At 59.6% G+C, this 54,293-nt stretch carries 42 protein-coding genes and 2 pseudogenes; 14 read left to right on the forward strand and 30 right to left on the reverse strand.

The annotated features are described in order from the left end of the window. Positions 1-157: 157 nt before the first annotated feature. The 4 genes and pseudogenes from SNL23_RS31630 to SNL23_RS21310 all read right to left on the reverse strand — a co-directional run bounded on the left by SNL23_RS31630 (position 158) and on the right by SNL23_RS21310 (position 3,455). Positions 158-1,021, reverse strand: coding sequence for a methyl-accepting chemotaxis protein (locus tag SNL23_RS31630; RefSeq protein ID WP_404942412.1), 864 nt, complete (start codon positions 1,019-1,021; stop codon positions 158-160). Beyond that, positions 1,013-1,783: pseudogene (locus tag SNL23_RS31635) on the reverse strand (MCP four helix bundle domain-containing protein); the annotation flags it as partial. The gene SNL23_RS31630 and the pseudogene SNL23_RS31635, both read right to left, overlap by 9 nt. A 135-nt stretch (positions 1,784-1,918) precedes the next feature. Then, positions 1,919-2,383: a DUF3859 domain-containing protein gene (locus SNL23_RS21305; RefSeq protein ID WP_318303417.1), complete on the reverse strand. Its 465-nt coding sequence runs from the start codon at positions 2,381-2,383 to the stop codon at positions 1,919-1,921. Positions 2,384-2,450: 67 nt separating this feature from the next. Further along, the gene (locus tag SNL23_RS21310; RefSeq protein ID WP_167663589.1) at positions 2,451-3,455 is read right to left on the reverse strand and encodes an amidohydrolase family protein; all 1,005 of its coding nucleotides are present in this window, start codon (positions 3,453-3,455) and stop codon (positions 2,451-2,453) included. A 140-nt stretch (positions 3,456-3,595) separates the two neighbouring features. Between SNL23_RS21310 and SNL23_RS21315 the strand changes: the two genes are divergently transcribed. Both SNL23_RS21315 and SNL23_RS21320 read left to right on the forward strand, forming a co-directional pair. Next, positions 3,596-4,012 carry an OsmC family protein gene (locus SNL23_RS21315; protein ID WP_017477540.1) on the forward strand — a complete coding sequence of 139 codons (417 nt, stop codon included), beginning with the start codon at positions 3,596-3,598 and terminating at the stop codon, positions 4,010-4,012. Between the two features lie 64 nt (positions 4,013-4,076). Then, positions 4,077-4,948 (forward strand): annotated as a pseudogene (locus SNL23_RS21320) (pirin family protein). Positions 4,949-5,083: 135 nt separating this feature from the next. Here the strand turns inward: SNL23_RS21320 and SNL23_RS21325 are convergent. The 4 genes from SNL23_RS21325 to SNL23_RS21340 form a co-directional block, all read right to left on the reverse strand. Then, entirely contained in the window at positions 5,084-5,812 is a 729-nt protein-coding gene (locus SNL23_RS21325; protein ID WP_258347106.1) for a dienelactone hydrolase family protein, read from the reverse strand. A 66-nt stretch (positions 5,813-5,878) separates the two neighbouring features. Further along, the gene (gene htpG / locus SNL23_RS21330) at positions 5,879-7,783 is read right to left on the reverse strand and encodes a molecular chaperone HtpG (RefSeq protein WP_003210561.1); all 1,905 of its coding nucleotides are present in this window, start codon (positions 7,781-7,783) and stop codon (positions 5,879-5,881) included. Positions 7,784-7,872: 89 nt separating this feature from the next. Beyond that, positions 7,873-8,325: a PaaI family thioesterase gene (locus tag SNL23_RS21335; RefSeq protein WP_318303421.1), complete on the reverse strand. Its 453-nt coding sequence runs from the start codon at positions 8,323-8,325 to the stop codon at positions 7,873-7,875. Further along, positions 8,322-8,798, reverse strand: a complete 477-nt coding sequence (locus tag SNL23_RS21340; protein WP_318303423.1) for a PaaI family thioesterase — start codon at positions 8,796-8,798, stop codon at positions 8,322-8,324. The genes SNL23_RS21335 and SNL23_RS21340 overlap by 4 nt, the downstream gene beginning before the upstream one ends. Before the next feature lie 157 nt (positions 8,799-8,955). Between SNL23_RS21340 and SNL23_RS21345 the strand changes: the two genes are divergently transcribed. Continuing rightward, positions 8,956-9,198 (forward strand): hypothetical protein, encoded by a 243-nt coding sequence (locus tag SNL23_RS21345; RefSeq protein WP_010166269.1) that lies wholly within the window; start codon positions 8,956-8,958, stop codon positions 9,196-9,198. 244 nt (positions 9,199-9,442) lie between these two features. After that, entirely contained in the window at positions 9,443-12,727 is a 3,285-nt protein-coding gene (locus SNL23_RS21350; RefSeq protein ID WP_318303425.1) for a dermonecrotic toxin domain-containing protein, read from the forward strand. An 86-nt stretch (positions 12,728-12,813) separates the two neighbouring features. Here SNL23_RS21350 and brnQ read toward each other — a convergent pair whose 3' ends face one another. From brnQ to sdhC, 10 genes are all read right to left on the reverse strand, one after another. Then, positions 12,814-14,127 carry a branched-chain amino acid transport system II carrier protein gene (brnQ, locus tag SNL23_RS21355; protein ID WP_063028206.1) on the reverse strand — a complete coding sequence of 438 codons (1,314 nt, stop codon included), beginning with the start codon at positions 14,125-14,127 and terminating at the stop codon, positions 12,814-12,816. A gap of 417 nt (positions 14,128-14,544) precedes the next feature. Continuing rightward, positions 14,545-15,426 (reverse strand): succinate--CoA ligase subunit alpha, encoded by an 882-nt coding sequence (gene sucD / locus SNL23_RS21360; protein WP_076015228.1) that lies wholly within the window; start codon positions 15,424-15,426, stop codon positions 14,545-14,547. Next, positions 15,426-16,592, reverse strand: a complete 1,167-nt coding sequence (gene sucC / locus SNL23_RS21365) for an ADP-forming succinate--CoA ligase subunit beta (RefSeq protein WP_003210567.1) — start codon at positions 16,590-16,592, stop codon at positions 15,426-15,428. The genes sucD and sucC overlap by 1 nt, the downstream gene beginning before the upstream one ends. A gap of 214 nt (positions 16,593-16,806) precedes the next feature. Further along, a complete protein-coding gene (lpdA, locus tag SNL23_RS21370) occupies positions 16,807-18,243 on the reverse strand; it encodes a dihydrolipoyl dehydrogenase (protein WP_076015227.1) in 1,437 nt (478 codons plus the stop codon). Between the two features lie 95 nt (positions 18,244-18,338). Further along, positions 18,339-19,574, reverse strand: a complete 1,236-nt coding sequence (gene odhB, locus SNL23_RS21375) for a 2-oxoglutarate dehydrogenase complex dihydrolipoyllysine-residue succinyltransferase (protein WP_318303428.1) — start codon at positions 19,572-19,574, stop codon at positions 18,339-18,341. A 44-nt stretch (positions 19,575-19,618) separates the two neighbouring features. Then, positions 19,619-22,450, reverse strand: coding sequence for a 2-oxoglutarate dehydrogenase E1 component (locus tag SNL23_RS21380; RefSeq protein ID WP_167663600.1), 2,832 nt, complete (start codon positions 22,448-22,450; stop codon positions 19,619-19,621). Positions 22,451-22,712: 262 nt separating this feature from the next. Next, complete coding sequence (locus SNL23_RS21385; RefSeq protein WP_076015224.1) at positions 22,713-23,417, reverse strand: succinate dehydrogenase iron-sulfur subunit; 705 nt, start codon at positions 23,415-23,417, stop codon at positions 22,713-22,715. 11 nt (positions 23,418-23,428) lie between these two features. Then, a complete protein-coding gene (gene sdhA, locus SNL23_RS21390) occupies positions 23,429-25,204 on the reverse strand; it encodes a succinate dehydrogenase flavoprotein subunit (protein ID WP_076015223.1) in 1,776 nt (591 codons plus the stop codon). 3 nt (positions 25,205-25,207) lie between these two features. Then, on the reverse strand, positions 25,208-25,576 hold the full coding sequence (sdhD, locus tag SNL23_RS21395; RefSeq protein ID WP_003210573.1) for a succinate dehydrogenase, hydrophobic membrane anchor protein: 369 nt from the start codon (positions 25,574-25,576) through the stop codon (positions 25,208-25,210). Continuing rightward, a complete protein-coding gene (sdhC, locus tag SNL23_RS21400; RefSeq protein ID WP_008433998.1) occupies positions 25,570-25,944 on the reverse strand; it encodes a succinate dehydrogenase, cytochrome b556 subunit in 375 nt (124 codons plus the stop codon). Before sdhC ends, sdhD begins: the two co-directional genes overlap by 7 nt. A 363-nt stretch (positions 25,945-26,307) precedes the next feature. On the opposite strand from sdhC, the gene gltA reads away from it, so the two are divergent. Then, a complete protein-coding gene (gene gltA, locus SNL23_RS21405; protein WP_003210575.1) occupies positions 26,308-27,597 on the forward strand; it encodes a citrate synthase in 1,290 nt (429 codons plus the stop codon). Between the two features lie 163 nt (positions 27,598-27,760). On the opposite strand, the gene SNL23_RS21410 is transcribed toward gltA, so the two are convergent. Both SNL23_RS21410 and SNL23_RS21415 read right to left on the reverse strand, forming a co-directional pair. Further along, positions 27,761-29,419, reverse strand: a complete 1,659-nt coding sequence (locus SNL23_RS21410) for a cation acetate symporter (protein ID WP_076015222.1) — start codon at positions 29,417-29,419, stop codon at positions 27,761-27,763. Further along, entirely contained in the window at positions 29,416-29,727 is a 312-nt protein-coding gene (locus SNL23_RS21415) for a DUF485 domain-containing protein (protein WP_076015221.1), read from the reverse strand. Before SNL23_RS21415 ends, SNL23_RS21410 begins: the two co-directional genes overlap by 4 nt. On the opposite strand from SNL23_RS21415, the gene SNL23_RS21420 reads away from it, so the two are divergent. Next, positions 29,714-29,974, forward strand: a complete 261-nt coding sequence (locus tag SNL23_RS21420) for a hypothetical protein (RefSeq protein WP_143503581.1) — start codon at positions 29,714-29,716, stop codon at positions 29,972-29,974. The two genes, SNL23_RS21415 and SNL23_RS21420, sit on opposite strands and share 14 nt — an antisense overlap. On the opposite strand, the gene SNL23_RS21425 is transcribed toward SNL23_RS21420, so the two are convergent. After that, positions 29,967-30,818 carry a glycine betaine ABC transporter substrate-binding protein gene (locus SNL23_RS21425; RefSeq protein WP_076015220.1) on the reverse strand — a complete coding sequence of 284 codons (852 nt, stop codon included), beginning with the start codon at positions 30,816-30,818 and terminating at the stop codon, positions 29,967-29,969. The two genes, SNL23_RS21420 and SNL23_RS21425, sit on opposite strands and share 8 nt — an antisense overlap. A 330-nt stretch (positions 30,819-31,148) precedes the next feature. On the opposite strand from SNL23_RS21425, the gene SNL23_RS21430 reads away from it, so the two are divergent. Next, the gene (locus SNL23_RS21430; RefSeq protein ID WP_318303432.1) at positions 31,149-32,702 is read left to right on the forward strand and encodes a glycoside hydrolase family 17 protein; all 1,554 of its coding nucleotides are present in this window, start codon (positions 31,149-31,151) and stop codon (positions 32,700-32,702) included. Between the two features lie 98 nt (positions 32,703-32,800). Here the strand turns inward: SNL23_RS21430 and SNL23_RS21435 are convergent, their stop codons facing one another. After that, positions 32,801-33,169, reverse strand: a complete 369-nt coding sequence (locus SNL23_RS21435) for a hypothetical protein (RefSeq protein ID WP_318303433.1) — start codon at positions 33,167-33,169, stop codon at positions 32,801-32,803. 236 nt (positions 33,170-33,405) lie between these two features. Here SNL23_RS21435 and SNL23_RS21440 point away from each other — a divergent pair, with 236 nt between their 5' ends. Next, positions 33,406-34,704, forward strand: a complete 1,299-nt coding sequence (locus tag SNL23_RS21440; protein ID WP_010166231.1) for a serine protein kinase PrkA — start codon at positions 33,406-33,408, stop codon at positions 34,702-34,704. After that, positions 34,697-35,485, forward strand: a complete 789-nt coding sequence (locus tag SNL23_RS21445) for an MlaA family lipoprotein (RefSeq protein WP_076015218.1) — start codon at positions 34,697-34,699, stop codon at positions 35,483-35,485. The genes SNL23_RS21440 and SNL23_RS21445 overlap by 8 nt, the downstream gene beginning before the upstream one ends. Before the next feature lie 30 nt (positions 35,486-35,515). On the opposite strand, the gene SNL23_RS21450 is transcribed toward SNL23_RS21445, so the two are convergent. The 7 genes from SNL23_RS21450 to SNL23_RS21480 form a co-directional block, all read right to left on the reverse strand. Then, on the reverse strand, positions 35,516-37,507 hold the full coding sequence (locus SNL23_RS21450) for an FUSC family protein (protein WP_318303434.1): 1,992 nt from the start codon (positions 37,505-37,507) through the stop codon (positions 35,516-35,518). A gap of 71 nt (positions 37,508-37,578) precedes the next feature. Next, positions 37,579-38,562 (reverse strand): GlxA family transcriptional regulator, encoded by a 984-nt coding sequence (locus SNL23_RS21455; protein ID WP_318303435.1) that lies wholly within the window; start codon positions 38,560-38,562, stop codon positions 37,579-37,581. Between the two features lie 34 nt (positions 38,563-38,596). Then, complete coding sequence (locus SNL23_RS21460; protein ID WP_318303436.1) at positions 38,597-39,502, reverse strand: DUF808 domain-containing protein; 906 nt, start codon at positions 39,500-39,502, stop codon at positions 38,597-38,599. A gap of 67 nt (positions 39,503-39,569) precedes the next feature. Then, positions 39,570-40,985 (reverse strand): efflux transporter outer membrane subunit, encoded by a 1,416-nt coding sequence (locus SNL23_RS21465; RefSeq protein ID WP_318303437.1) that lies wholly within the window; start codon positions 40,983-40,985, stop codon positions 39,570-39,572. Next, complete coding sequence (locus SNL23_RS21470; protein ID WP_412104251.1) at positions 40,982-44,107, reverse strand: efflux RND transporter permease subunit; 3,126 nt, start codon at positions 44,105-44,107, stop codon at positions 40,982-40,984. The genes SNL23_RS21465 and SNL23_RS21470 overlap by 4 nt, the downstream gene beginning before the upstream one ends. A 5-nt stretch (positions 44,108-44,112) precedes the next feature. Continuing rightward, positions 44,113-47,175, reverse strand: a complete 3,063-nt coding sequence (locus tag SNL23_RS21475) for an efflux RND transporter permease subunit (RefSeq protein ID WP_076015212.1) — start codon at positions 47,173-47,175, stop codon at positions 44,113-44,115. Positions 47,176-47,188: 13 nt separating this feature from the next. Then, positions 47,189-48,316, reverse strand: coding sequence for an efflux RND transporter periplasmic adaptor subunit (locus SNL23_RS21480; protein WP_076015344.1), 1,128 nt, complete (start codon positions 48,314-48,316; stop codon positions 47,189-47,191). 240 nt (positions 48,317-48,556) lie between these two features. Between SNL23_RS21480 and SNL23_RS21485 the strand changes: the two genes are divergently transcribed. Next, positions 48,557-49,162 carry a TetR/AcrR family transcriptional regulator gene (locus SNL23_RS21485; RefSeq protein WP_076015206.1) on the forward strand — a complete coding sequence of 202 codons (606 nt, stop codon included), beginning with the start codon at positions 48,557-48,559 and terminating at the stop codon, positions 49,160-49,162. A 194-nt stretch (positions 49,163-49,356) separates the two neighbouring features. Beyond that, positions 49,357-49,815, forward strand: coding sequence for an REP-associated tyrosine transposase (locus tag SNL23_RS21490; RefSeq protein ID WP_318303439.1), 459 nt, complete (start codon positions 49,357-49,359; stop codon positions 49,813-49,815). 115 nt (positions 49,816-49,930) lie between these two features. Here SNL23_RS21490 and SNL23_RS21495 read toward each other — a convergent pair whose 3' ends face one another. After that, a complete protein-coding gene (locus SNL23_RS21495) occupies positions 49,931-50,371 on the reverse strand; it encodes a GlcG/HbpS family heme-binding protein (protein WP_093207568.1) in 441 nt (146 codons plus the stop codon). Positions 50,372-50,638: 267 nt separating this feature from the next. Between SNL23_RS21495 and gcl the strand changes: the two genes are divergently transcribed. The 3 genes from gcl (at position 50,639) to SNL23_RS21510 (ending at position 54,274) form a co-directional block, all read left to right on the forward strand. After that, entirely contained in the window at positions 50,639-52,414 is a 1,776-nt protein-coding gene (gene gcl, locus SNL23_RS21500) for a glyoxylate carboligase (protein WP_076015203.1), read from the forward strand. 10 nt (positions 52,415-52,424) lie between these two features. Continuing rightward, on the forward strand, positions 52,425-53,207 hold the full coding sequence (gene hyi / locus SNL23_RS21505) for a hydroxypyruvate isomerase (protein ID WP_076015202.1): 783 nt from the start codon (positions 52,425-52,427) through the stop codon (positions 53,205-53,207). 176 nt (positions 53,208-53,383) lie between these two features. Then, entirely contained in the window at positions 53,384-54,274 is an 891-nt protein-coding gene (locus tag SNL23_RS21510) for a 2-hydroxy-3-oxopropionate reductase (protein ID WP_167663620.1), read from the forward strand. The last annotated feature ends 19 nt before the right edge of the window (positions 54,275-54,293 follow it).

The raw sequence follows: 54,293 nt of genomic DNA on the forward strand, positions 1-54,293 counted from the left end.
GTGCCGGAGTGAGGGAACTCCGAGCCACAGCGAGGCGCCGACAGGCGGGGCAGAGCGTTTTGGTTTCTTTTGCGCTTTTTTCAAAAGTGACCCGCTGTAAGAGCGGAACCCTAAGCAGCCGTGACCGCAGCAACGGATATGTACACCGTCCAGCACCCTAAACCGAAAACCTAGCCACCATGGTGTTGAGATCCACCGCCAACCGCGACAACTCCTGACTCGCCGCACTCGTCTGGTTCGCCCCGGCCGACGTCTGCTGCGCCAAATCGCGAATATTCATCAAATTGCGATCCACCTCCCGCGCCACCGCCGCCTGCTCTTCCGAGGCACTGGCAATCACCAGGTTGCGCTCGTTGATCAGCGTAAACGCCGAAGCAATCTCCTCCAACGCCGTCCCAGCCGACTTGGCAATATCCAGCGTCGACCGCGCCCGGGTGTTGCTCTGCTGCATGGAGCTCACCGCCTGATCAGTCCCCTGCTGAATCCCGCTGATCATCTGCTCGATTTCCTGCGTCGACTGCTGGGTCCGATGGGCCAGCGCCCGCACCTCATCCGCCACCACTGCAAACCCACGCCCGGCATCCCCGGCCCGCGCGGCTTCAATGGCAGCATTCAACGCAAGCAAATTGGTCTGCTCGGCAATCGAGCGAATCACATCCAGCACCTTGCTGATGCCATACACCTTCTGCGCCAGGTCCTCCACCTGCGTCGCATTGGCCGTCACATCATCCGCCAGGGACTCAATCGACAACACCGTCTGATGCACCTGCTCGCGACCATGCTGGGCAATACGGTCCGACTCACGGGACGCCTGTGAAGTGGCCACCGCATTGCTCGCCACCTCCTCCACCGCCGCCGTCATCTGGTTCACCGCAGTAGCTGCCTGCTCAATTTCCTGACTTTGCTGATGCAGCCCACGGGTGGCATCTTCCGTCACACAACTGAGTTCTTCCGAAGCCGACGCCAATTGGCTCGACGAATCAGAAATACGCCGAATGGTTTCCCGCAGGCTCTCCTGCATGCTTTTCAGCGCCCGCTGCAAACGCGCCGGTTCATCGTTGCCGCTGACGGTAATCACACCCGTAAGGTCGCCACTGGCCACGCCCTGGGCGACTTTCAGCGACTGGGATAACGGCAGCACGATACTGCGGGTCAGCAGCAGTGCCAGGCCAATGGTGATCAGCGCCGTCACGGCAATCATGCCAACCACCCAACTGCGCGATTGGGTGAACACGCTTTGGGCCAGGCTCGCCGCCTGATTGGCACTGACCTTGTTCAGCGTCACCAGCTCACGCAGGGTGCCGGCCAACTCATCGGCCAACTGGTTCATCTCGCCGTTGACGACCTTGATCGCGTCTTCCAGCTGATTGGCCCGAGAAAATGCCATCACTTGCTCTTGGCGTTGCAGGTAGCGCGCTTCCTCGGTCTTGAAGCGATCGAACAGCACCCGCTCTTCCGGCAGCACAATCAAGCCTTCATAGAGCGACTGAGCCTTGTGCAGGCCGTTTTTCAGTTCGGTGATTTTCTGTTCATTCTGCGTGATCGCCTGCGGGTCGCGGTTAAGCAGCAGGCGCAGCGTCAGGGCCCGTACCCGCAGCAGGTCCTGATTCATCTCGCCGACCGCCATCACGCTGGGCAGCCAGTTGTTTTCCACTTGGTCCGACTGCTGGCGCATATTGCCCATCTGCGACAAGGCAAACCCGCCCAGGGCAAACACCATCAGCGCCAGCAAACCAAACCCCAGGCCGGCGCGAGGGGCGATATTCAGACTTCTGATATTCATGTTCGGAATCCTTCCAAAAGCGCTGCATCCACCTGCAGCGGGCTCTTGAAAGGTATCGGCGAAGAACGAAGTTTGCGTAAGACGAAAACGCGATATCAAAACGCCTTATGATCGCCCGGCCCCGGCTGTAGCGATTCAGCGAACGGTAAAGCTCTTTTGCGTGAGCAGACGATCCCCCTGGAACACCATGAAACGCCACTCGCCCGGCACCACTTCGTGGTTTTCGGTGAACTCATAGGCCATCACGTCCTGTGGGGCACCGGGCACCAGCTTCTGGGTTACTTCGAATTTGTCGTGACGCACACCATCCGGCGTGCGGACGCCCGGGGTGAAGTAGAGCAAGGTCAGCGGCGTGCCTTCGGCGACTTTGCCGAGCAGTTGATAACGCAGGCCGAATTTGGTGCCCAGCTTCGCCGGCACCACGGTGGTGGACTGAATCTGTTCGTTGCTGCGGCGCAGCACGCGCTCTCCGGCCTGCAACTCGGCTTTCGGGCCATCAAACACGCCATACTCCACCGGCCCTTCGATACGCACTTCGGCACTGGCGAGGCTGCTGGTCATCATCAGCGCCACCAAGGCGCCTGAACGGGTGAATTGCATGCTGCACTCCTTGTTTGAGAAGGCCGCAGCTTATGACGCAGGGATGACGACAGGATGACAAAAACCATCACTTGGGCTTGGGCAGAATCGCCAGGAAATTGTCCCGTGCAACCTTTCTGGCCACGTCTTCAGGCAGCGCATCAAGAAACGGGTCGAAGCTGCGCATTTCCTTACCCAGCTTGTTGAAGCGTCCTACGACGTCCGAGCCAAGCATGAAGCGGTCCGGGAAGCGCTCTACCAGCTTTACCCACTCAGGGCGTGGCTTTCCCGCCTCACCCAGCAAGTAAGGCGTGAGCACGCTCCAAGACAGGTCGACGTACAGGTTCGGGTAAGCCTCCAGCAGGCGTGCCAGGGTCGGTAGCAGGAAATCCATCTGCGTCTGGTGCCGATGGATTTCCATGCTGCTGCCCGCGTGAGCCCAGATAAACCGGGTGTGCGGATGGTTGCGCAGGGGCTCTTCCATTTCCGCCAGGTACAACGGATTTTTCTCACGCTTGGAGGTGATGTTGGAATGCACCATCACCGGCAGATCGTTCTCCGCCGCCAAATGATAGATGCGGGTCATCGCCTCGTTGTTGGCTCTTGGGGTGTCGCCGGAGGTCAGTGCAGTCAGGTCGTCGTGACGGGTGAAGACTTCGCCGATGCCTTGCCACAGCCCTGGATTGAGGTCGAGCATGCGCTGGATGTGGGACGCGGCGTTTTTATCGTTGGGGTTGAAACCGCTGAGGAACGGGTGAAAGCGCTGGCGTTGCTCCGGGGTCAGTTTATTCACCGCATCGGCGACAAACACATCAGTGGCGCTGTACCAATACGCATCGGCATCGTCGCCGGCGTAATAACGCGGGCGCTTGGGCTCGTCTTCGTGCCATTTCTTGGCCACGGGGATGCCGGAAATCATCACGTGTTCAATCCGATTATCGGCCATGGCCTTGAGCAACTTGTCCATGCCCGCCGACTCCTGGAAGAAGTCGACGTAATGCAGGTGTGCATCGCTGTAGGCATAGTCGCGGGCCTGCGCGGCAAGGCTCGCGGCGGCCAGTAACAGGGCAATACTCAGGCGGGTACGGCGCACGGTGGCATCTCAAACAAGGGCTAATGAAGGTAGACCTCAGGCCGCGCCTACGGGTTCAGCGCTAAACAATGGGGAACACCCAGGTGCCAGCATGCTCTATAACTGCATGAGCTTCTTCCTGCCACCCTGTGAGGTTTGCCATGCCTGTTACCGTGAATACGCTGAACGCCGAAAACTTTCGCCACAGCGTCAACATCAATAACCATGAGCTGTTTACCGACCTGCCCAAGAGCCTGGGCGGCGACGATTCGGCGCCCTCTCCCCACGATTACTTCGATGCCGCGCTGGCGTCGTGCAAGGCGCTGACGGTCAAGCTCTATGCACAGAAAAAAGACATTCCGCTCACCGGCGTCACCGTGGAAGTCACCCACGACAGCACCGAAGAGCAAAAGGGCAAATACAAGCTCAGCGTCAAACTCACCCTCAAGGGCGTACTCACCGACGAGCAGCGGGATGAATTGCATCGCGTGGCGGATCGCTGCCCGGTGCATAAGCTGATGACCACCGCCGAAGTCACCATCGAGACCAAACTCTCGGAAGGCGCCTTCAGCCAGTAGCGGCAACCTCCCGTCGAGCGGATTATGCTCATTGCCATCTAACCCGCTCAGACTGGGATGCACCATGACCACAGTGACCGTGATTCGTCCGCGTGCCGAAGATGTGGAAGGCCAACCGATCCTGCGCCCGCTGCCGTCCAGGCAATGCCGCAGCGTCGGGCCGTTCGTGTTTTTCGACCACATGCTGCAAACCCGCTATGCCCCGGGCACCGGCATGAATATTCGCCAGCACCCGCATATCGGCCTCTCCACCCTGACCTACCTGTTTGAAGGCGAACTCCTGCACAAGGACAGCCTCGGCTCCGACCAGGTGGTCATGGCCGGGGATGTCAGCTGGATGACAGCCGGCAGCGCCATTGCCCACGTTGAACGCAGCCCTGAGGCGTTGAAGGCCAGTGGTTTCAACCTGCACGGCTTGCAAGTGTGGCTGGCCTCGCCCAGGGAACATGAGCAAGGACCTGGGCATTACAGCCATCACCCCGCCGCCAGCTTGCCGGTCAGTGACAACCTGGGCGTGCAGATTCGCCTGATTGCCGGCAGCGGCTTTTGCCTGGAGTCTCTGGTGCCGGTGTTGTCACCCACGCTGTATGCCGAAGTGCGGATGCAGACGGCTACGACGCTGCTGATCCCGGATGAGCATGCGGAACGGGCAGTGTATGTGCTGGAGGGTGAGGCACAGTTGGATGGCGAGGTGCTGGAGGTGCATAGCCTGGTGGTGTTGCCGGCAGGCGAAAGCATGGCGCTGTTTGCCGAGACCGATTGCCATCTGGTGGTGTTCGGCGGCGCGGCGCTGGATGGGCCACGGCGGATTAACTGGAATTTTGTGGCGAGTGATCCGGCGTTGATCGAGCAGGCTCGGCAGCGTTGGGCGGCTGGGGATTGGCCGACAGTGCCGGGGAAACCGAGCGGATTGAGTTGCCTGAAGGTAAGGCTTAAGCGCTTTATTGCCTATGAAATAGCCTTCGCGAGCAAGCCCGCTCCCACATTTCGACCGCGTTCCTTCAGGAAGTACGCGGTCAAAATGTGGGAGCGGGCTTGCTCGCGAAGGGGCCAGCTCAGGCAACCGAACTATCAGCCCTTGAACACTTCATCCAGCAAGTTATGCATCGACTGGAAGGCCCGTGCAGCGGTCTTCGCGTCATACATCATCTTGCCCGGCACATTGGCGTGCGGGTCGGTAAACGAGTGCACCGCACCGCCGTAGCTCAGCAATTGCCAATCCACACCGGCCGCGTTCATTTCATCTTCAAACGCCGGCAGTTGCTCTTTCGGCACCAACGGGTCGGAAGCGCCGTGCAACACCAGCACTGAACCCTTGATGTTTTTCGCATCGGCCGGGTTCGGTGTGTCGAGGCTGCCGTGGAACGAAACCGCCGCTTTCAACGGAGCACCGGTACGCGCCAGCTCCAGGGAGCAGCAACCACCGAAGCAGAAACCGAAGGTTGCCAGCTTCGAGGTATCCACCGCGGCTTCGGTTTGGGTTTTCAAGTGATCAAGCGCGACCTGCATGCGCTTGTTCAGCAACACCCGGTCGTTCTTCAACGGCATCATCGCCGCGCCTGCTTCGTCGCCGTTCGACGGGCGAACCGTTTGCCCGTACAGGTCGGCGAGCAGCACCACGTAGCCCTTGCTGGCCACGCTCTTGGCGATCTCTTCAGCGCCGGCGCTGACACCCATCCAGTTCGGCGCCATTAACAACCCTGGCAGCGGGCCCTTATGACTGGCATCAAATGCCAGGCGACTTTCATAAGACTGGCCATCAATCTGATAGACCACGGAACGCACGGTGATTTGGCTCATCATTTACTCCAGGTGAAAGGCTCTAAAACGAAAAAACCCGCCGAAGCGGGTTTTTCTACAACGGTGTTAAACCGACAGTTCAACCAACAGCTTGTTCAGTCGGCGCACATAAGCGGCCGGGTCTTTCAGGCTGTCGCCGGCAGCCAGGGCTGCCTGGTCGAAGAGGATGTGCGACAGGTCGCCAAACCGCTCTTCGCTCTGCTCGCCGTCGAGTTTCTCGATCAACGGGTGAGCCGGGTTGAATTCGAAGATCGGCTTGGAGTCCGGAACCTTCTGGCCGCTGGCTTCCAGGATCTGACGCATCTGCATGCCCAGGTCCTGCTCGCCGATGGCCAGGATCGCCGGGGAATCGGTCAGACGGTGGGAAACCCGAACTTCGCTGACAGCATCGCCCAAGGCGGTCTTGATTCGCTCAACCAGGCCCTCTTTGGACTTGGCCACTTCTTCGGCAGCTTTCTTGTCTTCTTCGGAATCCAGGTTGCCCAGGTCCAGGTCGCCGCGGGCGACGTCAACAAAGCTCTTGCCGTCGAAGTCGCTGAGGTAGCTCATCAGCCACTCGTCGATCCGGTCGGTCAGCAGCAGCACTTCGATGCCTTTCTTGCGGAAGACTTCCAGGTGCGGGCTGTTCTTGACCTGAGCGTAGGTTTCGCCGGTCAGGTAGTAGATCTTGTCCTGACCTTCCTTGGCGCGAGCCAGGTATTCGGCCAGGGAAACGTTCTGCTCGCCATCATCACCGTTGGTCGATGCGAAACGCAGCAGGCCGGCGATTTTTTCCTTGTTGGCGAAATCTTCTGCCGGGCCTTCTTTCATGACCTGGCCGAAGTTTTTCCAGAAGCCCTTGTATTGCTCAGGCTCGTTCTTCGCCAGCTTTTCCAGCATGTCGAGGACACGCTTGGTCAGCGCCGACTTCATCGAGTCGATGATCGGGTCTTTCTGCAGGATTTCCCGCGACACGTTCAGCGACAGGTCGTTGGAGTCGACCACGCCTTTGATAAAGCGCAGGTACAGCGGCAGGAAGGATTCCGCCTGGTCCATCACGAACACGCGCTGTACGTACAGCTTCAGGCCTTTCGGCGCTTCACGCTGGTACAGGTCGAACGGAGCACGGGCCGGGACGTAGAGCAGCGAGCTGTATTCCAGCTTGCCTTCGACCTTGTTGTGGCTCCAGCTCAGCGGGTTTTCGTAGTCGTGGGCGATGTGCTTGTAGAACTCCTGGTATTCCTCGTCTTTGACTTCGGTACGAGGACGGGTCCACAGGGCGCTGGCACGGTTGACCACTTCCCATTCCTGGGCAGGCGCCTCTTCGCCTTCGGCCGCCGCTTGTTCTTTCGGCAGTTCGATCGGCAAAGCGATGTGGTCGGAATATTTCTTGATGATATTGCGCAGGCGCCAGCCATCGGCGAACTCGTCTTCACCGGACTTCAGGTGCAGCACGATGCGGGTACCACGGTCAGCCTTGTCGACGGTGGCGATTTCAAATTCGCCCTCGCCCTTGGAAGACCAGTGCACGCCTTCGCTGGCAGCAAGACCGGCGCGGCGGCTGAATACTTCAACCTTGTCAGCAACGATGAAGGCCGAGTAGAAGCCCACGCCGAACTGGCCGATCAGGTGCGAATCTTTCTTCTGATCGCCCGACAGGTTTTTCATGAAATCAGCGGTGCCGGATTTGGCGATGGTCCCCAGGTGGGTGATCGCATCGTCGCGGCTCATGCCGATACCGTTGTCTTCGAGGGTGACGGTTTTCGCGTCCTTGTCGAAGCTCACACGGATTTTCAGTTCCGCGCCGCCTTCCAGCAACTCAGGCTTGGACAGGGCTTCGAAACGTAATTTGTCGACAGCGTCAGAGGCGTTCGAGATCAATTCGCGAAGGAAAATTTCCTTGTTGGAATACAGCGAATGGATCATGAGGTGCAGCAGTTGCTTCACCTCGGTCTGGAAGCCCAGGGTTTCCTTTTGAGTTTCCACACTCATGGTCATCAAACTCCAATTGGATGGCAGTGGCCGCGCCCTTGAGGGTTGGCGGCGGGTTGTCATCAAAGTTGGGGGCTAAGACCAGGATTTCAAGGGCGGGCCGTTTCCTCAATCTTGAAATGCGCACGGGCGGTAGCAATCGGTTCGGCCGGGGTGCTTTGCCAGGCAGTAATCGCCACATTGGCCACCCGTCGGCCCTGGCGCCACACCTGGCATTTGGCGTAAGTGTCGCGAAACTGGCCAGCGCGCAGGTAATCCAGGGAGAAATCGATGATTTTGGGAACGCCAGGTGCACCGGTAAAAACCAGCAAATGCAAGGCTGCGGACAGCTCCATAAAGCCTGCGATCACCCCGCCATGGATCGCCGGTAATATCGGGTTACCAATGTTGTCCTTGTTGGCCGGCATGCGGAACAGCAATTCGTCCCCCAGCCGCGTGCACTCGATGCCGATCAGCTTGGCGTAGGGAATCAGGTTGAGCAGCGCCTCATAGTTGCCGCGCTCATGGGCTTGCTGCAGACGGGTCTTGAACTGATGCTTCATGGCTGTTCTCCCTTGATCGTATTGCCCAGGCCCTGGCTGCCCTTGAGGCGCTTGCCCATGCGCATGAAGGTGCCCACCACATGGGCAATCGGTTGCTGCGGGTCGTCCTGATAGGCGAAGCCGCGGGTGAAGATCACGTCGGTGGTCACCCGGTAGCACTGGGCAAAACCGAATACCGGCTTGTGGGGTTCGGCCGGGTGCATGTAGTCGACGCGCAGGTCCAGGGTCGGGCAAACCTCGAACTCCGGCAGCACACACAAGGTGGCCATGCCGCAAGCGGTGTCCATCAACGATGTGAGGGCGCCGCCATGGATCACTCCGGTCAGCGGATCACCCACGATATGCGGACCATAAGGCAGCATCAGGGTCATGCCGTCTTCACTGGCGGCATGGACCTGGATACCCAGCACTTGGCAGTGGCGCAAGGCTGATACAAAGCGCGTGGCACGGGATAAAAGAGGATTTTCGGTCATTCGTTAAAGACTCTTATTAGTGTGGATCCGGCGAAATAGACAACCCTGGTGAAAGTTCCCTGGAAAAACGTCTTATATATCTGTGAGATTTAAGGAACTAAGCGTTGGGCATAGGCTCGAAAGGCCAGTAGATATCTTCAATAAGGAGAAACACCCCATGCGCAAGACTTTAGCTATTTCCTTGATGTTGGCCGCTGCCCTCGGCCTCGCTGCCTGCGATAAAAAATCCGAGGACAAAGCTCAGGATGCCAACCAACATGCTGAACAAGCTCAAGAAAAAATGAGTGAAGCTCAGGATAAAGTGAACGACGCTGCAAAAGAAAACGCTGAAGCTGCCAAAGCCCAGCAGGAATCGAACAACGCAGCCGCGAAAGAAGCAGCACCTGCAACCGGTTCTTGAGTCTGACGACTTGAACACCGTGGTTTGAAAAACCATGTTGCAAAAGAAAGCCCGCCAAGTGCGGGCTTTACTTTGTCTGCTGCTTTTATCAGCCCAGTAAAGTGCGAAAAATCGGACTAAGCCTTAATCAGCCCAAGGAACCAGCCCCACACTTTGAATCACTCAATTGACGCCCCGAGGGTACGGAGCTCCGCCATCGCTGGAATAGAAGGGAATGCCATGCTACTTCAGAGATAGAACCACCATGCTCGCCCCCTCCCAGCTCTCCAGTCCGGCATCCACCCCACCCGTTGCCCCGCCGCCCATCAGCAAACCGACGGCGCCCGCTCAGCCGTCATCGCGACCCGTTACGCAGCCTTATCCAGCGGGCTTGAATCACAATGATTTCGTCGCGCCCACTGTGCGCGGCATAGCGCCTGTCGTCGCGGATACCAACCGCCCTGCCACAACCACCGCCCAATCCCAATTGATTGACCAGCACACGAAACTGAACAAACAGATCACAGAACTGCTAAGCCACCAAACGACATTCCATCGGTTTGTTCAGGTCCAGTTGAAAAAAGCCTTTCCCGAGTTCGAATCAATTGATCCGAATTCAATTCACGCCAAAACCTACCGGCAACAGCCCGAAGGAGACCGCCAAACGCTGTCCCAGGCACTGTTTGACAAGATCATGGAAGTGAACCTGAACGCGCTCACAGGTTCGCCTGACAAAGAAACCGAGGCCGCTTTTTATATCGATGCGCCACACGGTGGTGCTCAGCGCAAGCTCGAGCCCCAATGTTCATTGCTCACGATCGCCCGGAACATTGCGACCCGGCTGCCCATCGCACTCAGCAGCTATTGGAAAAAACCACCCTCAGGCCACGGCCTCCATGCGCCGCGACAAGAGCAGTTGCTGGCCTTGCACCGGCAGATGCTCTCCACCGAGGCGGCGCTCCGCGTTGAGGATGGAACACTTAGCCATCCTGCCAAACAACTGGTCGACGCCGCGTTTCAGTTTCCCACCCTTGCAGCACGCGAAGGTGCATTTGCATCAGGCAGTCGGCCGGGGGTGTACCCCATCAGGATCGATGACAACACCCCCAATGGTGCGCTTTTAGCCGGTTGCTTCCTTATCACCAGTAAAGACGGGTCGTCGGCTGACGCGCCGTACACAGCAACGGACATCCGGACTATCGCGCTCGACGCACCTAACGGACCGGTTGTGCTTTACACCCCCTGCGACGGTTTCGAAGAGTTCGCGACCCCGGCTGATGCCCGTGAAGCTTTGTTACACCGGATCAATGACGATGACGAGAAAGCCAGCGTGCTGCTGAAAAGTTTGCCGCTGTCGGTGCAGCACAGTCGCAATCCACAATGGGGGAATGACTTGATGTTGGGATTCGCTCCCGTATCGGGGGACGTGGTGGCCCAGGCATTGCCGCTGTTGATGAAACGCCAGGCAGACGAGGTCAAGGAAACGCTGCAGTACGCCTTCACCGCCGCGCCTGACCAAGCAGGCACCGGGAACTTGCTCGATCCCGCAATCGTCACGGATATCAATGACGCCGCCGACCTGTCGCTGCACTTTGATGGCAGCAATGCCATGCTCGCACGCAACGAAAAATTAATGGAAAAGCTCCAGCCGCCATGGCTCAAAAAACTGACCCCAGGGCAGGAAGCACACTACCGGGACCTGGAGCAGGCAGAGCAGTCGAGTTTTGCCCGCCTGAAACCGCTGCTGGAGAAGCTTCCCTCCCTGGGACATTTTGCAAAAGAATTGCTGGTTCAGGCACTGAAAGACAAATTACAAAAGCGATACCCGAAGGAGGACATCGACCCCGACAAGCTCATGGTCTGGGTAACGAGAGAAAAAACCGTCCACCTTGGGCTGACTGCGCTTCCTAGTGTCGCTTTGCCTCCTGCCACCGAAATGATATCGCTGACCGATCTGGCCCTCAGGAACACCTCGGCCTGGGACGCTGGCTCTCCACTACTGTCGACCCAGACAACCTGGAAAGCGCACGTGGCCGGTGCAGACGGAAAACGCATAACGCTGGATACGCAGTGGCTTGAGGAACTGATCAAGCCCACCGATGTGGGTGGCAAATACCTGACCTTGCTCGGTGAAAAGCTGGACCCGAGTGCCACATCGGGAGAGGCCGCCGCATTGCGCAGTGCCTGGCAGCAAAACCAACGGGCGAGCCTGGCCAAGGACGCTTTATTGACCTCCCTGGACCCGGAAGCCTATCTGAACAGGCAAAAAAACGCAGAACAGTGGATCAACGCAACGATAGAGCATACAGATCCCACAAAATGGCCCGTTGTGAATGGATCCTCAATCATCTCCCATAGTGTCATCAGGGATGGAAAGCCGATTCAAGGCATGCTGGTCATCAAGCCGATCGACCATCCATCGTTGGTGCTATACAGCCCGGACGCTCCCGACGGACGTGTCTTCAGGGAAATAGTCAGCCAAGGCCAGCTTGACGCTTTGCTGGCCAAGCCCGAGTGGCAAACCTATATGGACCGCCGAGTCTCGCCGGCTGACAAGTACTCGACTTACGACAAACTATTCATACACCCGGTCAGCATGATTCTGAAGCAGCTGGCAGTCGACCATGAAGCCGGTATTGCACTCAAACCGATCAAAGGCTCCCTCGGCGACCATCTCTACGCGCAAAACGTGGCCCTGGTCGCAGCCAAAGCCGGTGCCCAGTTCACCACGAGCACTGAAGTAGCGGCCCAAAGCGCTACCAACCAGTTGGTATTTGCCGGTGAAGTGGCAACGTTAATACTGGACCTGATCCCTGTCACCAAAGGAGTTTCCGCCGTCAACAGGCTCTCCAAAGCCGCCTTAAAAGCCCTGCGCGTTCCCGGCCGAAGCTTGCCTAAACTACTTACCCAGCCGGGCCGATGGGGCGCTGTCTATTCGGACTTTGCCATGGCGGCGTCAGGTTTCCCGCTGCTTCGAAAAACACCGTTGCGCCCGGTGTTCAGGGCGCCAACTGCTTTGCAGAGAGACGTCAAACTGCCTGAAAACTTACTGTCTCCAAGCAGCTCTTCCAATGCCGGCAGTTGGCAATCAACGTCGTCGTCTCAAAAAACACTTCCAGTGTTGGCCAATACCAAAGCTCGTGACCTGAATGCCGAGAAACATCTGGCCGGCGGGGCATTGAACACCAGAGCTCCCCGAGCGGAACTGGTGTCGATCACAAAGCCGGAGGACCTGAACGTTGTATCTAAGCCCAATACCGTCAGCAAGTTCGTCTTCACGCAAGACAAGCAACTGATCGTCGGCAATATCGACAAAGGTGTGCCGCCAAAATGGTTATCCCACCCTGCCATTGCGGAAATCGGCGCTGGCACTGGTCAATCAGAACAGGTGATCAGCGCAGGCTACATAAGGAAAGACCGCATGGGAAAAACCCACCTTTCCAATGTATCTGGACACTATCTACCTAAACAAAGCGATTTGAAGCCTGCCCAGGAATATTTGAAAAACATGGGAGTGGGTTCGACAAAGAGCAAACTCCCGATCCCCTGAAACAGGCAGCTTGTCCTGACACCGCGCATAAAAAAGCCCCGGAGCATTTGTTCCGGGGCTTTTCGATTACGGCAGGACCAGAGGCGTTAAGCGATCGCTTCGCTACGCTTGCCCAGAACACGGTCAACCACTACAGCAACGACCAGGGTCATCACCGAAGGCACCAGCCACGCCAGGCCCTGCTCGCTCAGCGGCAGGTGAGCCAGTTGCGATGGCATCCAGTCTGCCAGGCCTGCGCCCTTCAGCGCGTCAATGCAGCCGAAGATGAACGACACCAGCATCACCGGGCCGACGATCCGGCCCTGCTCCTGCCAGAAGTCCTTACAGAAGCTCAGGGCCACCAGCACGATGCACGGCGGGTAGATCGCGGTCAGTACCGGGATCGAGAAGGCGATCAGCTTGGTCAGGCCCAGGTTGGACACAAACAGCGAGAACACCGCCAGGATCACCACCAGGGTCTTGTAAGACAGCGGCAACACTCGGCTGAAGTACTCGGCGCAGGCGCAGGTCAGGCCTACAGCGGTCACCAGGCACGCCAGGGAAATCAGCACGGCGAGGAAGCCGCTGCCCAGGGAGCCGAAGGTGTGCTGGACGTAAGCGTGCAGCACGGCGGCGCCATTGGCGGCACCGGCGGCCACTTCATGGCTGCCCGAACCGAGGCGGAACAGGCTGATGTACACCAGGGCCAGGCCCACGCCGGCAATCAGCCCGGCAATGATCGCGTAGCGGGTAATCAGCTTCGGCGACTCAACGCCACGGGAGCGAATCGCGTTGACGATCACGATGCCGAACACCAGGGCGCCGAGGGTATCCATGGTCAGGTAACCATTGATAAAGCCCTGGGAGAACGGTGCCGCGACATATTCAGGGGTAGCGACACCCACGTCACCAGCCGGCAAGGCAAAGGCAGCGATGCCCAATACGGCCAGGGCGATGATCTTCAACGGCGCCAGGAAGCGACCGACCGTATCCAGCAGACGGCCTGGGTACAGGGAGATGAAGAACACCAACAGGAAGTACACCGAGCTGTAGAGGAACAGCGCCAGCGGGCTTTCACCAGTCAGCGGCGCCAGGCCCACTTCAAACGACACGGTCGCGGTTCGCGGGGTGGCGAACAACGGGCCGACGGCCAGGTAGGCAGCCGCTGCCAGCAAGCCACCGGCGATCTTGCCGATTGGGCTGCTCAACGCGTCCATGCCGCCACCGACCTTGGCCAGGGCGACCACGGTGATCACCGGCAAACCGACCGCAGTGATCAGGAAGCCCAGCGCCGCCATCCAGACATGTGGCCCGGACTGCAAACCGACGATAGGCGGGAAGATGATGTTGCCGGCGCCCACGAACAGGGCAAAGGTCATAAAGCCCAACGCCAGGATGTCCTGGCTTTTCAACACTTTCATTTGAGGAAATACCACACTACTGAATCGGAATTTAGAGAGGGCTTCCCTATGGATGAGGGAAATACTGCCGGTCCTGATAGGGACCGACCGGTCTGGCGCGAGGCTTCCTTTTGGGATGCGTACGCATAAAGAGGCGGCTAGCCTAACGAATTTGCGGGTCAAACGCACTGTTGCGGGGCGAACTGTCCGATAAGCGACATTTTTATGTCGCGTTTTTATATTTAAATTTTGAAATGCGATCGAATGTGGGAGCGGGCTTGCTTGCGAATGCGGTCTTTCAGTTATGGATCTGTTGACTGATACACCGCCTTCGCGAGCAAGCCCGCTCCCACATGTTGATCTCCACCAACCTGCAGAATGCACAAAGGCCACCCGAAGGTGGCCTTTGTGTGGTGAAGCGTCAGTTAAGCGCGAGGCTTACTTGACAGCCCAACCAGTCAGCTCGGCCAAAGCCTTGCCGATGTCTGCCAGCGAACGCACGGTTTTAACGCCTGCGTCTTCCAGGGCAGCAAACTTCTCGTCTGCAGTACCCTTGCCGCCAGAGATGATTGCGCCAGCATGGCCCATGCGCTTGCCAGCAGGGGCAGTCACACCAGCGATGTAGGAAACAACCGGCTTGGTCACGTGTGCCTTGATGTAGGCAGCCGCTTCTTCTTCAGCCGAACCGCCGATCTCACCGATCATCACGATCGCTTCGGTCTTCGGGTCTTCCTGGAACAGTTTCAGGATGTCGATGAAGTTCGAGCCTGGGATCGGGTCACCGCCGATGCCGACGCAAGTCGACTGACCGAAACCGGCGTCAGTAGTCTGCTTAACAGCTTCGTAGGTCAGGGTGCCGGAACGGGAAACGATACCGACTTTACCTGGCAAGTGAATGTGACCTGGCATGATGCCGATCTTGCATTCGCCTGGAGTGATCACGCCTGGGCAGTTAGGGCCGATCAGGACTACGCCCAGCTCGTCGCACTTAACTTTAGCGTCCAGCATGTCCAGGGTAGGAATGCCTTCGGTGATGCAAACGATCAGCTTGATGCCGCCGAATGCTGCTTCCAGGATAGAGTCCTTGCAGAAAGGAGCTGGAACGTAGATCACGCTGGCGGTGGCGCCAGTGGTAGCTACAGCTTCTTTCACGGTGTTGAACACTGGCAGACCCAGGTGCTCGGTGCCGCCTTTACCAGGAGTAACGCCACCGACCATCTTGGTGCCGTATTCGATGGCTTGCTGGGTGTGGAAACTACCTTGCGAACCGGTAATACCCTGGCAGATAACCTTGGTGTCTTTATTGATCAGGACGCTCATTATTTGCCCTCCGCAGCTTTGACAACTTGTTGAGCAGCGTCGGTCAGGCTGGTAGCAGCGATGATGTTCAAACCGCTTTCTGCCAGTACTTTAGCGCCCAGTTCAGCGTTGTTACCTTCAAGGCGAACAACAACCGGGATTTTAACGCCAACTTCTTTCACTGCACCGATGATGCCTTCGGCAATCATGTCGCAACGAACGATGCCGCCGAAGATGTTGACCAGTACTGCAGCGACGTTGGAGTCGGACAGGATGATCTTGAACGCTTCGGTAACGCGTTCTTTGGTGGCACCACCGCCTACGTCGAGGAAGTTGGCTGGTTTGCCGCCATGCAGGTTGACGATGTCCATGGTACCCATGGCCAGGCCAGCACCGTTGACCATGCAACCGATGTTACCTTCCAGGGCTACGTAGTTCAGTTCGAACTTGGCAGCGTGCGCTTCGCGCGGATCGTCTTGCGACGGATCGTGGAAAGTCTTCAGCTTAGGCTGACGGTACATGGCGTTGGCGTCGATGTTGATCTTGGCGTCGAGGCAATGCAGATCGCCGTCAGCCTTGATCACCAGCGGGTTCACTTCCAGCAGGGCCAGATCGTGATCCTGGAACAGTTTGGCCAGACCTACGAAGATCTTGGCGAACTGGGCAACTTGCTTGCCTTCCAGACCCAACTGGAATGCCAGCTCGCGACCCTGGAATGGCTGAGCGCCAACCAGTGGATCGATAGTGGCTTTCAGAATTTTTTCTGGGGTTTCTTCGGCGATCTTCTCAATGTCCACGCCACCTTCGGTGGAGGCCATGAACACGATGCGACGGCTCGAACGGTCAACGACAGCGCCCAGGTACAGCTCTTTAGCGATATCAGTGCACGATTCAACCAGGATCTTGGTGACTGGCTGGCCATTGGCATCAGTCTGGTAAGTCACCAGACGCTTGCCCAGCCACTGCTGAGCGAAGGCTTTGGCGTCTTCTTTGCTGCGAACCAGCTTAACGCCGCCCGCTTTACCGCGACCACCAGCGTGAACCTGGGCTTTGACAACCCACTCGGTGCCGCCGATTTTGTCGCAAGCTTCTGCTGCTGCTTCCGGGGTGTCTACTGCGTAACCCTTGGATACTGGCAGGCCGTACTCAGCGAACAGCTGCTTACCCTGATACTCGTGAAGATTCATGCTTATTACCGTCTTCGTTAGGTACTGCGCATTCGGCGCTGCGCTCTTTATTGAGTGCCGCGCCACCTGTGACTGCTGCTTGCACAGTCAAACCACCAAAGGCCTGAACCCTGGGTGGTGAAACTGCGCAAGACTGCGTCCAGCGGATATTCCGCGGTGAGTCTTGCGCACAAGGCTCACGACGGGCAACCGCCGTGGTTTCTTATTATCTCGCTTAGCGCTTCTTCTTGTTGGCGATGTGGATGGCGCCGCCATTCACTGCCAACGCGGCTTCGTGCAGCGCTTCAGACAGGGTCGGATGGGAGAAAACCATCATGCCGATGTCTTCGGCGCTGGTGCCGAATTCCATACCGATTGCGCCTTGCTGAACCAGTTCTGCAGCGCTCGGGCCAATCACGTGGACGCCCAATACGCGGTCAGTCTTGGCATCAGCGATGACTTTGACAAAACCACCGGTGTCGTTGGCTGCCATGGCACGGCCAGAAGCGGCAAACGGGAAGGTGCCGACGTTAACTTCAACGCCTTCAGCTTTCAACTGCTGTTCGTTCTTGCCGACCCATGCAATTTCCGGGTGGGTGTAGATAACAGATGGGATCAGGTCGTAGTTCATCTGGGTCTTGTGACCCTTGATGCGCTCGACAACCATGATGCCTTCTTCGGAAGCCTTGTGCGCCAGCATCATGCCGCGAACCACGTCGCCAATGGCGTAGACGCCCGGCACAGTGGTAGCGCAGTGATCGTCAACGTGGATGAAGCCACGCTCGTCGATGTTCACGCCGCTGTCGGAAGCCAGCAGATCAGTGGTCACCGGACGGCGACCAACGGCTACGATCAGCTTGTCGAAAGTGATGGTTTTTTCGCCATCCTTGTCGGTGTAGGTCACGACGACTTCTTCGCCGTTAACCTTGGAACCGGTAACGCGAGCGCCCAGCTTGATGTCCAGACCTTGTTTGGTCAGGGTTTTCAACGCTTCTTTGGACACTGCGGTATCGGCAGCCAGCAGGAACGTATCCAGGGCTTCCAGCACGGTCACTTCCGAACCCAGACGGGACCAGACCGAACCCAGTTCCAGGCCGATCACGCCAGCGCCGATCACGCCCAGACGTTTTGGAACCGATTGGAATTCCAGGGCGCCGGTCGAATCGACGATCACGTTCTGGTCAACTGGAGCCGGTGGAATGTCGATTGGACGCGAACCTGGAGCCAGGATCACGTTCTCGGCTTCGATGACTTCTACCGAACCGTCAGGCTTGGTGATTTCAACTTTCTTGCCGGCCAGCAGTTTGCCGTGGCCTTGCAGGGAAGTAACGCCGTTGGCCTTGAACAGGGTAGCAACGCCGGAAGTCAGGCCTTTAACGATGTTGGCCTTGCGGCCGACCATTGCTGGCACGTCCATGGTCACGCCAGCGTGGTTGATGCCGTGGATGGCAAAACCGTCTTGCGCTTCGTGGAATTTCCAGGAGCTGTCCAGCAGCGCCTTGGAAGGAATGCAACCAACGTTCAGGCAAGTACCGCCCAGAGCCAGTTTGCCTTCCTTGTCGGTGTATTTTTCGATGCAAGCAGTCGAGAGGCCCAGTTGTGCGGCCTTGATGGCGGCAACGTAGCCGCCAGGGCCTGCGCCAATCACTACAACGTCAAATTTCTGCGACATGAAAAAAAATCCTCTTTAGCTAAAAGCTTCAAGCCGTGAGCCGCACTCCGGCCTGCCTTGCGGCAGACCGGGGGGTGCGGCGCACCGCCGCTTTATCAGATATCCAGCAGCAGACGAGCCGGGTCTTCCAGCAGGTTCTTGATGGTCACCAGGAAAGTCACGGCTTCTTTACCATCGATCAGGCGGTGATCGTACGACAGCGCCAGGTACATCATCGGGCGGATAACCACTTGGCCGTTGATCGCCATAGGACGCTGCAGAATGTTGTGCATGCCCAGGATCGCAGCTTGTGGCGGGTTGACGATCGGAGTCGACATCATCGAACCGAAAGTACCACCGTTAGTGATAGTGAAGGTACCACCGGTCATCTCGTCGATGGTCAGTTTCCCGTCACGGGCTTTCTTGCCGAAGTTGGCAATGCCGCCTTCGATTTCAGCCAGGCTCATCAGTTCGGCGTTACGCAGAACCGGTACCACCAGGCCACGGTCGCTGGACACGGCAACGCCGACGTCAGCATAACCGTGGTAAACGATGTCGCTGCCATCGATGGAAGCGTTGACTGCCGGGAAGCGTTTCAGCGCTTCGGTGGCCGCTTTCACGAAGAACGACATGAAGCCCAGGCGCACGCCGTTGTGGGACTTCTCGAACAGGTCTTTGTACTTCGAACGCAGGGCCATGACTTCGGTCATGTCGACTTCGTTGAACGTGGTCAGCATAGCCATGTTCGACTGTGCTTCAACCAGGCGCTTGGCCACGGTGGCACGCACGCGGGTCATCGGTACGCGCTTCTCGGTGCGGTCGCCAGCGGCGAACACAGGAGCAGCGGCAGCCGGGGCAGCCGCCTTGGCAGGCGCGGCAGCTGGAGCGTTTTTCTTGGCTTCAACCGCGGCAACCACGTCTTCCTTGGTCACACGGCCGTCTTTGCCGGTGCCTTTGATGGACGCCAGGTTGATGCCGTTTTCATCAGCCAGCTGACGTGCAGCCGGTGCAGCGATTGGATCTTCGCCGCCCGCAGCCGGTGCAGCAGCTGGAGCTGCGGCAGCAGCAGCGGCCGGTGCAGGAGCGGCGGCAGCAGGAGCAGCGGCAGCAGCGCTGCCCTCTTCGATCGAGCCCAGAACCTGGTTCGACAGAACGGTAGCGCCTTCTTCGGCAACGATTGCGCCCAGCACGCCGTCAGCTTCAGCCAACACTTCGAGCACGACCTTGTCGGTTTCGATGTCGACGATCAGGTCGTCACGCTTGACGGCCTCGCCTGGTTTCTTGTGCCAGGTGGCAACGGTGCCATCGGCAACCGATTCCGGGAATGACGGGGCTTTGATTTCGATAGCCATTATCTGTGGGTCCTTAAAATTCGGTTTCAGTCAGCGCGAAGGCGTTAAACAGTGAAAGCATCTTTCAGCAGTTTTTCCTGCTGTTCGGCGTGCATCGACGCATAACCACACGCAGGTGCAGCAGAAGCATCACGACCGGCGTACTCCAGGCCCAGGGCCTGTTTGTGGTTGCCGATGCTGCGACGCAGATGATGCTGACTGCTGTACCAAGCGCCCTGGTTCATCGGTTCTTCCTGACACCACACCGCGTTGGTGAGGTTGGTGTAAGGCGCGATGGCCTCCATCAGGTCGTCTTCCGGGAACGGGTAAAGCTGCTCGATCCGCACGATGGCGATGTCTTCGCGGCCCTCGCTACGGCGTTTTTCCAGCAAGTCGTAGTAAACCTTGCCGCTGCACAGGATCAGGCGAGTGACCTTAGCCGCGTCCAGGGTGTCGATTTCTGAAATAACGGTCTGGAACGAACCATCCGCCAGATCTTCCAGGGTCGAGATGGCCAATTTATGACGCAACAGCGATTTCGGGGTCAGCACTACCAGCGGCTTGCGCAGCGGGCGGATCACCTGGCGACGCAGCAAGTGGTAGATCTGGGCCGGGGTAGTCGGCACGCACACCTGGATGTTGTGTTCGGCGCACAATTGCAGGTAACGCTCCAGACGGGCCGAGGAGTGCTCCGGACCCTGACCTTCATAACCGTGTGGCAGCAGCATGGTCAGACCGCACAGACGGCCCCACTTGTGCTCGCCGCTGGTGATGAACTGGTCGATAACCACCTGGGCACCGTTGGCGAAGTCGCCGAACTGGGCTTCCCAGATCACCAGCGCCTGAGGCGTGGTGGTCGAGTAACCGTATTCGAACGCCAGTACGGCTTCTTCGGACAGGAACGAATCGTACAGGTCGAAACGTGGCTGGCCTTCGTACAGGTTCTGCAACGGGATGTAGGTACCCGCGTCTTTCTGGTTGTGCAACACAGCGTGACGGTGCGAGAACGTACCGCGGCCGATGTCCTGGCCGGTCATGCGAATCGGGTGACCTTCGAACGCCAGGGTCGCGTACGCCATGGTTTCAGCGTAACCCCAGTTGATCGGCAGGCCGCCGGCTTGCATCTTCTGACGGTCTTCGTAGATCTTCGCAACCTGGCGCTGTACGACGAAACCGTCTGGAATTTCCAGCAGCTTGGCCGACAGTTCCTGCAGGGTTTTCAGATCGAACGAGGTGTCGTGACGCGCAGTCCAGGCGTGGCCCAGGTACGGACGCCAGTCGACGAACAGCTCTTTGTTCGGCTCTTTAACCAGGCTTTTTACTACATGCAGACCGTTATCCAGCGCGTTGCGGTATTCATCGATCTTCGCCTGAACACGTGCATCGTCCACCACGCCGGCCTTGATCAGGCTATCGGCATACAGCTCACGGGTGGTGCGCTGCTTGGTGATTTGCTGGTACATCAACGGTTGGGTGCCGCTAGGCTCATCCGCTTCGTTGTGACCGCGACGACGGTAGCAGACCAGGTCGATGACCACGTCACGCTTGAACTGCATGCGGTAATCGATGGCCAACTGGGTCACGAACAACACGGCTTCCGGATCATCACCATTCACATGGAGGATCGGCGCCTGGATCATCTTGGCAACGTCGGTCGCGTACTCGGTAGAGCGTGCGTCCAGTGGGTTGCTGATGGTGAAGCCCACCTGGTTGTTGATGACGATGTGAACCGTACCGCCGGTCTTGAAGCCGCGAGTCTGCGACATCTGGAAGGTTTCCAGGACCACGCCCTGACCGGCGAATGCCGCGTCGCCGTGGATGGAAATCGGCAGGACCTTCTCACCGGTGGAGTCATTACGACGGTCCTGGCGAGCACGTACCGACCCCTCGACCACTGGAGAAACGATTTCCAGGTGGGATGGGTTGAACGCCATGGCCAGGTGAACTTCACCGCCGGTGGTCATTACGTTGGACGAGAAGCCCTGGTGGTATTTAACGTCACCGGAACCCAGCTCGACCTTCTTCTTGCCTTCGAACTCGTCGAACAGCTCGCGCGGGTTCTTGCCGAAGGTGTTGACCAGCACGTTCAAACGGCCACGGTGAGCCATGCCAATCACGATTTCCTTGGTGCCGTAGGAACCGGAACGCTGGATCAGCTCGTCGAGCATCGGGATCAGGCTTTCGCCGCCTTCCAGGCCGAAACGCTTGGTGCCCGGGTATTTGGTGCCCAGGTATTTTTCCAGGCCTTCCGCTGCTGTGACGCGCTCGAGCAAGTGGCTCTTGACGTCCGCAGACAGCACCGGGCGACCACGCACGCCTTCAAGACGGTGCTGGAACCAGTGGCGCTGCTCGGAATCAGTGATGTGCGTAAATTCGGCACCGATGGTGCGGCAATATGTCTGCTGCAACGCTTCGTGAATTTCGCGTAGGCTCGCTTCCTCTTTGCCGATGAACAGGTCGCCGGCACGGAAGGTCGTATCAAGATCGGCATTGGTCAAGCCGTAATGATTGATCGACAGGTCTGCAGGTGCAGGACGCTGCCACAGCCCCAGCGGGTCAAGCTGGGCTGCCTGGTGGCCACGCATACGGTAGGCCTGGATCAGTCGCAGTACTTCAACTTGCTTCTTCTCGTGCTCACTGCTCACGCTACCGGCGGAAACCGGCTGGGCGCGGCGCTGGTTCTTTGCCAGCAGCACGAACTGATCGCGAATTGTTGCGTGCGATACATCGGTGGCAGCGTTGCCGTCTGAAGACAACGTCTGAAATTTGGTGCGCCATTCTTCTGGCACAGCGTTAGGGTCGTGCAGGTAGAGCTCATAAAGCTCTTCCACATAGGCAGCGTTACCACCTGAAAGATAGCCGCTGTTCCACATGCGCTGCATCACGCTTTCTTGCATGCTTGGTCACCCTCGATTTGGGGACACCACCGGCGAAAACACCGAGTTTGCTTGCAAAAGGCCAAGTGCAGCGACCAAAACAAGCCACTTAGGATCACGCTGATAGTTCGGGTACCAACCCGAATGCCCCTGCTTGTCTCATTTCTTCAAAATAAGAGCCGCGTCTTTGTAAGTCGCTGCTCAAGTTAAAACTACGGCGCCGGTTGAAGCCTGCGCCGTAGCATCTACGGGCACAACGGTCCTGCTTTTACTACAACGTCGGTTACACGCCGCTTTGCAGCAACATGCTACGTACGTGACCAATGGCCTTAGTCGGGTTCAGGCCTTTAGGACATACGTTGACGCAGTTCATGATCCCGCGGCAGCGGAATACGCTGAACGGGTCATCCAGTGAAGCCAGACGCTCGGCAGTCTTGGTATCACGGCTGTCTGCCAGGAAGCGGTACGCTTGCAGCAGGGCAGCTGGGCCCAGGAACTTGTCGGGGTTCCACCAGAAGGACGGGCAGGAAGTCGAGCAGCAAGCGCACAGGATGCACTCGTACAGACCGTCCAGCTTCTCGCGCTCTTCCGGAGTCTGAAGACGCTCGATGGCCGGAGCCGGAGTGTCGTTCAGCAGGAATGGCTTAACCTTTTCGTATTGCTTGTAGAAGATGCTCATATCGACGACCAGGTCACGGATAACCGGCAAACCTGGCAGTGGACGAACGATCAGCTTGTTGCCTTTAACCACGGCAGACAGCGGCGTGATGCACGCCAGGCCGTTTTTGCCGTTGATGTTCATGCCGTCGGAACCGCAGACACCTTCACGGCAAGAGCGACGATAGGAGAAACCTTCGTCCTGCTCTTTAACCAAGGCCAGTACGTCCAGCACCATCAGGTCTTTACCACCGGTATTGACCTGGAATTCCTGCATGAACGGCGCGGCGTCCTGATCAGGGTTGTAGCGATAAACACTGACTTTCAACATATCGGCCACCCTTAATAAGTCCGAATCATTGGTTCAAACGTAGGGACTGTTTTTGGCGAGAAGTTCACGGCACGCTTAGCTACGCGCTTGTCACCCGGGAAGTACAGGGTGTGGCACAGCCAGTTAACGTCGTCGCGTTCTTCGAAGTCTTCACGGGCGTGAGCGCCGCGGGACTCTTTGCGAACTTCTGCGGCGATGGCAGTTGCTTCAGCCACTTCCAGCAGGTTTTGCAGCTCAAGGGCTTCGATACGAGCGGTGTTGAACGCCTGGCTCTTATCGTTGATCTTGACGTTGGCGATGCGCTTACGCAGGTCAGCCAACTGGGCAATACCTTTCTGCATGTATTCGCCGGTACGGAACACACCGAAGTAGTTCTGCATGCAGCTTTGCAGCTCTTTGCGCAGGGAAGCAACGTCTTCGCCGTCGGTACGCGAGTTCAAGCCATCCAGACGCGCCAGGGCAGCGTCGATGTCGGACTGGCGTGGACGAGCGTAATCAACGCCTTCCTTCAGGGTCTGCTCCAGGAACAGGCCGGCGGCGCGACCGAATACCACCAGGTCGAGCAACGAGTTGCCGCCCAGACGGTTGGCACCGTGAACCGATACGCAAGCCACTTCACCTACCGCGAACAGACCAGGGATGATCTGGTCAACGCCGTCGGCGTCCTGGGTGATCGCCTGGCCATGAATGTTGGTGGCAACGCCGCCCATCATATAGTGGCAAGTTGGAACAACCGGGATCGGCGCAACAGCCGGGTCAACGTGGGCAAAGGTCTTGGACAGCTCCATGATGCCTGGCAGACGGCTGTGCAGAACTTCTTCACCGAGGTGATCGAGCTTCAGCATTACGTGGTCGCCATCAGGACCACAGCCGTTACCGGCGATGATCTCTTTAACCATGGAACGGGCTACAACGTCACGACCGGCAAGGTCTTTGGCGTTCGGAGCATAACGCTCCATGAAACGCTCGCCGTTCTTGTTGATCAGGTAACCACCTTCACCACGGCAACCTTCTGTAACCAGTACACCGGCGCCGGCGATGCCGGTGGGGTGGAACTGCCACATTTCGATGTCTTGTACCGGAACGCCTGCACGCAGGGCCATGCCGATACCGTCACCGGTGTTGATCAGGGCGTTGGTAGTGGACGAGTAGATACGGCCTGCACCGCCGGTCGCCAATACGGTGGCGTTAGCCCGCACGTAAGAGGTTTCGCCGGTTTCGATGCAGATAACGATCATGCCTACAAAGGCACCGTCTTCGTTCTTCACCAGGTCGACGCCGTAGTATTCGTTGAGGAATACGGTGCCGGCCTTCAGGTTGGCCTGGTACAGGGTGTGCAACAGCGCGTGACCGGTACGGTCGGCTGCGGCGCAGGTACGAGCGGCCTGGCCACCCTTACCGAAGTCTTTGGACTGACCGCCGAACGGACGCTGGTAGATGCGGCCCTGTTCGGTACGGGAGAACGGCAGACCCATGTGTTCCAGCTCGAAGACCGCTTCCGGGCCGACGGAGCACATGTATTCGATAGCGTCCTGGTCACCGATATAGTCGGAACCCTTGACGGTATCGTACATGTGCCAGCGCCAGTCATCGTTTGGATCGGCGGAGGCGATGGCGCAAGTGATGCCACCCTGGGCCGAAACGGTGTGGGAACGGGTCGGGAACACCTTGGTGATCACGGCAGTCTTGTGACCGCCCTGGGCCAGTTGCAGCGCAGCGCGCATGCCGGCACCGCCGCCGCCAATGATGATGGCGTCGAATGAAAGCGTATTAACTGTGTTAGCCATGAATCAGATACCCCAAAGAATCTGCACACCCCAGACGAAGTAAGCGAACATCGCAACGCCGCATACTGCCTGGAAGAGAAACCGTACTGCTGTCGCGGACTTGCCCAGCGCCATTGGCGTCAGGTAGTCGGTCGCGATGGTCCACATGCCAACCCAGGCGTGAGCGCCCAGGGCTACAAGGGCCAGCAGACTGAAGATGCGCATCCCGTTGTGAGCGAACAGGCCGTGCCATTGGGCGTAGCCAATGCCAGGGTTCGCCGCGAGGTACCCGATCAGAAAGATGAAATAAGCCGCGAGAACAACCGCAGACACACGTTGCGCCATCCAGTCATAGAGGCCCGAACGCGACAGGTTCGTAACGCTGGTTACCATATCCAAACTCCCGCCAGAACGATCAGCACCACGGAAATGGCGATGACGATTTTCGAGCCCAGCTTGCCGCCTTCCAGCGTCTCACCGATACCCATGTCCATGATCAAGTGGCGAATACCGGCCACAAGGTGATAAAGCAGAGCGGACAGGAGGCCCCAGGCGACGAATTTGGCCAGCGGACTGGTCAAGCATGCCTTCACCTCGGCGTACCCTTCTTCCGAACCCAGGGATTTGCTCAATGCATAAAGCATGATGCCCAGGCCAAGAAACAGGATGATGCCGGATACACGGTGCAGGAATGACGTTACGCCGGTGATGGGGAGTTTGATGGTCCTTAGGTCTAGGTTTACAGGTCGTTGGCTATTCACGGCTTTTTTTCACACTGAAGAGCCCCTAACAATCAGGGCAAAGTTGTTGGGGAGTGCACTGGTCAGGTAACCACCACCCAGGGAGTGCGACCCCCATCAAAACGGGCCCAAAAGCCCCTGGCGGTCGGAGGCCGAGTATAGACAGTTAGGCAACTAATGACAACGCGCACTCCTCACCCTAATAGCGCATTGCGCTGGCGGCATAAAAGGCGTAAACGGCAGGTAATTTCGAGGAAAAAGTACGGTTAAAGCCTTCTGGAGCAAGACTTTAGGCAAATTGACATCTGAATTTATCTCACTATAGTGGTGCGGGCCCTGCGTGGGGGGTCTGTCTGATGATTTGAAGCATAAATAGGAGGCCACATGGCTGACAAAAAAGCGCAGTTGATCATCGAGGGCGCAGCCCCCGTCGAGCTGCCCATTTTAACCGGCACCGTTGGTCCCGATGTTATCGACGTACGGGGCCTGACGGCCACGGGCCGTTTTACATTCGACCCAGGCTTCATGTCGACCGCCTCTTGCGAGTCGAAGATCACCTATATCGACGGTGATAACGGTATCTTGCTGCACCGCGGTTACCCGATCGAACAGCTTGCTGAACAGTCGGACTACCTGGAAACCTGCTACCTGCTGCTTAATGGCGAATTGCCAACAGCTGAGCAAAAGGCCCAGTTTGTCAGCACCGTGAAGAACCACACCATGGTTCACGAGCAGTTGAAGACCTTCTTCAACGGCTTCCGTCGCGACGCCCACCCGATGGCCGTCATGTGCGGCGTAGTCGGCGCCCTGTCGGCCTTCTATCACGACTCCCTGGACATCAATAACCCGCAGCATCGCGAAATCTCCGCGATCCGCCTGGTTGCCAAGATGCCTACCCTGGCCGCAATGGTTTACAAGTACTCCATGGGCCAACCCATGATGTACCCGCGCAACGACCTGACGTACGCGGAAAACTTCCTGCACATGATGTTCAACACCCCGTGCGAGATCAAACCGATCAGCCCGGTGCTGGCCGCCGCGATGGACAAGATCTTTATCCTGCACGCCGACCACGAACAGAACGCCTCGACGTCTACCGTGCGCCTGGCGGGCTCTTCGGGTGCCAACCCGTTCGCCTGTATCGCCGCCGGCATCGCCGCACTGTGGGGCCCTGCCCACGGCGGTGCGAACGAAGCCGTATTGACCATGCTCGATGAAATCGGCGATGTCTCGAACATCGACAAGTTCATCGCCAAGGCCAAGGACAAGAACGATCCGTTCAAGTTGATGGGCTTCGGTCACCGGGTCTACAAGAACCGCGACCCGCGCGCCACCGTAATGAAGAAGACCTGCGACGAAGTGCTGAAGGAACTGGGCATCAAGAACGATCCGCAACTCGAACTGGCCATGCGCCTGGAAGAGATCGCCCTGACCGACCCGTACTTCATCGAGCGCTCGCTGTACCCGAACGTCGACTTCTACTCGGGGATCATCCTCAAGGCGATCGGCATTCCAACCAGCATGTTCACCGTGATCTTCGCCCTGGCGCGGACCGTGGGCTGGATCTCCCACTGGAAAGAAATGCTCTCCAGCCCGTACAAGATTGGCCGCCCGCGCCAGCTGTACACCGGCTACGAGTCGCGTGACATCACCAAGCTGGAAGACCGCAAATAAGCATTGTCTTGCGATAACCGCTTAGCTGCACCGAATACGGCCTCCTTATGGAGGCCGTATTTGTTTGTGCCCCATGCACCGCTTTCCCCATAAAAAAATGCCCCGGTCTCTCGACCGGGGCATTTTTGTCAGTGCAACTTATATAGCTATCTCGATACAACCCTTAGTGAGAAACCGCCCCACTCGCCCCAAGACCCGTCTGCGAACGCACAAACTGCGGGAAGTACAATGCACGCTCCTTCTCTGCCGCCGCCGATTTGTCGGTGATGGAGAAGAACCAGATACCGACGAACGCAATGATCATCGAGAACAGCGCCGGGTACTCGTAAGGGAAAATCGCCTTCTCATGGTGCAGGATCGAGACCCAGATGGTCGGGCCGAGGATCATCAGGCCAACGGCACTGACCAAGCCCAACCAGCCACCAATCATTGCACCGCGGGTGGTGAGGTTTTTCCAGTACATGGAAAGCAGCAGCACCGGGAAGTTACAGCTCGCCGCAATGGAGAACGCCAGGCCCACCATGAACGCGATGTTCTGGCTCTCAAACAGGATACCCAAGCCAATCGCCAGCACTGCCAGGGCGATGGTGGTGATCTTCGATACGCGAATCTCATCCTTCTCGTTGGCCTTACCTTTCTTGATCACGCTGGCGTACAGGTCATGGGACACCGCCGAAGCACCCGCCAGGGTCAAACCGGCAACCACTGCCAGGATGGTGGCAAACGCCACGGCCGAGATGAAGCCCAGGAAAATACTGCCGCCCACCGCGTTGGCCAGATGCACCGCCGCCATGTTGTTACCGCCGAGCAAGGCACCTGCAGCATCCTTGAACGCCGGGTTGGTGCTGACCAGCAGGATCGCGCCAAAGCCGATGATAAAGGTCAGGATATAGAAGTAGCCGATGAAGCCAGTGGCATACAGCACGCTCTTGCGAGCTTCCTTCGCGTCACTCACGGTGAAGAAGCGCATCAGGATGTGCGGCAGGCCAGCGGTACCAAACATCAGTGCCAGGCCGAGGGAGAACGCCGAAATCGGGTCTTTCACCAGGCCGCCCGGGCTCATGATCGCTTCACCTTTAGGGTGAACCTTGATCGCCTCGGCAAACAGCATGTTGAAGTCGAAGTTGACGTGTTTCATCACCATCAGTGCCATGAACGAGGCACCGGACAGCAGCAGCACTGCCTTGATGATCTGTACCCAGGTGGTCGCCAGCATGCCGCCGAACAACACATAGAGGCACATCAGGATGCCCACCAGGATCACCGCAACGTGGTAATCAAGGCCGAACAACAGCTGGATCAGCTTGCCCGCGCCGACCATCTGCGCGATCAGGTAGAACGCCACCACCACCAGCGAACCGCACGCCGACAGGCTGCGGATCTGGGTTTGCCCGAGGCGGTAGGACGCCACGTCGGCAAAGGTGTATTTGCCCAGGTTACGCAGGCGCTCGGCGATCAGGAACAGAATGATCGGCCAGCCCACCAGGAAGCCGATCGAGTAGATCAGGCCGTCGTAGCCGGAGGTGAACACCAGCGCGGAAATCCCCAGGAAGGACGCCGCCGACATGTAGTCACCGGCAATCGCCAAACCGTTCTGGAACCCGGTGATCTTGCCGCCGGCCGCATAGTAGTCAGCCGCCGACTTGTTGCGCTTGGACGCCCAGTAGGTGATGCACAAGGTCGCGCCAACAAAGGCCACGAACATCAGGATCGCTGCGATATTCAGCGGTTGTTTATGCACTTCGCCGGTCAATGCATCTGCCGCCCAAACGGCAGGTGCAAAGGCCGAGGCGCCGAGTACAGCCAATAGACGACGGATCATTGCGCAGCCTCCTTGAGAATCGCATTGTTCAGGTCGTCGAATTCGCCGTTGGCGCGTCGTACATAGATGCCAGTGAGGATGAAGGCCGACACAATCAGCCCGACCCCGATAGGGATCCCCCACGTGATGGACGAACCGGGGCTGATCTTGGCCCCCAGTATTTGTGGCCCATAGGCAATCAGAAGAATGAAAGCGGAGTACAGCCCAAGCATGATTGCCGAGAGAATCCAGGCGAATCTTTCCCTTTTACTAACCAGCTCCTTGAAACGCGGGCTGTTTTGAATCGAGAGGTAAATGCTGTCGTTCATTGTTTTTATCCTCGCAGCACAGCTTTTTATTATTGGAACATATCCACTGTATGCGGCTGAGGAACAGGTTCCAGACGACCTTAGTAGTAGAAGGAGTGTAGCGAGGGTTTACGGGTGTGCAGAAACAATTGCAGGAGCGAGCTTGCTCGCGAAAAACGTCAACGATAACGCGTTCATTCTGGATGATCGCGGTGCCCTTGCCTTCTTCGCGAGCAAGCTCGCTCCTACCGTTTTGGGTATTACTTAGCAGTCCACTCGGCGACACGCTCAGGGTGCTTGGCCACCCAATCCTTGGCCGCCGCTTCAGGCTTGGCGCCCTCTTGGATCGCCAACATCACTTCGCCGATTTCATCCTTGGAGGCCCACTGGAATTTCTTCAGGAACGCCACGACTTCCGGGGCTTTCTTTTCCAGGCCTTTGCTGCCGATGCTGTTGACGGTTTCAGCAGCACCATAAATTCCTTTTGGGTCGTCCAGGAAACGCAGTTTCCACTTGGCGAACATCCAGTGTGGCACCCAACCGGTGACCGCAATGGATTCCTGTTTGTCTTCGGCACGGGTCAGCTCGGCGATCATCGCCGCGCCCGAACTGGCTTGCAGCTTGTAGTCCAGGCCATAGGCCTTGATCGCTTCGTCGGTCTTGAGCATCACGCCTGAACCGGCGTCGATACCGACGATCTTGTTCTTGAAGGTGGTGTCGGTCTTGAGGTCTTCGATGGATTTGGCTTTCACGTACTCAGGCACGATCAGGCCGATCTTGGCGTCCTTGAAGTTGGGGCCGTAGTCGACCACCTTGTCCTTGTTCTTGGTCCAGTATTCGCCGTGGGTCACCGGCAGCCAGGCGGAGAGCATGGCGTCGAGTTTGCCGGTGGCCACGCCTTGCCACATGATCCCGGTGGCGACCGCTTGCAGTTTCACGTCATAACCGAGCTTCTGCTTGATCACTTCTGCCGCCACGTGGGTGGTGGCGACACTGTCCGACCAGCCATCCACATAGCCGATGCTCAGGGTTTTGCTGTCGGCGCTGGCCAGTGTGGAGCTCATCGCAACTACCAGCGTGGCAGCTGCGCCCAAGAGTCGTCGCATCTTCATAGTGCTTCCCCGAAAGTGCTGCGCCCGACGGATGCCGAGCGACGTCAACCTGTTGTTATGTGGTGCACCGCGCCCCCTTCACGCGCATCGATCACGTGGGTGCCTCATCAGTGGAGGGCTGACACTTCGATAATCAACCTGCTGCCACAAGCGACCTGCTCTGACTACGACCTCAGGTGAGCAAGAAACGACATCACATCGCCAGCAGGACGATTTGTAGGATATTCACCGACGATCCCGCCCGAACTTTGCATGTCAAAATTATGCTGCCCCACTGGGAGGGCACAAATCCGGGTAAGATGCGCGCCTTTGCCCCCAGACGGCCTGATCATGCCCGCGACTGCACGTTTCCCGCTCCTGCCTTATTTATTTGCCCTGATCCTCGGTGTGCTGGCCCTCGGCGGCTATTGGTACGGCCTTGGCCAACCGGTGGTGCTGCCGGACGTGGCGAGCGCCAGCCACAAGCTGCAATGCGCGTCCTACACGCCCTTCGACAAAGACCAATCGCCGTTCGACCAGCCGTTCAAACTGCGCCCCGAGCGCATGGACGCCGACCTCGCGTTGCTGTCCACCCGTTTTGAATGCATCCGCACCTACTCCCAGACCGGCCTTGAAGCCTTGCCCGAACTGGCGCGCAAACACGGCCTGAAGCTGATGAGCGGCGCGTGGGTCAGCAGTGATCCGGTGGCGACGGCGAAAGAAGTCGATGCGCTGATCGCTTCGGCCAACGCCAACCCCGACGTCATCACGTCGGTGATCGTGGGTAACGAAACCCTGCTGCGCAAGGAAGTTACCGCCGCGCAGTTGGTCAAGTTGATCCACCAGGTCAAAAGCCAGATCAAGCAGCCGGTCACCTATGCCGACGTGTGGGAGTTCTGGTTGCAACACCCGGAAATCGCCCCGGCGGTGGATTTCCTGACCATTCACTTGCTGCCTTACTGGGAAGATGACCCGTCGGGCATCGACCAGGCGCTCAAGCATGTGGGCGATGTTCGCCAGACCTTCGGCAACAAGTTCGCGCCCAAGGATGTAATGATCGGCGAGACCGGCTGGCCGAGCGAAGGCCGCCAGCGGGAAACCGCAGTGCCGAGCCGGGTCAACGAAGCCAAGTTCATGCGTGGGTTCGTGGCCATGGCTGAAGCCAATGGCTGGCACTACAACTTGATCGAAGCGTTTGACCAGCCGTGGAAACGCGCCAGCGAAGGTGCTGTGGGTGGTTACTGGGGTCTGTTCGATGCGGATCGCCAGGACAAAGGCGTGCTGGCAGGGCCGGTGACCAATGTGCCGTACTGGCCGGTTTGGCTGGGGGTTGGCGGGATTATCCTGCTGGGTACGCTGCTGCTTGGCGGCCGCGTGCGCACCACTCGTGCTGCGTTGTTGTTGCCGTTGCTCGGCGCCGCGGCTGCCTGCTCGATCGGCACCTGGGCAGAATTGAACCGGGTCACAGCGCGCTTCGCCGATGAGTGGGTGTGGGCTGGATTGCTGGTGGCCTTGAACCTTGCGGTACTGGCGCACGCCGCCCTGGCATTGAGTGCACGTGAAGGTTGGCGTGGACGCGCCTTCAACTGGATCGAGCAACGCGCTGGCTGGCTGGTGGCAATCGCCGGGTTCGCCGGTGCGGTCATGATGCTGGCGCTGGTGTTTGACCCGCGTTATCGCAGCTTCCCGAGTGCCGCGCTGGTGCTGCCGGCGCTGGTGTACCTGGTGCGTCCGGTGAGCGGGCTGCGTCGGGAGATTGCATTGCTGGCGTTCATCATCGGTGCCGGCATTGCGCCGCAGCTGTACCGTGAAGGGGTGATGAACCAGCAGGCGTGGGGTTGGGCGGTGGTTAGCCTGCTCATGGTCGTAGCATTGTGGCGTTGCTTGCGGGTGCGCAAGGCTTAAGACCGCTTTCGCGAGCAAGCCCGCTCCCACACTCGACCGCATTCCAAGGGATGTACTCGGTCAAAAGTGGGAGCGGGCTTGCTCGCGAAGAGGCCCTGTCAGGCGATGCGAGGCTTACGGACCAACCGCAACCCCGCAATCACCACCGCAAACACCGCAAACGTCGTGTTGTACAACGCCAATGCCGGAAAGCCGAACACCAGCGCCAACACCGCCACCCCCCACCCGGCCCGGCCCGGCACAAAAAACGCCAGCACCGACGTGACCAACGCCGCCCAGCCCAGCACCTTGAAGTGAATCATCAACCCCAGGTTGGAACGCACCTGGCATTCCCAGCGGCTGGCTTCGTCAGCACAAATGCCAACCCAGCGGCCATCCTCCATGAATCCATAACGCGCGCCATAACTGGCGGCCAGCCAAAGCGGCAGGGCAATAAGCAACAGGATCAGCGGAAAACGGCGGGACATGGGGCACTCCGATAGACGAAAACGGCGCCCAGCTTAATCCCCCGGCAGCCGTTGGCAAGGCTTGGAAACAGATAAGTATTCAATAGTGCCTGCCAAAGTGTATCGTCTCGCTACTATTACCCCGATTCCGACGTTTTTTCCGACTTTTAGTGCCGAAGGCTGGCACTTCGGCAGCAACGCGGTGGTCATAGCCTGCGAACTCCAATTCAGCACATTTTCCTCTTAGGGATTTAGTCATGCTCCGTTCCTTGCGCTGTGCGGCCCTGTTGGGCAGCCTTTTTCTGAGTGCGTCAGCACTGGCGGTCGATATCGACCAAGCCAGCTATGGCTACCCTTTGACCAACCCGTTTGAAGCAACCATCGCGACCACCCCGCCGAACCTGCGGCCGGAACTGCCGTCCGACGATGAAATCAATCAGTCCGACTACACCCTGACGATGCGCCCCGAGCGCGAGTTCAGCCTGCCCGACAACTTCTGGGCGGTGAAGAAACTCACCTACCGCATCGCCAAGCAAGACCGTGCCGCACCGCTGATCTTCCTGATCGCCGGCACCGGCGCACGCTTTGACAGCACCATCAACGAATACCTGAAAAAGCTGTACTACAAGGCCGGTTACCACGTCGTCCAACTGTCGTCCCCCACCAGCTTCGACTTCATCGCCGCCGCCTCGCGCTTCGCCACCCCCGGCATCAGCCAGGAAGACGCCGAAGACATGTACCGCGTGATGCAGGCGGTACGCGCGCAAAACCCGACGTTGCCCGTGACCGACTTCTACCTCACCGGCTATAGCCTCGGCGCCCTCGACGCAGCCTTTGTCAGCAAACTGGACGAAACCCGTCGCAGCTTCAACTTCAAGAAAGTCCTGCTGCTGAACCCGCCGGTCAACCTCTATACCTCGATCACCAACCTCGACAAGCTGGTGCAGACCGAGGTCAAAGGCATCAACAACAGCACCACCTTCTATGAACTGGTGTTGAACAAACTGACCCGCTACTTCCAGCAAAAGGGCTACATCGACCTGAACGATGCCCTGCTCTACGACTTCCAGAACTCCAAGGAACACCTGACCAACGAACAGATGGCGATGCTGATCGGCACCTCGTTCCGCTTCTCGGCGGCCGACATTGCCTTCACCTCGGACCTGATCAACCGCCGCGGCCTGATCATCCCGCCCAAGTACCCGATCAGCGAAGGCACCAGCCTCACCCCATTCCTCAAGCGTGCGCTGCAGTGCGACTTCGACTGCTACCTCACCGAACAGGTGATCCCGATGTGGCGCGCCCGTTCCGACGGCGGCAGCCTGTTGCAACTGGTTGACCAGGTCAGCCTGTATGCCCTCAAGGACTACCTGCACGACAGCCCGAAAATCGCCGTCATGCACAACGCCGACGACGTGATCCTGGGCCCGGGCGACCTTGGTTTCTTGCGTAAAACCTTCGGCGATCGCTTGACCGTCTACCCCCTGGGCGGCCATTGCGGCAACCTCAATTACCGCGTCAACGCCGACGCCATGCTGGAGTTCTTCCGTGGCTAAATATCTTCTGCTGCTCGCCGCCCTGATGTGCGCGGGCGTGGCCAATGCCGACAACAGCAAGGCTCACACGCCGACCGTAATCGACTCCGATGGCTTCAAGGAGCCACTGAGCCATCTCAAGTTCAACCCTGGCCTGGACCAGCGTGAGTTCGAGCGCTCGTCGGTCAACGCCCTGAATGTCTACGACCCGCTCGAGTCGTGGAACCGCCGGGTGTACCACTTCAACTACCGCTTCGACCAGTGGGTGTTCCTGCCGGTGGTGGACGGTTACCGCTACGTCACCCCAAGTTTCCTGCGCACCGGTGTCAGCAACTTCTTCAACAACCTGGGGGATGTGCCCAACCTGTTGAACAGCCTGCTGCAACTCAAGGGCCATCGTTCCCTGGAAACCACCGGCCGCCTGCTGCTCAACACCACCATCGGCATCGCCGGCCTGTGGGACCCGGCCACCGCCATGGGCCTGCCGCGCCAGAGCGAAGACTTCGGCCAGACGTTGGGCTTCTACGGGGTACCGGGCGGCGCCTACCTGGTGCTGCCGCTGTTTGGTCCGTCGAACCTGCGCGATACCACCGGCCTGCTGGTGGACTACGGCGCCGAGACCGAGATCAACTTCCTGAACGTGTCCAAGGTCAGCGAAAACCACCCGGAAATCTGGGCCCTGCGCGCTGTCGACAAGCGCTACCAGACCAGCTTCCGCTACGGCCAGATGAACTCGCCGTTCGAGTATGAAAAGGTGCGCTACGTGTACACCGAGGCGCGCAAGTTGCAGATCGCCGAGTAATGCCCCCCGTAGGCGCTGGCTTGCCAGCGCCTACATTCCCCGCCGACACCACTTACGCCACGTAAACCTCAACTGCAGCACGGCCGCCCTGGCCATTTCCCGATCCTGTTCCGTCAATACCGAGGGCTGCTCAAGCGCCTCCAGCATCGCAACGCTGGCCGCATCCATCAGCGACTCATTCGCCATGCTCGGTCCGCCCTCCTCCAGCGCCGCCTCCAACGCCCGCAAGTAGCGATCACGCTCAATCGCCAACCCGCCACGACTGCCCGCCAGGCACGCGCGCAACTCCAGCATCTCATCCCCCAGGTCCAACCCCAGCAATCCGTTGTCCCAATGCGCGCGGCGATCAGCAGGCAAGGTTTCGCTGTAGCGCGACAAGCGAATCAGCCGGTCCGCCATGCGCCCGCCAAACCAGCTTTCAGCCTGTTCCAGCGGGCGCGAGGTCAATTGCGCCAGGTCGAACAACGACGCCTTGAACATCCGCCGATAGTGATGCTCACCCGGATTGAGCTGGATCAGCCGAAACACCACCACGGCAATCCCGACACCCACCAGCGTCGCGATGGCCTTGTTGAGGAAGGCGGCGAAGTCGTAGGTCATCACATTGCTGGGCCCGACATTGTTGACGAAAAAGATGCAGAACGCCGAGGCCGTGGCCGCCAGTTTGAGGCGGCTCATGCACAGCGAGGCGAAAAACAGCGGTACCCCCAACGCCAGGCACAACAAGGGAAAGCCATCGAAGCCGGGCAACAGCACGAAGCACACAAACCCCGCCACCGGGATCGAAAGCGCAATGCCCTTGAGGAAATTCAGGCTTGAGGCCGACGGGTTTTCCCGTGCCGCAAACAGGCTCAGCACCACACCACAAATCGACACCGCGCCCAAACCCGAAGGCCATGCTGTAAAGATCCAGAACGCCGCCACCGCCAGGAACGCCAACGCACTGCGCAACCCACCGAGCACGCCCTGCTCAATATCCCGGTGCCAGGACATCGCCCCCGGCGCGCCGGGCGGTACCCTGCCCTGTTCGACCGCGACCAGGGTCAATCCCCCCAGCTCAATCAAACGCAGTACTCGAGCCAGTTGCATCAGGCAAAAGTGCACCTCCTGGCCAAGCAGCGGATCCTGCAACGCGAGGCCGAGCCGTTGCGCCAGCAACGGCAAGTCATCGAGACGCTCTTGCTGCAATGCGCCCGCCACCGCTTCAATCAATGGCAGCACCGCAGCCGTCTCATCGAGCATCATCCGCTGGCGCGCCACACCTCGCGCTGCCCGCAGCAGGCTAAGCAGATCACGGCTGAGCACCCGCAAGGCCTGGGAGCGCCGCCGGCCCTTGGGCCCTTCAAACCAGGCGTGGTCGCGCTGGCTGTCCACCGCCACCAGGCGGCTCAACGCGTCGAGCAACCCTTTACGCTGATCGTTACCCAACAGCTCCGAAGCGGCGGCACGCACCCCGGCCTGCCAGGCGGCGCGCGCTTGAACCGCCAGGACCTGCTCGACCCGGCGCGGCCACAAAATCGTGCTGGCGATGGAGGCGCAGAGGATCCCCAGGCTGATCTCCTGACAGCGCGCCACCGCCTCATCGAACACTCCCAGCGGTGCCGCCGTAGCCGGCAGCGCAATAATCGCCGTGGTGTAACCCGCCAGCACAAAGCCATAGGACGCGTGATTGCGCAGCAACGAAGCCCCGGTGGTGCAGAACGCCAGCCACAGTGCCATGCACAGCAGGAACAACAACGGCGCCTGGCCTAACACACCGATCATCGCGATGGAGACCATGGCCCCGACAAACGTGCCCACCAGCCGATACGCGCCTTTGGCCAAGACCATGCCGCTGGTGGACTGGCCAACGATGAACACAGTGGTCAGGGCCCATTGCGGCTGCTGCAAGTCGAAACAGAAGGCCAGGTACAACGCGACCCCGCCGGCGATCATGTTGCGCAAGGCAAACAGCAGATCGTTGCGGGACGGGGCCAGCGTCGCTTGCCAGAAATCAGGGAGTTCAAAGGTGGAGGATTTCATGAAACCCGCATATAGATAGCAAGCTAATGATTAGCATCGTATCTATATTTGCCGCGAATGCCAATTCCCGGCTATTTGACCAGGCGCTTTTCCTTGGACGGCCTGTAGCCAAAGTACGCGCTGTAGCACTTGCTGAAATGGCTCGGCGAGACAAACCCGCAGGCCACCAGCACGTCGACCTGGGACAGCTCGGTATGTTGCAGCAGCCGGCGGGCCTCGGTGATGCGCAGTTCCAGGTAATAACGCTGGGGCGTGGTGCCAAGCTGCTCCTTGAACAAACGCTCCAACTGGCGCCGGGAACGGCCGGCATACACCGCCAGTTGTTCAAGCTCCAGGGGCTCTTCGAGATTGGCATCCATCAGGTTGACCACCTCGCGCAACGGCGCGCTCAAGCAGACGTTCTCGGTCGGTTTCACCCGCCGGTAGCGCGACTCCTCAAACGCCAGGATGTCCTCGATCCCCTCCACCAGCGCTTTGCCGTACAGCCCCTTGATCCAGTCCAGCGCCATATGAAACGCACCGGAAGGGCTTGATGCCGTCAGCCGGTCGCGATCAATCACATACGGCTCGCTGCTGACCTGCGTCGCCTTGCAGAAATCGGCCAGGGCCGGGCGATGTTCCGGGTGCACGGCGCATCGATAGCCGCTCAGCAAACCCGCACGCCCGAGGAACCACGCGCCATTCCACAAGCCGGCGAGGCTCACACCCTGCTCCGCAGCGCTTTTCAGCAGATGGATGAATTCGTCGGAGGCCTTCAGTTCGGTGCGGTAGCCACCGCAAATCACCAGCAGGTCCAACTCTTTAAGCACCGAAGACTCAAGCCGCGCATCAGGCCGGATCACCAGCCCCAGGTCGCTGGTCACCTCGCCTTCCTGCAAGCCGAAGGTCGAGGTAGAAAACGACGCAGGCCGCAGCAGGTTCGCGGTGATCAGTGTATCCAGCGCCTGGGTGAACGCCGGCAGCGAGAAATGTTCGAGCAACACAAATCCCGCACGCACCGTTTGACGGGCCTCGCCGGGATTTTCATTCAGATAACGGAGGTTCTTGCCTTTCATGCCCCCGCTGAATTGCCGCCGCTCGATCAAGTGCCTACGCCCTCACCCGCTTCCAAAGGTTACCCACCACGCTGACCACCGCCAATACCGCGGCCCCGGCAATGATCCCCGCCACCGCATTGAGCAACGTCGGCATCAACCACGCCAGGCCGCCGGTACTCTGGCTCACCGTCTCGATCCAGTGATGCACCACCGGCACACCGTGGGTCAGGATGCCGCCGCCGACCATGAACATCGCCGCCGTGCCGATCACCGACAGGCTTTTCATCATGTACGGTGCGGCCCGCAAGATCGCTCCGCCAATACTGCGCGCAGCCTGGCCGGGCTTCTGAGTGAGCCACAGGCCCAGGTCATCGAGTTTGACGATACCGGCCACCAGCCCATAGACGCCGATGGTCATGACGATGGCAATACCCGACAACACGATCACTTGCTGCATCAGCGGCGCATCGGCCACGGTGCCGAGGGTGATGGCGATGATTTCGGCGGAGAGGATGAAATCGGTACGGATCGCGCCCTTGATCTTGTCCTTCTCGAAGGCCACCAGGTCCGTGGCCGGATCCGCCACCGCTTCCACCAAGTGCGCCTGTTCTTCGGTGCGTTTGTGAAAGAAGGTATGCGCGAGTTTCTCGAAGCCTTCAAAACACAAATAAGCGCCGCCCAGCATTAACAGCGGCGTCACCGCCCACGGCGCAAATGCGCTGATCAGCAACGCAGCCGGCACCAAAATCAGCTTGTTGACGAACGAACCCTTGGCCACCGCCCACACTACCGGGATTTCCCGCTCGGCGCGCACCCCGGAGACTTGCTGGGCGTTCAGCGCCAGGTCATCCCCCAACACGCCGGCGGTTTTCTTCGCGGCCATCTTGGTCATCAACGCTACATCGTCGAGCACCGCGGCGATGTCGTCGATCAATACCAGCAAACTGCTTCCTGCCATGGCTCAGGCTTCCCGTGATTCAAAGTGTGCCGAGAATAACGCGGCGCACACCGGGTTAGCGAGCCGTTCAGTGCTGAGGGGTTTGCCAACCGCCACCCAGGCTCTGGATCAGCGCCACACTGCCCTGGCTGAGTTGGCCCTGGGTGTCGCGAAGATTCTGCTCGGCTTGCAGCAGCACCAGTTGCTGGGTCAGCACATTCTCCTGGCTCACAGTGCCGGCGCGCAGTTGCGCTTCCTGGCTGCCGAACAGTTGCTGATTGCGCTGGTAGACCTGCTGGAACGCATCGGCCTGGGTTTGCAGATGGTTGATCGCCGATAGGTTGTCTTCGACGTTCTGCAAAGCGCTGAGCACGGTGCCCCGGTAGTTGGCGGCGATCTGGTCGTAGCTGGCCTCGGCCTGCCTGACCGCCGCTTCACGGGCGCCGCCGTCAAATAGCGTTTCCGCCAGCGCCGGCCCCAACGTCCAGATGCGATTGGGCAAGGAGAACAATCCGCCCAGGGCGCTGCCGCGATAGCCGGCCTCGGCGGTGAGGTCCAACGTCGGGAAAAACGCGGCTTCGGCCACGCCGATTTTCGCGTTGGCCGCCGCGGCCGAGCGCTCCGCCGCTACCACATCGGGACGCCGTTGCAGCAAGGTCGAAGGCAGGGTCAAAGGGGGACGCGGCAGCACGAAGCGGTAGTCATCCCGAACAGCTACGGCAAACTCGCTCGGCGCCACGCCCACCAGCACCGCCAGCGCGTGTTCGTATTGCTCGCGGTCGCGCAGCGAGGTCTGCAGGTCGGCAATCGAAGTGGTCAGTTGATCCTGGGCCACCAGCAACTGGTCGTTGGTGGCGACGCCCTGGGTGAACTGCACCTGGATCATGTCCAGCAGTTGCTGGTTGATCTTCTGCTGTTGCTGCAACAGGCGTACGTCGATGTCCATCTGCCGCAGGGCGAGGTAGTTACTCGCCACGCTGGAGCTGATGGACAACCGTACTCCGGCCAGCAACGCATCGGATTGCTGGGCCGTGGCCTGGCTGGACTCAATCCCGCGCCGCACCAGGCCCCACAGGTCCGGTTCCCAACTGGCGGTCAAGGTTGCGCTGACACTGTTTTCCACGCCGCCAGCGTTGGTGACGGTGCTCGACGTGCCGCTGCCCGCCGTTCCCCGCGTACCCGACAACCCTACGCCAACGGTGGGCCACAACCCCGCCCGGCTGGACGCCACCTGTGCCTGGGCCAGACGATAAGCCGCCTCCGCCGCGATGATCGACTGGTTGGCCTTCGCCGAGCGCGCCACCAAATCGTTCAGTACCGGATCCTGATAAGCCAGCCACCACTGACTGTCCATCGCCCCTTGGGGGTTGGCCGCCGCGCGCTGCCACTGCGCGCCTTCCTTGAAGGTCTGCGGCAGTTCCATGGCGGGCTTCTGGTAATCGGGCCCGACCATGCAGCCGCCGAGCAGCAGGCTGATGCAAAGCACGCTGTATTTCACGTTCATAACCTTGCTTCCTTACGCCGACCCAGGCGCTGTGACGCCCGGTCAAGCCACAGGTAAATCACCGGGGTGGTGTACAGCGTCAGCACCTGGCTGAACAGCAGGCCACCAATAATCGAAATCCCCAACGGCCGACGCAACTCCGAACCGTAGCCGGTACCGAGCACCAGCGGCAGCGCGCCAAGGATCGCCGCCAGGGTGGTCATCATGATCGGCCGAAAGCGGATCAGGCAGGCCCGGCGAATCGCTTCCTTGGCCGTGAGGCCGAACTCCCGCCGCTCGGTGATCGCGAAGTCGATCATCATGATCGCGTTCTTCTTCACGATACCGATCAACAGAATCACCCCCACCAGCGCAATGATCGACAGCTCGGTGCCGGTCAGCAGCAAGGCGATCAACGCGCCGACACCGGCCGAGGGCAAGGTCGAGAGGATGGTCAGCGGGTGCATCAGGTTTTCGTAGAGGATGCCCAGCACGATATACACCGAGAGCAGCGCGGCGACGATCAGCAACGGCTCGCTGGCCACCGACGACTGGAACACCTGGGCCGTACCGGCAAACTGGCCGACCACACTGGCGGGCATGCGCAGTTGCTTCACTGCATCGTCCACCATCGCCGTCGCCTGGCCGATGGACGTGCCGGGGGCCAGATTGAACGAGATGGTCACCGCCGGGAACGTGCCCTGGTGACTGATGGAAATCGCGGTGCGCGCCACCGTGTTGTCCGCCAGCGCCGACAGCGGCACCAGCGTCTGTCCGGTGGTCAGGTTGGGCGCTGCCGTAGTGCCTTTGGTGGTCGTGGCCTGGGTGCCCGTCGGCACATAAATGCCCTTGAGCGCGGAAGGGTCGGTCCAGTATTCCGGGGCGATTTCCATCACCACGTGGTACTGGTTGGCCGCGCGATACAGGGTGGCGACCTGGCGCTGGCCAAAGGCGTCGTACAGCGCCTGGTCGACCGCCGAGATACTCACCCCGAGGCGCGCCGCCGTGTCGCGATTGATCTGCACATTGGCCAGCAGGCTGTTGTCCTGCTGGTCGGTATTGAGGTCGGTCAGTTGTGGAAACTTACGCAGCACCGCCACCACCTTGGGCACCCATTCATCCAGCGATTCCTGGTCATCGGCGGTCAGGGTGTATTGGTACTGCGCGCCACTTTGCCGGCCACCCACGGTGATGTCCTGGGCCGACTGCAAATACAGCTTGGTGCCGGGCAGGTCGCCGAGGCTGCGACGGATTTGCCCGATGACTTCGGTAGCGCTGTCCTTGCGCTCCCCCAGCGGCTTGAGCAAGACAAACATCTGCGCACTGTTGACCGCCCCACCGCCGCCTCCGCCGCCGCCGACAAACCCGGCGGCGGTTTCGATATTCGGGTTTTTCATCACCTTGCGGTTGATCTCGGTGAAGTCCTTCTGCATCGCCCCGTAGGAAATGCTCTGGTTCGCCAGGATGCTGCCCTGCAAGCGCCCGGTGTCTTCCTGGGGGAAAAAGCCCTTGGGCACCAGCACATACAACACGCCGGCGAGGACGATCACCAACACCGTGCCGAACCCCATCAGCACCGTATGGTCGATCACCCAACCCAGGGTGCGATCGTAGAAGCGGTGAAAACGTGAATCCGGATGTTCGTTGCCTTGGTGAATCTCCTTCGGCGCGCGCAACAGCACACTGGCGAGCATCGGCGTGACCGTCAGGGAGATCACCATCGAAATCACGATGGCTACCGACAACGACACCGAAAACTCACGGAACAGCCGCCCGACAATCCCGCCCATCAGCAGCAGCGGAATAAACACCGCCACCAGGGACACGCTGATGGTCAGTACCGTAAAGCCGACTTCACGGGCCCCTTCCAGCGCGGCCTCCACCCGGGTCTTGCCGCGCTCCAGGTGGCGCATGATGTTTTCCACCACCACGATCGCATCGTCCACCACAAAACCGGTGGAAATGGTCAGCGCCATGAGTGACAGGTTGTTCAGGCTGTAGCCGAGGAAGTACATCGCGCCAAAGGTGCCGAGCAGCGACAGCGGCACCACGATCGCCGGCACCAGGGTGCTGCGCCAGTCGCGGAAGAAACCGAACGTGACCAACGTCACCAACAGGATCGACACCAGCAACGTGATCTCGACGTCGTGCAACGAGGCGCGAATAGTGGTGGTGCGGTCCATCAGCAAGTCGAGCTTGATCGTCGCCGGAATCGAGCTTTGCAGAAACGGCAGCGAGGCTTTCACCGCGTCCACCGTCTCGATCACGTTGGCCCCCGGCTGCTTGAACACCACCAGCAGCACCGCCGGCTTGCCGTTGGACAGGCCGAAGTTGCGCAGGTCCTGCACGTCTTCGCGCACGTAGCCCAGGTCGGAGATATGGATCAGGTCGCCGTTGTGCGCCTTGACCACCAGCGGCCCGTAGTCCTTTTCATCGAGCAACAGGTCGTTGGCGACAATGCCGTAGTTACGGTCGCCGATGGCCACGTTGCCCTTGGGCAGGTTGACGTTGGAGGCGTTGATCACCTGGCGCACCTGCTCCAGGCTCACGCCGTACTGGTTGAGCCGGTCGGGGTTCAACTCCACCCGCACCGCCGGCAGCGCGCCGCCGCCCACCGTCACGTCACCGACGCCGGTGGTCTGCAACAACTTCTGCTCCAGCAGGGTCGAGGCCACGTCATACATCTGCCCCGGCGTGGCGCTGTCGGAGGTCAGGCTGATGATCAAAATCGGCGAGTCGGCCGGGTTGACCTTGCGGTACGTCGGGTTGCCCGACAGGTCACTGGGCAGGTTGCTGCGGGCGGCGTTGATCGCGGCCTGCACGTCCCGGGCGGCGCCGTCAATGTCGCGGTTCAGGTCGAACTGCAAAATGATCCGTGCCGAGCCCAAGCTGCTGGACGACGTCATCTGCGTGACCCCGGCAATCTGCCCGAACTGGCGCTCCAGCGGCGTGGCCACCGAACTGGCGACCGTGGTGGGCTCGGCACCGGGCAACGAGGCGCTGACGCTGATGGTGGGGAAATCCACCTCCGGCAGCGGCGCCACCGGCAGCAACATAAAGGCCAACGCGCCAAACAGCGCGAGGCCGGCCGCCATCAAGGTGGTTGCAATCGGGCGGCGAACAAACGGCGCGCTGAGGTTCATCGCCATCAGACCGCTTCAGCCGGACGGCGGCTGAAGCGCTGCCCCAGGCTGTGCATGGCAAGAAAGATCACCGGCGTGGAAAACAGCGTCAGCAGTTGGCTGAGCAACAACCCGCCGATAATCGCGATGCCCAGTGGATGACGCAGCTCCGAGCCAATCCCCGTCCCCAGCGCCAGCGGCACCGCGCCGAACAGCGAGGCCATGCTGGTCATCAGGATCGGCCGGAACCGCAACTCCGCCGCCTGACGGATCGCCGCCGTGGGGCTCAGGCCACCCTCACGTAATAACTCCAGGGCAAAGTCGACCATCATGATGCCGTTTTTCATCACGATGCCGATCAGCAACACAATGCCGATCAAACCGATAATGTCGAACTGCGTGCCGGTCGCCAGCAGCGCCAGCAAGGCTCCGAGTGCCGCCGAGAGCAGCGTCGAAAGGATCGTCACCGGGTGCACAAAGCTCTCGTACAGAATCCCCAGCATCAGGTACACCACCACAATCGCCGCCACCACCAGGAACACCTGATTCGACAGCGATTGCTCGAACGTCGCCGCCGCACCTTCGAGGTTGGCCTGCACCGACAGCGGCAGACCGACCTTGGCCTCGATGTCCTTGAGCCGCGTCACCGCCGCGCCAAGGGTCTGGCCGGGCGCGAGGTTGAACGACACGTCGGCATACGGAAACTGGCCCAGCCGGTTGATGGTGACGGGGGCCCGCACCACCTGCAGGGTCGCCATGCTCGACAGCGGCGCGACACCGCCGCCCGGGATGTCCACGTACAACCCCGTGAGCAGGTCAGGCAAGTTGCGCGGCGGATGGTCGGTGGCGATTACCACGTGGTACTGGTTGAGTTGGGTGTAGATCGTCGACACCTGGCGCTGGCCGAAGGCGTCGTACAGCACGTCATCGATCGCCTGGGGCGTGATGCCCAGCCGCGAGGCGGTGGCGCGGTCGAACGTCAGCTGGATCTGGTTGCCAAACTGCATCGCCTGGCTTTGCACGTCGGTGAACATCGGGTCTTGCTTGATCGCGGCCAGCAGCTTGTTGGTCCACGTTTCCAGTTCGTCCGGGTCGGTGGCTTGCAGACCCAGGCGGTAGCTGGTGGTGGACACCGTGGCGTCGAGGGTCAGGTCCTGCACCGAGTGCAGGTACAGGCGGATCCCAGCGTCGTCGGCGTTGGCATCGGAGAGCCGGCGGATCACTTTGGTGGCGCTGTCACGTTCACCCCGCGGCTTGAGGTTGATCAGCAGGTTGCCCTGGTTGATGGTCGGGTTGGTCTGGTCAATCCCGACGAAGGACGACAGGCTTTGCACGGCCGGGTCCTTGAGGATTCGGGCGGCGAGACGTTGTTGTTCGGTCTGCATCTGCTGGAACGAAACCGTCGGCGCCGCCTGGGAAATACCCTGGATCAGGCCGGTGTCCTGGTCGGGGAAAAAGCCCTTGGGCATGATCACCAGAATCATCAGGGTCAGCGCGGCGGTGAGCGCTATCGAGATCAGCGTTAACGTGCGGTGCGCCAGTACCCAGTCGAGGCCACGCACGTAGTGGGTGTTGATGCGGTCGAAGAAATCCGCGCGGCGCTCCTGGTGCTTATTCTTCAACATTCGCGCGCACATCATCGGCGTCAGGGTCAGCGAGATGAAGGCTGAGATAACAATGGTCACGGCCACGGTCATGGCGAATTCACGGAACAACCGGCCGACAACATCGCCCATGAACAGCAGCGGGATCATCACTGCGATCAGGGCGATGGACAGCGAAATAATCGTGAAGCCAATTTGCTCCGAGCCCTTGAGCGCCGCCTCCAGCGGTGAGTCTCCCGCCTCGATATAGCGCGTGATGTTTTCGATCATCACGATGGCGTCGTCCACCACGAATCCGATGGCGATGGTCAGCGCCATCAGCGTCAGGTTGTTCAGGGAGAAGCCCAACGCATAGGCCACTGCCAGGGTACCCACCAGCGTCAACGGAATGGTGACGGCGGGAATGATCGTGGCCGGCACGTTGCGCAGGAACGCGAAAATCACGATCACCACCAGCGCGATGGCCATGGCCAGTTCGTACTGCACATCGGTGACCGAGGCGCGGATGGTTTGCGTGCGGTCGGTCAGCACCTCGACCTTCAAGGTGCCCGGCAAACTGGCCCGCAGCTTGGGCAGCAATTGCTGCACGCGGTCGACCACTTGAATCACGTTGGCGCCGGGTTGGCGCTGGATGTTCAGCACAATCGACGGCGTGCTGTTGGTCCACGCGGCCTGGCGCGGGTTCTCCGGGCCCTGGGTGGAAGTGGCGATCTGCGACAGGCGAATCGGCGCGCCGTTTTTATAGGCGATCACCAGGTCGCGGTATTCCTCGGCCGATTGCAGCTGGTCGTTGGCACCGATGGAATACGCCTGGAACTTGCCGTCGATATTGCCCTTGGCCTGATTGACGTTGGCCGTGCCGAGCGAGCTGCGCAGGTCGTCGATGGACAGGCCAAGACTGTTGAGCGCCGAGGTATTCGCCTCGACCCGCACCGCCGGACGCTGGCCGCCGCTGATGGTCACCAGACCGACGCCGGTGATCTGCGAGATCTTCTGCGCCAGGCGCGTGTCGGCGAGGTCTTCGACCTTGGTCAGCGGCAATACGTCGGAGGTCAGGGACAGGGTCAACACCGGTGCATCCGCCGGGTTGACCTTGCTGTACACCGGCGGGTACGGCAGGTTGGCAGGCAGGAAAGTGCCGGCGGCGTTGATCGCGGCCTGCACCTCCTGTTCGGCGACGTCCAGGGACAGCGACAGGTCGAATTGCAGGGTCACCACCGAAGCGCCGTCGGAGCTGGTGGAATTCATGGATTTGAGGCCCGGCATCTCACCGAGTTGACGTTCCAGCGGCGCGGTAATCGACGAGCTGACCACGTCCGGGCTGGCGCCGGGGTATTGGGTGAAAACCTGGATGGTCGGGTAATCGACTTCGGGCAAGGCCGACACCGACAGCAAGTGATACCCCAACAGGCCGAGCAACAGCACCGCCACCATCATCAAGGTGGTGGCGACGGGACGTTCGATAAAGGGCCGCGAAATGTTCATGCTCGGCAGCTCCTCACTGGGCGACGACCTTCACGGTCGAACCGTCATCCAGCTTGTCGGCGCCTTCGGTGATCACCTGCTCCCCCGGCTTGACCCCGCTCTCGAGCACCGCCGACACATCACCCATCGACGGGCCGGTCTTGATGTTGCGCAGACTGGCCTTGTCGCCATTCACCACGAACACGAAATCGCCCTTGCTGCCATGCTGGATCGCCCGGGTGGGCACCACGGCGACCTGGGTCAAGGTGTCGGCCTTCAGGCGCGCATTGACGAACTGGTTGGGGAACAGCGCATTGCCCGAATCATCGAACTGCGCCTTGACCTTGATGGTGCCGGTGGTGGTGTCTACCTGGTTATCCAGGGCCAACAGGCTGCCGGTGGCCAGCAGGGCTTTTTTATTGCGGTCGTAGGCCAGCACCGTCACAGCGCCACGGCCCAGGGCCTGGTTGATAGCGCCCAAGTCGTCCTCGGGCACCGCGAACACCACGGTGGCCGGGTTCATCTGGGTAATTACCACAATGCCGGTGGTGCTGGTGGTGGTGACGTAGTTGCCCGGGTCTACCAGGCGCAGGCCCACCACACCGTCGACCGGCGAGGTGATGGTGCAGTAACCGACCTGCACTTCAAGGTTCTGCACATTGCCTTGGTCGGCGGCCACGGTGCCCAGTTGTTGCTGAACCAGGGACGCCTGGGTATCGACGGTTTGCTGGCTGGTGGAGCCGGCCTTGACCAGTTCGCGGTAGCGTGCCAAATCGCGCTGGGCATTGCTTAACACGGCCTGGTCGTGGGCCAGGGTACCCTTGGCCACGGCCAGTTGGGCCTTGAGGGCACGGTCATCGATCCGCGCAATCACCTGGCCCTTGCTGACGTGCTGGCCTTCCTTGAATTCCACGCTGCTGAGGATGCCATCGACCTGGGTGACCACGGTCACACTGCGGGTCGGCGTGACGGTGCCTAGGGCATCGATGTAGACCGGCACGTCCTGCAAGGCGACAGGCACCACGGCGACCGGTTCACCGGGTGCGGGTGGCTTGCCTTTGTGCCCACCTGCAAAGAAGTGCAAACCCAAGGCAATCAACAACGCTAGCAGTAACAACGTGCCAACTGCCCAGGCGAACGTACGTCGTCTGCTGTTCTCCACGGTTTCTCTCTCGAACGCCGAAATCAGGATGGGGCGAGCCACCTGATCGGCCACTCGCTGCCCTGAACTCTAGCAGCGCGCCCGGCCTGTGCCTGTACGACCGTGAATGCGTTCAGCATCAAGACAGACAAAGTCAGCTGAGCGCCCGCAGAGCAAGGGCTACAGCGGGATTCTTGAGCCCTGCGCAAAGCCGGTGCTACCATGCCCGACCGCCTGTCTTGGCAAGGAATGACCTGGTCTATGAGCACCATTCGCGAGCGCAACAAAGAACTGATCCTGCGGGCTGCCAGTGAGGAGTTTGCCGACAAGGGCTTCGCCGCGACCAAAACCAGCGACATCGCCGCCAAGGCCGGGCTGCCCAAGCCCAACGTCTACTACTACTTCAAGTCCAAGGACAACCTCTACCGCGAGGTGCTCGAAAGCATTATCGAGCCGATCCTGGCGGCCTCCACACCGTTCAATCCCGATGGCGACCCCAAGGAAGTGCTGAGCGGGTACATTCGCTCGAAGATCTGCATCTCCCGGGATTTGCCGTTTGCCTCGAAAGTGTTTGCCAGCGAAATCATGCACGGCGCCCCGCATTTGAGCCCCGAGCAGGTGGAACAGCTGAATGCCCAGGCCAAGCACAACATCGACTGCATTCAGAGCTGGGTGGACCGAGGGCTGATTGCAGAGATTGATCCGCATCATTTGATGTTCAGTATCTGGGCGGCGACGCAGACGTATGCGGATTTTGACTGGCAGATTTCAGCGGTGACCGGGAAGGTCAAGCTGGATGACGCGGATTATGAGGCGGCGGCGCAGACGATTATTCGGTTGGTGCTTAAAGGGTGTGAGCCGGACTGAAAGGCATCGCAGGCAAGCCAGCTCCCATACTGGATGTGTGCCAGACACAGAATGTATGAATGACTGAGATCCCCTGTGGGAGCGGGCTTGCCCGCGATAGCTATCTCCCGGACACATCCCGCCAAAACCTGGAACACCCCTTAAAACATTCCCATCTAGCCTTTCAGAACTCACTTCTGCAAAGGGGCAACGGAATGCCTGATCTGCCAGCATCATGTCGTCTGCGTACGGGGCGCTATAACGAGCCCAACCGAATTTATCTTCTGACCAGCAACACACTGCATCGCGAACCAATATTCAGCGACTTCATGCTAGGCAGACTGGTGGTGCAGCAATTCAGAATCGCGCAAAACCAGCGACTGGCAACCTCACTCGCCTGGGTAGTGATGCCCGATCATTTCCACTGGTTGATTTCGCTGGAAAACGGTTCGTTGGCTGACCTGATGCGCCAAGTCAAATCCAAAAGTACTCGAGTCGTGAATGCTGTTGCCGGGCGTAAAGGGCGTCTTTGGCAACCAGGTTTCCATGATCATGCCGTGCGGCGCGAAGAAAACCTTGAGGGCATAGCCCGGTACATCGTGGCCAATCCCCTGAGGGCGGGGCTGGTAAAAAAATATGGCGACTACCCACTGTGGGATGCGATCTGGCTTTGACGGTAGACCGCGTCGCCGCCATCGCGGGCAAGCCCGCTCCCACATTTTGATTTGTGAATACATTCAACTGTGGGAGCTGGCTTGCCTGCGATGACTATCCATCAGTCACATCAAATCAAGCAGACACCCCCGCATCCGCCCACAACCCCTGCCCCTCAATCGCACTGATCGCACACTGCTCATCAATATCCGACGTATCCCCGCTGATCCCGATTGCCCCCAGCACCACGCCCTCCTGATCCCGAATCAATACCCCGCCCGGTGCCGGCACCACGCTGCCCTGCCCCAAACTATTCAACGCCGCAATAAACGCCGGCCGCTGCTGCGCATCCAGCGCCAGCAGCCGCGAGCCCTTGCCCAGGGCAATCGCACCCCAGGCCTTGCCGATCGCGATCTGCGGGCGCAACAGGCTCGCGCCATCTTCGCGTTGCAACGTAATCAAATGCCCGCCGCTGTCGAGTACCGCAATGGTCAGCGGCGCTGACGAAATGGTGCGGCCTGCCGCGATGGCGTGGCTGGCCAGGTTGACTGCGACTTTCAAGGTTAAAGCGCTCATGGGTGCCGTCCTTATCTTGTTATGGGAAAGCCGTGGGGCTCTGTTTGATCAAAAGCAGGATCAAACAAATAGAACACAATAGATTTATTTTTTGTATACAATATTTCGAAACATACGCACCACACGTCGAAATATTCCTGTCCAGAAGCCTTCCGACGAACGTAAAGGCCACCCAAGAAAATGGATTGACCTGCCACGCTCGCCGTGAATACACTTCAGACCAACACCACTTGTATACAATTACAAAACGCAAGAGGCACCAAAACCATGAGCAAAATGAGAGCAATCGAAGCCGCTGTCCTGGTGATGCGCCGTGAAGGGGTCGACACCGCCTTCGGTATCCCGGGCGCCGCGATCAACCCGCTGTATTCGGCCTTGCAGAAGGTCGGTGGCATCGATCACGTCCTTGCTCGCCACGTTGAAGGCGCCTCGCACATGGCCGAGGGCTACACCCGCACCAAGGCCGGCAATATCGGCGTGTGCATCGGCACGTCGGGCCCGGCGGGCACTGACATGGTCACCGGTCTGTACAGCGCCTGGGCCGACTCGATCCCGATCCTGTGCATCACCGGCCAGGCGCCCCGTGCTCGGATGCACAAGGAAGATTTCCAGGCTGTCGACATCACCAGCATCGTCAAGCCGGTGACCAAGTGGGCAACCATGGTGATGGAGCCCGGCCAGGTGCCGTATGCCTTCCAGAAAGCCTTCTATGAAATGCGCTCCGGTCGCCCAGGCCCAGTGCTGATCGACCTGCCATTCGACGTACAAATGGCCGAGATCGAATTCGACATCGACGCCTACCAGCCGCTGCCCCTGGCCAAGCCGTTGGCGACCCGCATCCAGGTGGAAAAAGCCCTGGCCCTGCTGGACCAGGCCGAACGCCCATTGCTGGTGAGCGGTGGCGGCGTGATCAACGCCGACGCCAGCGAACTGCTGGTGGAATTCGCCGAATTGACCGGCATTCCGGTGATCCCGACCCTGATGGGCTGGGGCACGATTCCGGACGATCACCCACAGATGGTGGGTATGGTCGGCCTGCAAACCTCCCACCGTTATGGCAACGCGACGATGCTCAAATCGGACGTGGTGCTGGGCATCGGCAACCGCTGGGCCAACCGTCACACCGGTTCGGTGGAGGTGTACACCGAGGGCCGCAAATTCATTCACGTGGACATTGAGCCGACGCAAATCGGCCGCGTATTCACCCCGGACCTGGGCATCGTTTCCGACGCCGGCTCTGCCCTGACCATGTTCATTGAAGTGGCCCGCGAGTGGAAAGCCGCCGGCAAGCTCAAGGACCGCAGCGCCTGGCTGCACGACTGCCAGCAGCGCAAGGCCACCCTGCACCGCAAGACCCACTTCGACAACGTGCCGGTCAAGCCGCAGCGGGTATACGAAGAGATGAACCAGGTGTTCGGCAAAGACACCTGCTACGTCAGCACCATCGGCCTGTCGCAGATTGCCGGCGCGCAGTTCCTGCACGTGTACAAACCCCGTCACTGGATCAACTGCGGCCAGGCCGGCCCGCTCGGCTGGACGATTCCGGCGGCGCTGGGTGTGGTCAAGGCTGATCCGACCCGCAAAGTCGTGGCGCTGTCCGGCGACTATGACTTCCAGTTCATGATCGAAGAACTGGCGGTGGGCGCGCAGTTCAAGCTGCCGTACATCCACGTGGTGGTGAACAACTCCTACCTGGGCCTGATCCGCCAGGCCCAGCGCGGGTTTGAAATGGACTACTGCGTGCAGCTGTCCTTCGACAACCTCAACGCGCCGGAACTCAACGGTTATGGCGTCGACCATGTGGCCGTCGCCGAAGGCCTGGGTTGCAAGGCCCTGCGCGTATTCGAGCCAGGTCAGATCCAGCCTGCACTGCGCAAGGCCCAGGAAATGATCGAAGAGTTCAAGGTGCCGGTGATCGTTGAAATCATTCTGGAGCGGGTGACCAATATTTCCATGGGCACCGAGATCAACGCCGTCAACGAATTCGAAGATCTGGCACTGGTGGGCAACGACGCACCGACTGCCATTTCACTGCTCGATTAAGGAGAACCCCATGCCGCGTTTTGCCGCCAACCTGTCCATGCTGTTTACCGAACAGGACTTTCTTGCTCGTTTCAAAGCCGCCGCCGACGCGGGGTTCAGTGGTGTGGAATACCTGTTTCCCTATGAGTTCAGCTCGGCTGAAATCAAGGCGCAACTCGATGCCCACGGACTGACCCAAGTGCTGTTCAACCTGCCGGCCGGTGACTGGGCCAAGGGCGAACGCGGCCTGGCGTGCCACCCGCATCGGGTCGAGGAATTCCGTGCCGGGGTCAACCTGGCCATCGCCTATGCCCAGGTGCTGGGCAATACCCAGATCAACTGCCTGGCGGGGATTCGTCCTGCCGGTGTGGATGACGCCACCCTGGAAAAAACCTTCGTCGCCAACCTCAAGTACGCCGCCGACAAGCTGCAAGCGGTGGGCATCCGGCTTGTGATGGAGATGATCAACACCCGCGACATTCCGGGCTTCTACCTGAACAACACGGCGCAGGCCCTGTCGATTCGCGAGCAGGTGGGCAGTGCCAATCTGTTCCTGCAATACGACATCTATCACATGCAAATCATGGAAGGCGACCTGGCCCGCACCATGGCCGCGCACCTGGGTGAGATCAACCACATCCAGCTGGCGGACAACCCGGGCCGCAACGAGCCGGGCACCGGTGAGATCAACTACCGCTTCCTGTTCGAACATTTGGACCGCATTGGTTATCAGGGTTGGGTCGGCTGTGAGTACAAGCCGTTGACCACCACTGAAGCCGGGCTGGGATGGCTCAAAAGTCACAACGCGATCTAACTGAACAAACACAGCACCCAATGTGGGAGCGGGCTTGCTCGCGAAAGCGGTGGATCAGTCGACATCAATGCTGAATGTCGGCCCCCATTCGCGAGCAAGCCCGCTCCCACATTGGATCTCCTGTGTTTAGCAGGCCGCGCCAGGCCTGCACACCTAACAATAAGAGGATTTTCATCATGGCTAAAATCGGATTTATCGGCACCGGCATCATGGGCCAACCCATGGCCGCCAACCTGCAAAAGGCCGGTCACCAACTGTTCCTTTCCGAGCACCATGGCAAGGCCCCGGCTGAATTGATCGACGCTGGCGCGGTGGCCCTGGCCAACCCGCAGCAAGTGGCTCAGGAAGCCGAGTTCATCATCGTCATGGTGCCCGACACTCCGCAGGTCGATGATGTGCTGTTCCGCGCCGACGGCGTTGCAGCAGGCCTTGGGCCGAACAAAGTAGTGATCGACATGAGCTCGATCTCGCCCACCGCCACCAAAGCCTTCGCCGCGAAGATCAACGAGACCGGCGCACGCTACCTCGACGCACCGGTATCAGGTGGTGAAGTCGGCGCCAAGGCCGGCACCCTGAGCATCATGATCGGCGGCGACCCGCACACCTTCGAACGCGCCCTGCCGCTGTTCCAGGCCATGGGCAAGAACATCACCCTGGTGGGCGGCAATGGCGATGGCCAGACCGCCAAAGTGGCGAACCAGATCATCGTTGCCCTGAACATCCAGGCGGTGGCCGAAGCGCTGCTGTTCGCCTCGAAGAACGGCGCCGACCCGGCCAAGGTGCGTGAAGCGCTGATGGGCGGTTTTGCCTCCTCGAAAATCCTCGAAGTGCATGGCGAGCGGATGATCAAGGGCACCTTCGACCCGGGCTTCCGCATCAGCCTGCACCAGAAGGATTTGAACCTGGCGCTGGCGGGTGCCAAGGAGCTGGGAATCAACCTGCCGAACACCGCCGGCACCCAACAGGTATTCAGCACCTGCGCCGCAATCGGTGGCGGCAACTGGGACCACTCGGCGCTGATCAAGGGACTGGAACATATGGCGAATTTTTCGATTCGCGATAAATAACGCCCGTTGAAATGCGATC

This window comes from Pseudomonas sp. SED1, from assembly GCF_034044025.1.
Taxonomy (GTDB): domain Bacteria; phylum Pseudomonadota; class Gammaproteobacteria; order Pseudomonadales; family Pseudomonadaceae; genus Aquipseudomonas.

Excerpts from the sequence above, each read along its gene's own strand:
- sdhD (WP_003210573.1), bottom strand. The coding sequence starts at position 25,576 with ATGGTAACCAGCGTTACGAACCTGTCGCGTTCGGGCCTCTATGACTGG.
- SNL23_RS21385 (WP_076015224.1), bottom strand. The coding sequence starts at position 23,417 with ATGTTGAAAGTCAGTGTTTATCGCTACAACCCTGATCAGGACGCCGCG.
- SNL23_RS21490 (WP_318303439.1), top strand. The coding sequence starts at position 49,357 with ATGCCTGATCTGCCAGCATCATGTCGTCTGCGTACGGGGCGCTATAAC.
- SNL23_RS21335 (WP_318303421.1), bottom strand. The coding sequence starts at position 8,325 with ATGAAGCATCAGTTCAAGACCCGTCTGCAGCAAGCCCATGAGCGCGGC.
- gltA (WP_003210575.1), top strand. The coding sequence starts at position 26,308 with ATGGCTGACAAAAAAGCGCAGTTGATCATCGAGGGCGCAGCCCCCGTC.
- SNL23_RS21350 (WP_318303425.1), top strand. The coding sequence starts at position 9,443 with ATGCTCGCCCCCTCCCAGCTCTCCAGTCCGGCATCCACCCCACCCGTT.
- htpG (WP_003210561.1), bottom strand. The coding sequence starts at position 7,783 with ATGAGTGTGGAAACTCAAAAGGAAACCCTGGGCTTCCAGACCGAGGTG.
- SNL23_RS21460 (WP_318303436.1), bottom strand. The coding sequence starts at position 39,502 with ATGGCAGGAAGCAGTTTGCTGGTATTGATCGACGACATCGCCGCGGTG.
- SNL23_RS21455 (WP_318303435.1), bottom strand. The coding sequence starts at position 38,562 with ATGAAAGGCAAGAACCTCCGTTATCTGAATGAAAATCCCGGCGAGGCC.
- SNL23_RS21475 (WP_076015212.1), bottom strand. The coding sequence starts at position 47,175 with ATGAACATTTCGCGGCCCTTTATCGAACGTCCCGTCGCCACCACCTTG.
- SNL23_RS21425 (WP_076015220.1), bottom strand. The coding sequence starts at position 30,818 with ATGAAGATGCGACGACTCTTGGGCGCAGCTGCCACGCTGGTAGTTGCG.
- SNL23_RS21415 (WP_076015221.1), bottom strand. The coding sequence starts at position 29,727 with ATGAACGACAGCATTTACCTCTCGATTCAAAACAGCCCGCGTTTCAAG.
- SNL23_RS21305 (WP_318303417.1), bottom strand. The coding sequence starts at position 2,383 with ATGCAATTCACCCGTTCAGGCGCCTTGGTGGCGCTGATGATGACCAGC.
- SNL23_RS21510 (WP_167663620.1), top strand. The coding sequence starts at position 53,384 with ATGGCTAAAATCGGATTTATCGGCACCGGCATCATGGGCCAACCCATG.
- brnQ (WP_063028206.1), bottom strand. The coding sequence starts at position 14,127 with ATGAAAGTGTTGAAAAGCCAGGACATCCTGGCGTTGGGCTTTATGACC.
- SNL23_RS21485 (WP_076015206.1), top strand. The coding sequence starts at position 48,557 with ATGAGCACCATTCGCGAGCGCAACAAAGAACTGATCCTGCGGGCTGCC.
- SNL23_RS21440 (WP_010166231.1), top strand. The coding sequence starts at position 33,406 with ATGCTCCGTTCCTTGCGCTGTGCGGCCCTGTTGGGCAGCCTTTTTCTG.
- hyi (WP_076015202.1), top strand. The coding sequence starts at position 52,425 with ATGCCGCGTTTTGCCGCCAACCTGTCCATGCTGTTTACCGAACAGGAC.
- SNL23_RS21410 (WP_076015222.1), bottom strand. The coding sequence starts at position 29,419 with ATGATCCGTCGTCTATTGGCTGTACTCGGCGCCTCGGCCTTTGCACCT.
- sucC (WP_003210567.1), bottom strand. The coding sequence starts at position 16,592 with ATGAATCTTCACGAGTATCAGGGTAAGCAGCTGTTCGCTGAGTACGGC.
- SNL23_RS21420 (WP_143503581.1), top strand. The coding sequence starts at position 29,714 with ATGCTGTCGTTCATTGTTTTTATCCTCGCAGCACAGCTTTTTATTATT.
- SNL23_RS21450 (WP_318303434.1), bottom strand. The coding sequence starts at position 37,507 with ATGAAATCCTCCACCTTTGAACTCCCTGATTTCTGGCAAGCGACGCTG.
- SNL23_RS21430 (WP_318303432.1), top strand. The coding sequence starts at position 31,149 with ATGCCCGCGACTGCACGTTTCCCGCTCCTGCCTTATTTATTTGCCCTG.
- SNL23_RS21315 (WP_017477540.1), top strand. The coding sequence starts at position 3,596 with ATGCCTGTTACCGTGAATACGCTGAACGCCGAAAACTTTCGCCACAGC.
- SNL23_RS21470 (WP_412104251.1), bottom strand. The coding sequence starts at position 44,107 with ATGAACCTCAGCGCGCCGTTTGTTCGCCGCCCGATTGCAACCACCTTG.
- SNL23_RS21495 (WP_093207568.1), bottom strand. The coding sequence starts at position 50,371 with ATGAGCGCTTTAACCTTGAAAGTCGCAGTCAACCTGGCCAGCCACGCC.
- sdhA (WP_076015223.1), bottom strand. The coding sequence starts at position 25,204 with ATGGCTAACACAGTTAATACGCTTTCATTCGACGCCATCATCATTGGC.
- gcl (WP_076015203.1), top strand. The coding sequence starts at position 50,639 with ATGAGCAAAATGAGAGCAATCGAAGCCGCTGTCCTGGTGATGCGCCGT.
- SNL23_RS21465 (WP_318303437.1), bottom strand. The coding sequence starts at position 40,985 with ATGAACGTGAAATACAGCGTGCTTTGCATCAGCCTGCTGCTCGGCGGC.
- SNL23_RS21345 (WP_010166269.1), top strand. The coding sequence starts at position 8,956 with ATGCGCAAGACTTTAGCTATTTCCTTGATGTTGGCCGCTGCCCTCGGC.
- odhB (WP_318303428.1), bottom strand. The coding sequence starts at position 19,574 with ATGGCTATCGAAATCAAAGCCCCGTCATTCCCGGAATCGGTTGCCGAT.
- SNL23_RS21435 (WP_318303433.1), bottom strand. The coding sequence starts at position 33,169 with ATGTCCCGCCGTTTTCCGCTGATCCTGTTGCTTATTGCCCTGCCGCTT.
- SNL23_RS31630 (WP_404942412.1), bottom strand. The coding sequence starts at position 1,021 with ATGCAGGAGAGCCTGCGGGAAACCATTCGGCGTATTTCTGATTCGTCG.
- SNL23_RS21380 (WP_167663600.1), bottom strand. The coding sequence starts at position 22,450 with ATGCAAGAAAGCGTGATGCAGCGCATGTGGAACAGCGGCTATCTTTCA.
- SNL23_RS21325 (WP_258347106.1), bottom strand. The coding sequence starts at position 5,812 with ATGAGCCAAATCACCGTGCGTTCCGTGGTCTATCAGATTGATGGCCAG.
- lpdA (WP_076015227.1), bottom strand. The coding sequence starts at position 18,243 with ATGTCGCAGAAATTTGACGTTGTAGTGATTGGCGCAGGCCCTGGCGGC.
- SNL23_RS21340 (WP_318303423.1), bottom strand. The coding sequence starts at position 8,798 with ATGACCGAAAATCCTCTTTTATCCCGTGCCACGCGCTTTGTATCAGCC.
- sucD (WP_076015228.1), bottom strand. The coding sequence starts at position 15,426 with ATGAGCGTCCTGATCAATAAAGACACCAAGGTTATCTGCCAGGGTATT.